At 65.3% G+C, this 56,322-nt stretch carries 52 protein-coding genes, 4 pseudogenes and 2 riboswitches (2 of these 58 cut by a window edge); of the genes and pseudogenes, 15 read left to right on the top strand and 41 right to left on the bottom strand.

The window, feature by feature from the left end:
* Positions 1-194: the start of an HlyD family secretion protein gene (locus Q0687_RS34900; protein ID WP_298887344.1), read on the bottom strand. Its footprint begins 814 nt before the window's first position; only the first 194 of its 1,008 coding nucleotides appear in the window; it begins with the start codon at positions 192-194; its stop codon lies off the left edge, out of view.
* A gap of 278 nt (positions 195-472) precedes the next feature.
* Here Q0687_RS34900 and Q0687_RS34895 point away from each other — a divergent pair, with 278 nt between their 5' ends.
* On the top strand, positions 473-1,126 hold the full coding sequence (locus Q0687_RS34895) for a TetR/AcrR family transcriptional regulator (protein ID WP_298887341.1): 654 nt from the start codon (positions 473-475) through the stop codon (positions 1,124-1,126).
* 158 nt (positions 1,127-1,284) lie between these two features.
* On the opposite strand, the gene Q0687_RS34890 is transcribed toward Q0687_RS34895, so the two are convergent.
* From Q0687_RS34890 to Q0687_RS34855, 8 genes are all read right to left on the bottom strand, one after another.
* Positions 1,285-1,578 carry a DUF1330 domain-containing protein gene (locus Q0687_RS34890; protein ID WP_298887338.1) on the bottom strand — a complete coding sequence of 98 codons (294 nt, stop codon included), beginning with the start codon at positions 1,576-1,578 and terminating at the stop codon, positions 1,285-1,287.
* 2 nt (positions 1,579-1,580) lie between these two features.
* Positions 1,581-2,096: a peptide-methionine (S)-S-oxide reductase MsrA gene (gene msrA / locus Q0687_RS34885; protein ID WP_298887336.1), complete on the bottom strand. Its 516-nt coding sequence runs from the start codon at positions 2,094-2,096 to the stop codon at positions 1,581-1,583.
* A gap of 36 nt (positions 2,097-2,132) precedes the next feature.
* Positions 2,133-2,567 carry a cupin domain-containing protein gene (locus Q0687_RS34880; RefSeq protein WP_298887333.1) on the bottom strand — a complete coding sequence of 145 codons (435 nt, stop codon included), beginning with the start codon at positions 2,565-2,567 and terminating at the stop codon, positions 2,133-2,135.
* 21 nt (positions 2,568-2,588) lie between these two features.
* Positions 2,589-3,011: an OsmC family protein gene (locus tag Q0687_RS34875; RefSeq protein ID WP_298887330.1), complete on the bottom strand. Its 423-nt coding sequence runs from the start codon at positions 3,009-3,011 to the stop codon at positions 2,589-2,591.
* Between the two features lie 113 nt (positions 3,012-3,124).
* A complete protein-coding gene (locus tag Q0687_RS34870; protein ID WP_298887327.1) occupies positions 3,125-3,973 on the bottom strand; it encodes an enoyl-CoA hydratase/isomerase family protein in 849 nt (282 codons plus the stop codon).
* Between the two features lie 67 nt (positions 3,974-4,040).
* On the bottom strand, positions 4,041-5,354 hold the full coding sequence (locus Q0687_RS34865) for an epoxide hydrolase family protein (RefSeq protein WP_298887324.1): 1,314 nt from the start codon (positions 5,352-5,354) through the stop codon (positions 4,041-4,043).
* 264 nt (positions 5,355-5,618) lie between these two features.
* Positions 5,619-6,308: a VOC family protein gene (locus tag Q0687_RS34860; RefSeq protein ID WP_298887321.1), complete on the bottom strand. Its 690-nt coding sequence runs from the start codon at positions 6,306-6,308 to the stop codon at positions 5,619-5,621.
* Between the two features lie 135 nt (positions 6,309-6,443).
* Complete coding sequence (locus Q0687_RS34855) at positions 6,444-7,115, bottom strand: sensor histidine kinase (RefSeq protein WP_298887318.1); 672 nt, start codon at positions 7,113-7,115, stop codon at positions 6,444-6,446.
* 335 nt (positions 7,116-7,450) lie between these two features.
* Between Q0687_RS34855 and Q0687_RS34850 the strand changes: the two genes are divergently transcribed.
* The 3 genes and pseudogenes from Q0687_RS34850 to Q0687_RS34840 form a co-directional block, all read left to right on the top strand.
* The gene (locus tag Q0687_RS34850) at positions 7,451-10,288 is read left to right on the top strand and encodes a winged helix-turn-helix domain-containing protein (RefSeq protein ID WP_298887315.1); all 2,838 of its coding nucleotides are present in this window, start codon (positions 7,451-7,453) and stop codon (positions 10,286-10,288) included.
* Between the two features lie 117 nt (positions 10,289-10,405).
* Entirely contained in the window at positions 10,406-11,113 is a 708-nt protein-coding gene (locus tag Q0687_RS34845; protein ID WP_298887313.1) for a hypothetical protein, read from the top strand.
* 285 nt (positions 11,114-11,398) lie between these two features.
* Positions 11,399-11,863, top strand: a pseudogene (locus Q0687_RS34840) (AraC family transcriptional regulator); the annotation flags it as partial.
* Positions 11,864-12,003: 140 nt separating this feature from the next.
* On the opposite strand, the gene Q0687_RS34835 reads toward Q0687_RS34840, so the two are convergent.
* The 7 genes and pseudogenes from Q0687_RS34835 to Q0687_RS34805 form a co-directional block, all read right to left on the bottom strand.
* Positions 12,004-12,984 carry a dipeptide ABC transporter ATP-binding protein gene (locus Q0687_RS34835; protein WP_298887310.1) on the bottom strand — a complete coding sequence of 327 codons (981 nt, stop codon included), beginning with the start codon at positions 12,982-12,984 and terminating at the stop codon, positions 12,004-12,006.
* Positions 12,981-13,970 (bottom strand): ABC transporter ATP-binding protein, encoded by a 990-nt coding sequence (locus Q0687_RS34830; RefSeq protein ID WP_298887307.1) that lies wholly within the window; start codon positions 13,968-13,970, stop codon positions 12,981-12,983. Before Q0687_RS34830 ends, Q0687_RS34835 begins: the two co-directional genes overlap by 4 nt.
* A 19-nt stretch (positions 13,971-13,989) precedes the next feature.
* The gene (locus Q0687_RS34825) at positions 13,990-14,913 is read right to left on the bottom strand and encodes an ABC transporter permease (RefSeq protein ID WP_298887304.1); all 924 of its coding nucleotides are present in this window, start codon (positions 14,911-14,913) and stop codon (positions 13,990-13,992) included.
* Positions 14,910-15,851 carry an ABC transporter permease gene (locus Q0687_RS34820; protein WP_298887301.1) on the bottom strand — a complete coding sequence of 314 codons (942 nt, stop codon included), beginning with the start codon at positions 15,849-15,851 and terminating at the stop codon, positions 14,910-14,912. Before Q0687_RS34820 ends, Q0687_RS34825 begins: the two co-directional genes overlap by 4 nt.
* Positions 15,852-15,868: 17 nt before the next feature.
* Positions 15,869-17,473, bottom strand: a complete 1,605-nt coding sequence (locus Q0687_RS34815; RefSeq protein WP_298887298.1) for an ABC transporter substrate-binding protein — start codon at positions 17,471-17,473, stop codon at positions 15,869-15,871.
* A gap of 159 nt (positions 17,474-17,632) precedes the next feature.
* Positions 17,633-19,103, bottom strand: a pseudogene (gene hydA, locus Q0687_RS34810) (dihydropyrimidinase).
* Positions 19,104-19,163: 60 nt separating this feature from the next.
* On the bottom strand, positions 19,164-20,096 hold the full coding sequence (locus tag Q0687_RS34805; protein WP_298887295.1) for an N-carbamoyl-D-amino-acid hydrolase: 933 nt from the start codon (positions 20,094-20,096) through the stop codon (positions 19,164-19,166).
* Positions 20,097-20,742: 646 nt separating this feature from the next.
* Here Q0687_RS34805 and Q0687_RS34800 point away from each other — a divergent pair.
* Positions 20,743-21,879: an MFS transporter gene (locus tag Q0687_RS34800; protein WP_298887292.1), complete on the top strand. Its 1,137-nt coding sequence runs from the start codon at positions 20,743-20,745 to the stop codon at positions 21,877-21,879.
* A 53-nt stretch (positions 21,880-21,932) separates the two neighbouring features.
* On the opposite strand, the gene Q0687_RS34795 is transcribed toward Q0687_RS34800, so the two are convergent.
* The 5 genes from Q0687_RS34795 to Q0687_RS34775 all read right to left on the bottom strand — a co-directional run bounded on the left by Q0687_RS34795 (position 21,933) and on the right by Q0687_RS34775 (position 29,626).
* Complete coding sequence (locus Q0687_RS34795) at positions 21,933-23,366, bottom strand: NAD-dependent succinate-semialdehyde dehydrogenase (protein ID WP_298887289.1); 1,434 nt, start codon at positions 23,364-23,366, stop codon at positions 21,933-21,935.
* 174 nt (positions 23,367-23,540) lie between these two features.
* Positions 23,541-24,950, bottom strand: a complete 1,410-nt coding sequence (hydA, locus tag Q0687_RS34790; RefSeq protein WP_298887287.1) for a dihydropyrimidinase — start codon at positions 24,948-24,950, stop codon at positions 23,541-23,543.
* Positions 24,951-24,961: 11 nt separating this feature from the next.
* Positions 24,962-25,702, bottom strand: coding sequence for an aspartate/glutamate racemase family protein (locus tag Q0687_RS34785; RefSeq protein ID WP_298887284.1), 741 nt, complete (start codon positions 25,700-25,702; stop codon positions 24,962-24,964).
* Between the two features lie 120 nt (positions 25,703-25,822).
* The gene (locus Q0687_RS34780) at positions 25,823-27,256 is read right to left on the bottom strand and encodes a PepSY domain-containing protein (protein WP_298887281.1); all 1,434 of its coding nucleotides are present in this window, start codon (positions 27,254-27,256) and stop codon (positions 25,823-25,825) included.
* Between the two features lie 12 nt (positions 27,257-27,268).
* The gene (locus tag Q0687_RS34775) at positions 27,269-29,626 is read right to left on the bottom strand and encodes a TonB-dependent receptor (RefSeq protein WP_298887278.1); all 2,358 of its coding nucleotides are present in this window, start codon (positions 29,624-29,626) and stop codon (positions 27,269-27,271) included.
* A gap of 116 nt (positions 29,627-29,742) precedes the next feature.
* A riboswitch (cobalamin riboswitch) is annotated at positions 29,743-29,945 on the bottom strand.
* Between the two features lie 74 nt (positions 29,946-30,019).
* Between Q0687_RS34775 and Q0687_RS34770 the strand changes: the two genes are divergently transcribed.
* Positions 30,020-30,592, top strand: coding sequence for a histidine phosphatase family protein (locus Q0687_RS34770; protein ID WP_298887275.1), 573 nt, complete (start codon positions 30,020-30,022; stop codon positions 30,590-30,592).
* Here the strand turns inward: Q0687_RS34770 and cobT are convergent.
* From cobT to cbiE, 7 genes are read right to left on the bottom strand one after another with little or no spacing between them, the layout of a single operon-like run.
* A complete protein-coding gene (cobT, locus tag Q0687_RS34765; RefSeq protein WP_298887272.1) occupies positions 30,585-31,637 on the bottom strand; it encodes a nicotinate-nucleotide--dimethylbenzimidazole phosphoribosyltransferase in 1,053 nt (350 codons plus the stop codon). The two genes, Q0687_RS34770 and cobT, sit on opposite strands and share 8 nt — an antisense overlap.
* A 10-nt stretch (positions 31,638-31,647) precedes the next feature.
* On the bottom strand, positions 31,648-32,397 hold the full coding sequence (gene cobF / locus Q0687_RS34760; protein WP_298887269.1) for a precorrin-6A synthase (deacetylating): 750 nt from the start codon (positions 32,395-32,397) through the stop codon (positions 31,648-31,650).
* Positions 32,394-33,125, bottom strand: coding sequence for a uroporphyrinogen-III C-methyltransferase (cobA, locus tag Q0687_RS34755; protein ID WP_298887266.1), 732 nt, complete (start codon positions 33,123-33,125; stop codon positions 32,394-32,396). Before cobA ends, cobF begins: the two co-directional genes overlap by 4 nt.
* The gene (locus Q0687_RS34750) at positions 33,122-34,432 is read right to left on the bottom strand and encodes a cobyrinate a,c-diamide synthase (protein ID WP_298887263.1); all 1,311 of its coding nucleotides are present in this window, start codon (positions 34,430-34,432) and stop codon (positions 33,122-33,124) included. Before Q0687_RS34750 ends, cobA begins: the two co-directional genes overlap by 4 nt.
* Positions 34,432-35,214 carry a precorrin-4 C(11)-methyltransferase gene (gene cobM, locus Q0687_RS34745; protein ID WP_298887260.1) on the bottom strand — a complete coding sequence of 261 codons (783 nt, stop codon included), beginning with the start codon at positions 35,212-35,214 and terminating at the stop codon, positions 34,432-34,434. The genes Q0687_RS34750 and cobM overlap by 1 nt, the downstream gene beginning before the upstream one ends.
* The gene (locus tag Q0687_RS34740; RefSeq protein WP_298887257.1) at positions 35,211-35,579 is read right to left on the bottom strand and encodes a cobalamin biosynthesis protein; all 369 of its coding nucleotides are present in this window, start codon (positions 35,577-35,579) and stop codon (positions 35,211-35,213) included. The genes cobM and Q0687_RS34740 overlap by 4 nt, the downstream gene beginning before the upstream one ends.
* A complete protein-coding gene (gene cbiE / locus Q0687_RS34735; RefSeq protein ID WP_298887457.1) occupies positions 35,576-36,757 on the bottom strand; it encodes a precorrin-6y C5,15-methyltransferase (decarboxylating) subunit CbiE in 1,182 nt (393 codons plus the stop codon). Before cbiE ends, Q0687_RS34740 begins: the two co-directional genes overlap by 4 nt.
* Before the next feature lie 10 nt (positions 36,758-36,767).
* Here cbiE and Q0687_RS34730 point away from each other — a divergent pair, with 10 nt between their 5' ends.
* A complete protein-coding gene (locus tag Q0687_RS34730) occupies positions 36,768-37,514 on the top strand; it encodes a cobalt-precorrin-6A reductase (protein WP_298887254.1) in 747 nt (248 codons plus the stop codon).
* Here Q0687_RS34730 and cobJ read toward each other — a convergent pair.
* The 7 genes from cobJ to Q0687_RS34695 are packed head-to-tail and all read right to left on the bottom strand — an operon-like array spanning position 37,490 to position 45,395.
* Entirely contained in the window at positions 37,490-38,224 is a 735-nt protein-coding gene (gene cobJ / locus Q0687_RS34725) for a precorrin-3B C(17)-methyltransferase (RefSeq protein WP_298887251.1), read from the bottom strand. The two genes, Q0687_RS34730 and cobJ, sit on opposite strands and share 25 nt — an antisense overlap.
* Complete coding sequence (locus tag Q0687_RS34720) at positions 38,221-38,952, bottom strand: precorrin-2 C(20)-methyltransferase (RefSeq protein ID WP_298887248.1); 732 nt, start codon at positions 38,950-38,952, stop codon at positions 38,221-38,223. Before Q0687_RS34720 ends, cobJ begins: the two co-directional genes overlap by 4 nt.
* 3 nt (positions 38,953-38,955) lie before the next feature.
* Positions 38,956-39,585 (bottom strand): precorrin-8X methylmutase, encoded by a 630-nt coding sequence (locus Q0687_RS34715; protein ID WP_298887245.1) that lies wholly within the window; start codon positions 39,583-39,585, stop codon positions 38,956-38,958.
* Entirely contained in the window at positions 39,585-40,745 is a 1,161-nt protein-coding gene (gene cobG, locus Q0687_RS34710) for a precorrin-3B synthase (protein WP_298887242.1), read from the bottom strand. Before cobG ends, Q0687_RS34715 begins: the two co-directional genes overlap by 1 nt.
* Entirely contained in the window at positions 40,742-43,990 is a 3,249-nt protein-coding gene (gene cobN, locus Q0687_RS34705; RefSeq protein ID WP_298887239.1) for a cobaltochelatase subunit CobN, read from the bottom strand. Before cobN ends, cobG begins: the two co-directional genes overlap by 4 nt.
* Positions 43,990-45,024, bottom strand: coding sequence for a cobalamin biosynthesis protein CobW (cobW, locus tag Q0687_RS34700; RefSeq protein WP_298887236.1), 1,035 nt, complete (start codon positions 45,022-45,024; stop codon positions 43,990-43,992). Before cobW ends, cobN begins: the two co-directional genes overlap by 1 nt.
* Positions 45,021-45,395, bottom strand: coding sequence for a DUF1636 domain-containing protein (locus tag Q0687_RS34695; RefSeq protein WP_298887234.1), 375 nt, complete (start codon positions 45,393-45,395; stop codon positions 45,021-45,023). The genes cobW and Q0687_RS34695 overlap by 4 nt, the downstream gene beginning before the upstream one ends.
* 95 nt (positions 45,396-45,490) lie before the next feature.
* A riboswitch (cobalamin riboswitch) is annotated at positions 45,491-45,708 on the bottom strand.
* 40 nt (positions 45,709-45,748) lie between these two features.
* Between Q0687_RS34695 and cobO the strand changes: the two genes are divergently transcribed.
* Positions 45,749-46,408, top strand: coding sequence for a cob(I)yrinic acid a,c-diamide adenosyltransferase (cobO, locus tag Q0687_RS34690; protein WP_298887232.1), 660 nt, complete (start codon positions 45,749-45,751; stop codon positions 46,406-46,408).
* A gap of 5 nt (positions 46,409-46,413) precedes the next feature.
* Entirely contained in the window at positions 46,414-47,862 is a 1,449-nt protein-coding gene (locus Q0687_RS34685; RefSeq protein ID WP_298887229.1) for a cobyric acid synthase, read from the top strand.
* Here the strand turns inward: Q0687_RS34685 and cobD are convergent.
* A complete protein-coding gene (gene cobD / locus Q0687_RS34680) occupies positions 47,851-48,816 on the bottom strand; it encodes a threonine-phosphate decarboxylase CobD (RefSeq protein ID WP_298887226.1) in 966 nt (321 codons plus the stop codon). The genes Q0687_RS34685 and cobD overlap by 12 nt on opposite strands.
* An 11-nt stretch (positions 48,817-48,827) precedes the next feature.
* Positions 48,828-49,769 carry an adenosylcobinamide-phosphate synthase CbiB gene (gene cbiB / locus Q0687_RS34675; protein WP_298887223.1) on the bottom strand — a complete coding sequence of 314 codons (942 nt, stop codon included), beginning with the start codon at positions 49,767-49,769 and terminating at the stop codon, positions 48,828-48,830.
* Positions 49,770-49,890: 121 nt separating this feature from the next.
* Between cbiB and cobU the strand changes: the two genes are divergently transcribed.
* From cobU to bluB, 3 genes are read left to right on the top strand one after another with little or no spacing between them, the layout of a single operon-like run.
* Complete coding sequence (gene cobU, locus Q0687_RS34670) at positions 49,891-50,394, top strand: bifunctional adenosylcobinamide kinase/adenosylcobinamide-phosphate guanylyltransferase (protein WP_298887220.1); 504 nt, start codon at positions 49,891-49,893, stop codon at positions 50,392-50,394.
* Positions 50,391-51,176 (top strand): adenosylcobinamide-GDP ribazoletransferase, encoded by a 786-nt coding sequence (cobS, locus tag Q0687_RS34665; protein WP_298887217.1) that lies wholly within the window; start codon positions 50,391-50,393, stop codon positions 51,174-51,176. Before cobU ends, cobS begins: the two co-directional genes overlap by 4 nt.
* Before the next feature lie 3 nt (positions 51,177-51,179).
* Positions 51,180-51,812, top strand: coding sequence for a 5,6-dimethylbenzimidazole synthase (bluB, locus tag Q0687_RS34660; protein ID WP_298887214.1), 633 nt, complete (start codon positions 51,180-51,182; stop codon positions 51,810-51,812).
* Positions 51,813-51,871: 59 nt separating this feature from the next.
* Here bluB and Q0687_RS34655 read toward each other — a convergent pair whose 3' ends face one another.
* Entirely contained in the window at positions 51,872-52,108 is a 237-nt protein-coding gene (locus Q0687_RS34655) for a hypothetical protein (protein WP_298887211.1), read from the bottom strand.
* 123 nt (positions 52,109-52,231) lie between these two features.
* Here Q0687_RS34655 and Q0687_RS34650 point away from each other — a divergent pair.
* Positions 52,232-52,999 (top strand): annotated as a pseudogene (locus tag Q0687_RS34650) (alpha/beta hydrolase); the annotation flags it as partial.
* Between the two features lie 49 nt (positions 53,000-53,048).
* Here Q0687_RS34650 and Q0687_RS34645 read toward each other — a convergent pair.
* Positions 53,049-53,717 (bottom strand): SDR family oxidoreductase, encoded by a 669-nt coding sequence (locus Q0687_RS34645; RefSeq protein WP_298887208.1) that lies wholly within the window; start codon positions 53,715-53,717, stop codon positions 53,049-53,051.
* A 44-nt stretch (positions 53,718-53,761) separates the two neighbouring features.
* A complete protein-coding gene (locus tag Q0687_RS34640) occupies positions 53,762-54,235 on the bottom strand; it encodes an SRPBCC family protein (protein ID WP_298887207.1) in 474 nt (157 codons plus the stop codon).
* Between the two features lie 159 nt (positions 54,236-54,394).
* On the opposite strand from Q0687_RS34640, the pseudogene Q0687_RS34635 reads away from it, so the two are divergent.
* Together Q0687_RS34635 and Q0687_RS34630 are read left to right on the top strand one after the other, a co-directional pair.
* Positions 54,395-54,639, top strand: a pseudogene (locus tag Q0687_RS34635) (TetR family transcriptional regulator); the annotation flags it as partial.
* A gap of 57 nt (positions 54,640-54,696) precedes the next feature.
* Entirely contained in the window at positions 54,697-55,587 is an 891-nt protein-coding gene (locus Q0687_RS34630; protein WP_298887205.1) for a LysR family transcriptional regulator, read from the top strand.
* Positions 55,588-55,609: 22 nt separating this feature from the next.
* On the opposite strand, the gene Q0687_RS34625 is transcribed toward Q0687_RS34630, so the two are convergent.
* Positions 55,610-56,322: the 3' portion of a LysR family transcriptional regulator gene (locus Q0687_RS34625; RefSeq protein WP_298887203.1), read on the bottom strand. 217 nt of this gene lie beyond the right edge of the window; only the last 713 of its 930 coding nucleotides appear in the window; the start codon falls outside the window, past its right edge — the gene reads right to left on this strand; the stop codon is at positions 55,610-55,612.

Genomic DNA, 56,322 nt, shown 5'->3' with positions numbered 1-56,322 from the left:
TGATAAGGCTCCGGATCTATCCGGAAAAGGACCTGGCCCTGTCGAACGCGCTCGTTGTCGCGCACGGCGATCTCGACCGCCTGGCCGGACACCCGTGCGTTGATGGTCACTTTTGCGGCCCGCACGAACGCGTCGTCGGTCGAAACATAGCCTTCCTGGGCCACATACATGAGGACGCCGAGCACGGCGGCCACGGCCGGCAGCGCCACCATGAGGGGCCGGCGCAGCCGCTTGACACGATCCGCCCCGAACAGCGGTGCGGCGGCTTCGCTCCCGCGGAAGCTCCTGCGATCGCCCAGCCAGCCGGCGATTGGCGCAAAGTTCAGACCCATCGTGTTCGTCCTTATATCTTTTAATAACGTACGTTACAAATATCTTGCCCTTATGCAGCGATCAAGGCACTGGCCTATTGATTTTTATAACGATCCATACAAATATACGTGTAGAACATCGCAATCGGGATCCTGGCGATATGGCACGGAAGAAGACTGGCACGGCGCGCCGCGGACGCCCCCCCGCCTATGACGCGGAGACGGCGCTCAAACGGGCCTTAGAAACATTCTGGAGAACCGGCTATTCCGGCACATCACTGGACAAGGTCGCGGCGGCGACCGGCATGAGTCCACCAAGCCTCTATGCGGTATTCGGCAACAAGCACGCGCTCTATCTCGAAGCGCTCGCGCGCTATTGGGAGACAAGTCTGGCCGCCACCCGCGAGGCCCTCGCAGGGGACCATCCCTTGGACGAAGCCTTGATGCTGGCCTATGAGGCAGCTCTATCGATCTATTTTTCCGGCAAAGGAACCACACGCGGCTGCTTCGTAGTCGGAACCGCGGTGACCGAAACTGCGGAAGACGCCGAGATCCGCAGCAGCGTTGCAGCCGGTCTGCGCGCGATCGACGCCGATTTCGAAGCCCGCTTCCGTCGCGCGCAGATCGAAGGCGAATTGAAACCGGACGCCGATCCAGTTGCGCTTGCCATCCTTGCGGCCGCGACGATGCAGACGATCGCCATTCGCGCGCGCGCCGGCGGCCGCCGCAATGAGTTGCGAGAACTTGCCCGGAAGGCCGTGGACGTGATCTGCGGATGTCGGCCGAAAGCGCGCGAGAGTGCGATGCCCGCCTGAGATCGGGGGTCTTACCTGCCCGGTCGATCGACACCAATCGCAGCCCGCGATGCGATGAGGATGGCCCGCACATTTGCGCCCGCTCTCTCGTTGGAGTTCAGCGATCGTCTTCAATCCAAGCTCCGGCGCGCTTCTGCTCAGGCTCGCGACGCCGGCCGTCAGTCGAGTCCTTCCACGATCCGAACGTCGCGCTCGCACGCATTGCCGAGCGCCTTCAGCGCCTCCGCATAGGCGGGGCTGTCGTGAGCGGCGACCGCAAGCGCGAGGCTATCGAATTCGGTCACCGTCGTGCGCTGGGCGATGCCCTGCTCGTAGGCCTTGGCGGCAGTGCCACGTGCGAGGAAGCGACCACCATGAGCGATGATCGCGGGCCCCGCCAGCTTGGCGTAGGCCGCCAGCGCCTCTGGATCGGAAATCGAGCGATAGAAGGTGATCCAGTATCCCCTCGCCATCGCTAGCCCCCCGCTACGGCTGCACGTCGCGGCAGCTTCCAGTTGGCCCGGATGAAATGGCAGGTGTAGCCGTCGGGATAGCGCTCGAGATAATCCTGATGCTCGGGCTCGGCCTCCCAGAATTCGCCAGCGGGCGCCACTTCCGTTACCACCTTGCCGGGCCACAGGCCCGACGCTTCGACATCGGCGATGGTGTCTTCGGCGACACGCTTCTGTTCGTCTGACGTGTAGAAGATCGCCGAGCGGTAGCTCGTCCCCAGATCATTGCCCTGGCGGTCGAGCGTGGTGGGATCGTGGATCTGGAAGAAGAACTCCAGCATGGTCCGAAAGCTGGTCTTGGCGGGATCGAAGACGATCTCGATCGCCTCGGCATGGCCTTCATGATTGCGATAGGTGGCGTGTTTGACCCGGCCGCCGGTGTAGCCGACGCGCGTAGTCACTACGCCGGGTTGCTTGCGAATGAGATCCTGCATGCCCCAGAAGCAGCCTCCGGCCAAAACTGCGCGCTCTGTCGTCATTTGATGCTCCATCTGGTCAGTGGGGATGATCCCGCGCTACTGCGAGGCCGCATGCAAACGCGGATCGTCGTGATCGTCGTGATACTCTAGGCCAAGTGGTCCGATCGCCGACACCTGCGTAATATATTCGCCTGATTTGGCCCAATGGAAGTGCCAGGTCTCTCCGGGCAGCACAATCACGCTACCCGGAGGATAGGCCTTCATCTGATCGTCATCGAAGGTCTCGCCGAGGCCAATGTAGAAGACGCCCGACATGACCGTGTAGATGCGATCCTCCGGATGCTTGTGCGGCATCAGTTTGGTGCCGCCGGGCACCCTCACCCGGACCACATAGGGACCGGGCTCGTTGGGATGGCCGACCATGACCGCAAGCCGCGCCGCAGGCGGAAAAGCCGGAAAAGACTTCCAGTCGATATCCTCGGGCAGGATCGCCCGGAACCTGTCTTCATCTGGCTGATGCTGGCGCGCCATGGGAGCATCTCCTCGGTTGGGCTAGACCAATTTGGCGTCGAGCGTGACCGTCGCGTTGAGGACTTTCGATACAGGGCAATTCTTCTCGGCCTCGCCGGCGATGCGCGCGAAGCCGGCGTCGTCGAGGTTCGGCACCTTGGCGCGCAAGGTCAGTGCCGATTTGCCGATCTTGAATCCCTTGCCTTCGGGATCGAGCGTCACGGCGGCCTCGGTCGAGAGCTCGGTCGGCGTAAAACCCGCGAGTTGAAGGCCGAAGGCCAGTGCCATCGTAAAGCAACCGGCATGCGCCGCTGCGATCAATTCCTCGGGATTGGTGCCCTTCTCGTTCTCGAAGCGGGTCTTGAACGAATAAGGCGTATTGGCGAGCACCCCTGACTCGCTCGACAGATGCCCGGTGCCATCGCGGCCAGTGCCCTGCCATACTGCTCTTGCCTTGCGGATCATCCTGTTTCTCCTTGCTTGTTTTGAGGACATCCAGCGGCGCTCCGCACCGGTGGAAGGTCATCGCGGCTAGCGCCGTGCCGCCTTCCAACCGGTCGAGCGCCGCAGCGGTTCCATCAACTGCCGATCTGCCCGACGTGGAAGCCCAGCCGATTCTCGACGTCACCTGCGCGATGGAAACCACGCGCGAACAGCGCCTTGAGCCTGGCCTGGCTGGCGGGACGACCGAGGGCGCCGATGAACGCGTCCCACTCCGGCTTGATTTCCTCGTCAGGCGGCAGGCTCGCGACATCGACGAGACGTTTGGTCTTCGCAATCGCATCCTTGTCGAAGGTCGCAATACGCATGGCGAGCGCGTCGACGAAGCCGTCGAGCTCAGCATCCGGCAACGACCGGTTCACATAACCGTAGCGCTCGGCGAGATCGCCATGGATGTCGTCGGCGCTCAGCAGGACCTCGAGCGCACGGCCGCGCCCCATCAGGCGCGGCAGCCGTGCCATTGGCCCGCCGCCGGGCACGAGGCCCGCGCCGACCTCCCATTGCGACAGGACCGCCTTCTCGCGGCTGGCAAAGCGCATGTCACTTGCAAGCGCGAGCTCACTGCCGACGCCGGTCGCGCGGCCCCGGATCGCGGCAATCGACACCACCGGCGCCCGGCTAAGGCGCACCAGCATATCTGGCAATGCCTGGAGACCGGTCGGTCCCGGCGGGACGCTCAGGGAATCCTCGAGCGGCGCAAGAAAATCATAGTGCGTGATGAAGAAACCCTCGACAGCGCTGTCAAACACAACGACCTTGACCTGCGGATCGGTCTCGATCGCGGTGATGATGTCGCCCAGCAGCGGAAGGTGCTTGGGGCCAAAGATGTTCACCGGCGGCATGTTGAAGGTGACGCGCCAATATGTCGGCAGGCGCCGCTCCAGCCGGATCTCTCCTGTCGTGAAGCTCCGTTCGGGACGATTCATGGTCTGCACTCCTGATGCGTTGCTGACGGACCGGGACGCACGCGGGTTTACGCGCGTCCCGCCCGCCTCAAATCGATTGCCGCAGCGAGCGGAACGCGGTGCGCACTTCCGCGCAGAACAGCACGGGCTGCTCCCAGGCCGCGAAGTGGCCGCCCCTGTCGAGCCGGTTGTAATGGATCAGCTTGGGATAGGCCTTCTCGGCCCAGCTGCGCGGTGCGGCATAGATCTCGTCCGGGAACACGCTGACAGCGACCGGGATCTTCACGTGCTTGGGCGCAAAGAACGCCAGCTTGTTCTCCCAATACAGGCGAGCCGAGGACACCGCCGTGTTGGTGAGCCAGTAGAGCGTGATGTTGTCGATGACATCATCCGGCGACAATCCTTCGGTCTTGCCGTCGAAGGCCCGCGCGATCATCGCGGTGCTCTGCTTGTCGTGGTCGAGCATCCAGGACGCCAAACCTGCCGGCGAATCGACGAGGCCATAGAGCGTCTGCGGCCGGTTCGACATTTCGATCGCATAGCCGAGGCCATGCTTGTAGAAATCGTCCAGCTGATCGTAGGCAATGTTCTCGTCGGCCGTGAGGCCCGATGGCTTTGTCCCGCCGGGCTGGAGTGCCTTGGCGATGTCGTCTGGAACGGTGGCGGGCATATTGGTGTGAATGCCGAGCAATCCCGGAGGCGCCAGCAGCGCCATTTGCTCCGTGATCGCGTTGCCCCAATCGCCGCCCTGGGCAACGTAACGGCTGTAGCCGAGCCGCTTCATGAGCACGACCCAGGCCCGTGCAACACGCTGCGGATCCCAGCCAAGCGCCGCAGGCTTGCCGGAGAAGCCGTATCCCGGGAGCGAAGGGATCACGAGGTGGAAGGCATCTGCGGCTGCTGCGCCGTGCGCGGCGGGATCGGTCAGCGGACCGACGATCTTCATCTGCTCGATGATCGAGCCGGGCCAGCCATGTGTGACGATCATCGGCAGCGCGTTGTCGTGCTTCGAACGCACGTGGATGAAATGAATGTCGACGCCGTCGATCTCGGTGACGAATTGCGGCAGCGCGTTCAGGCGCGCCTCCACCTTGCGCCAGTCGTGCTCAGCCTGCCAGTGACGAACGAGCTGCTGGATCGTCGAGAGCTGCACCCCCTGCGACTGATCGGCGACAATCTCGCGATCCGGCCACCGCGTCGCGGCGAGACGGCGGCGCAGATCAAGTAGATCTTCCTCAGGCACGCTGACGTGGAAGGGGCGGATCTCGCCGCTCGCGGCGGCCTTTGCCGGACCTGGCGGCAACAGGCTCGCCGTGCCTGCGGCAACAGCCATCATCGCGGCCTGGCCCAGCAATTGACGGCGATCGGGGTTCATGATGTCGGCTCGAGCCTGCGTTGTCATTTCGCAACTCCCTGGTTCTGGTCTGTGACGTTGACCGAAATTCGAGATCGACAGATCGGTTCGTCCTGACCGCACATTGGCCCAGGGACCGGCCATTGGCTCGTTATGGATTGTTAGGGCGCGTTAGCCGTTGCGAGTTGTCGTGACGCAGCATCGGAGGGTGACGAAGGATGAGAATCGCAAGATGCGCCGTGCAAAGACATCACGGCGCGCGATACGCAATCGCGCGCCGTGAATAGCGATCCAACAAGCGACGGCCGAGAGTCAGGTCGGCAGCGGCTGGCCGGCCTGTTCCCGGACGATGTAATCGGCGTACCAGTCCTGCCAATTCTCGTCGTGCGCGCCGGTCCGCTTCTCGTGCTCGCCATGTGCCGCTGCCGCGCGACGCAGCGCGCCTGCAAGCTCGCTTGACGAGGTGAAGGTGGTGTCCGTCGCCTCGATGCGACCCGGCAGCCGTGTCGTGATTTCCTGAAACAGCCAGCCGTTGCCGTCTGGATCTCTGAAGGAGGCAAACGAGCTGTAGCTGCCGCGTTTTGGATCGGCGCCGTTGAGCCTGATGCTGCCGAACAGATACGGCTCGTCCGCGCCGGCGTGAGCATCGCCGGCGCCATGAAAGGGTTCGCTGATCTTGACGCCACGCGCGAGCAGATCCTGCCGTGCGGCTTCGAGGTCGGAGACGATCAGGTACAGGCCTTGCGCCGAGCCGGGCGCTGCTGATGTGACGTTCTTGCCGAAGATCACCGAACAGGCCGAGCCCGACGGCGTGAACTGAATGACGCGCCAGCCATCGGCAGAAGCGAAATCGGCATCCAGTCTCCAGCCGAGAGCCGCATAAAATGCCTTGGCGCGATCCGGATCCGAGACGGGAATCACGACAACCTCGAGCTTGAGGTCGACGGCACGCGATTTGGCCGGCTTGGCAGAGGCAGGAGGATTGATCTCGGCGGTGGTCATGTCGAACTCCCGGGATTGAGATACGGGCTCGGCACCGAACCCGTTTGTGACACCACGACTTTCGCGCAGACGATGGGAATAATGCTCGTTACCGCTTGTTATGCTTCGTGGTGGATTGCGAGCGCCGCCATGTCTTCAGACTGCGGTGAGCGGCATCGCGATGGTGACACGCGTGCCGCCCTGCCCGGCCTCGCCATGCATCCGGGCCGAGATGCTGCGTGCCAGACCTTGCAGGATCCGGCTGCCGGCGCCTTGAAGCGGCCCGGTCGCACCGACGCCGTTGTCGGCCACCGCGCAGAGCCAGCTGCCCTCACGGTTCACGACTTCGACGCGGATCAGCGCGCCATTCTTGTTCGGGAAGGCATGCTTTGCGGCATTCGTAACCAGCTCCGTCAACATCAGCGCGAGCCGGTGGCACTGCCAGGCCGGCAGCACGCCGTTCTCGATCGAAGCCTCGCAGCGGATGCCGGCCGGTTCCAGCACCGCTTCGGAAAGGGCGCCGCAGAGATTTTCGAAGAAGCCCTCAACGGAGATCTCCGAGAGATCGTCATTGTCGGACAAGAGCTGATAAAGCCTGCCGAAAGCGACGATCCGCCGCTCCAGCCGGTCCACCGCAACCGACATGTCCCGGCCTCCGGCCCGCGCGAATTCGCGACGGACTGACGCACCCAGCAGCGTCAGCGTGTTTTTCATCCGATGGTGAGACTCGCGCATCACCAGTTCCCAGTCACGCGAGACATCATCCGGATTGCCGACGAAATGTGATCGAACGCGCCTGTCGTTGGTCCGAGCGCTGATATCGGGCATCATAGCCTCCCCCATTGGAAATAGGCCTAACTCGAACGCTATAGTGATCCAGACGAGCGGCTCACGCTCGTTAGACGTTGCAAGAATGTGTTATGATTGCTGGCGCGTGACACATCCGGTCATGGCAACAGCATCAGCCTGGAGCACTTTGCTGAATCTTCCCGCTTCCCGCATAAGCCGTTCGCGTTTAAACAAAATTCGCAGCGTTTGATCCCGATGCTTTCTACCCGATCCCCTGCCTGTTGCTCGATTTCTCCGCTTTCGGCCGGTTTACTCACGGTCTCGTTCAGGTAGATCAACAGACAGCAGCCCTTTCCTTATTGGAACCACGGCGCGTGCCAGATAATAACGACCAGGACTCAGCCATTTCCTTCGGGGCCTTCCGGCTGTTTCCCCGGTCTCGGCTGCTCGAGAAGGATGGCGTGCCGCTGCATCTCGGCGGCCGCGCCCTCGACATCCTGATCTTTCTCGCCGAGCGTGCCGGCGAGGTCGTCGACAAGCGGGAATTGGTCAAGCGGATCTGGGCCGACGTGAACGTCGATGAGGGCAGCCTGCGCTTTCACATCACCTCGCTGCGCAAGGCGCTGGGCGATGGCGGCGAAGGCGCCCGCTATGTCGTCAATGTGCCTGGCCGGGGCTATTGCTTCACGGCACCGCTGCTCCGCGCGGCACCTGCAGAGATCAGGACAGGCGCGGTTGCTTCTTCGCTTCGCTCCCTGCCCGCCCCCCTTGCGAACATGATCGGCCGCGACGACGCGGTCGAGAAGATCGCAACCGAACTTTCCCTGCATCGGTTCGTCACCGTCGTCGGTCCCGGCGGCATCGGCAAGACCTCCGTCGCGCTCGCCGTGGCGCATGGCCAGCATGCTGGTTTCGAGGGTCAGGTCTGCTTCGTCGATTTTGGTGCGCTGACGGACCCACGACTCGTTGCTGGCACGATCGCCGCGGCCCTCGGCCTGACCGTCAGTTCCGGCGACCCGATCCCGGGGCTGCTGCAGTCGCTGCGCAATCGCCGGATGCTGCTGGTCTTCGACAGCTGCGAACACATCATCGACGAACTTGCTCCCCTGGCCGAGCGCATCGTGCGGGAAGCCCCTGAGCTGCATATTCTCGCCACCAGCCGGGAATCCTTCCGCACCGAGGGCGAACGGGTCTACCGGCTGTTTCCACTGGATTGTCCGCCGCAACGCGACGGCCTGAGCATGGCTGAAATCCTTGCCTATCCGGCGAGCCAGCTTTTTGTCGAGCGGATCGCCGAGAGCCTGAGCGAATTCGAACTCAGTGAGGAGGATGCGCCTCTCGTCGCTGATATCTGCCGGCGGCTGGACGGCATTGCGCTCGCCATCGAGCTTGCCGCCGGACGGGTCAACGCCTACGGCATCGCCGGCACGGCCTCGCTGCTCGACAGCCGCTTCTCGCTGCTGTGGCGGGGACGCCGCACTGCTATCCCCCGGCACCAGACGCTGAGCGCGGCGCTGAGCTGGAGCTACGATCTTCTGCCCGCCGCCGAAAGCGCGACCTTGCGCGGATTGTCTGTCTTCGTCGGACCATTCACGCTGGAAGCTGCACTCGCTGTCGCTGCAAGTCAGGGCATCGACGAGGCCGAGGCGATCGAAGCCATCTCCAATCTGTTGTCCAAATCTCTGATCACGACGTCGCCTGCGGAACGCCGGCTGCGATACCGCCTTCTCGACACGACCCGCGCGTTCGTCGGCGACAAGCTCTCCGAGAGTGGCGAAGCGGCGCGCGTCTTGCGTGCCCACGCCGTCTATTTCCGCGATTTCCTGCACGACATTTCGGTGAAATCGACGGGCATGCAGAGCGCCGGCGGCTTCCTGCCCTATGCCGACCATCTGCCGAATGTGCGAGCCGCGCTGACATGGAGCTTCTCGGAAAGCGGCGACTGCACGATCGGCGTGGACCTGGCGGCGTCAGCCGCACAGTTCTTCCTCGAGCTGACATTGCTGACGGAATGCCATAGCTGGACCCAGCAGGCGCTGGCATCTGCAGATGCCAGCGACCCCCGCCAGGAAATGGCCTTGCAGGCAGCCCTCGGCGTGTCCGTGATGTTCACCCAGGGCAATACGGAAGGGGTTCGCTCCGCATTCACGCGCAGCCTGCAATTGGCGCAAGAGCTCGATGATCTGCACTGGCAGCTCTGGCTGTTGCGCGGATTACACATCTATCTCACCCGGGTCGGCGATTTTCACGGCGCGCTCGGCACCGGCGAACAGGGCCAGGCCGTCGCCAGGAAGCTGAACGACCCGACCAGCACGCTGAACGTCGAGTGGATGCTCGGGGTGGCCCATCATCTCATCGGCAACCAGGACAAGGCCGTCCAGTTCTGCGAGAGCGCGATGGTGGACAATCCGGGCTCGCAGCGGCTGAATATCGGCCATCTCGGCTATGACGACCGCATTGTCGCGCTGGTCGCTTTGGCGCGGGGGCTCTGGCTCAGCGGCCGGCCCGACCGTGCCATCGAGGCAGCGCGATACACCGTCAAGGAGGCCGAGCAGCTCGAGCAGCCGCTGACACTCGGCATTGCCTTGATCTGGACAATCTACGTGTTTCTGTGGGTCGGTGACTGGACCAGCGCCGAGAGCTTGATCGAGCGGCTGATCGACCACGCCGCGCGCCACTTTCTCGGCCCCTATCACGCGGTCGGCATCGGCCAGAAGGGAGAGCTTCTGCTCCGCCGCGGTGATATCGCTGGCGGCATCGAACATCTTCGCCGCAGTCAGGCGACCCTGTACGCCACGCGGCACAGGATCATGACGACCGTGTTCGCAACGGCGCTCGCAGAGGGGCTTGCGGCCCAGAACCAGGCGGATGAGGCGTTGCACACGATCGATGAGGCCATCGCCCAGATCGGCGATCACGGCGAATCCTTCGATATGCCGGAAATGCTCCGGGTCAAGGCGGACATTCTGGTGCAATCCGCCAGGGCGACGGAAGCCGAATCATGGCTCCAGCAGTCGCTGGCTTTGTCGCGCCGGCAATGTGCGCGCGGCTGGGAGTTGCGGGGGGCAATGAGTCTTGCTCGCCTCTGGCTGCAGGCTGGTCGAAAGGGCGATGCAAAGGCCCTGCTGGCGCCGCTCGTCGCGCACTATCAGGAAGGCCTGTCGGGCCGCGACCTTGTCGCCGCCAAGGGGTTGCTGAGCGCGCTGAATTAGAAGCGTCTTCAACGGGATACCGAAAAATCTCGCTCTTGCAACTCCTAACAACTTCTAACACGCCAAGCCGCCCGCGCCCCGCCATGGTGATCCCATTCATGGTGGATGCAGTGAGACATGGCCCTTCTTGACGATGCGATCGACGCCTGCGGGGGAATGGCCCGCTGGAACGGCCTGAGCCGATTCACCCTGCATCTGTCGGTCGGCGGTAGCCTGTTTTCCGACGCCGGCCATGCCCGCGAATTCAAGGATGTGACCGCGGAGGGATCGACGCGCACACAATCGGTCCGCTTCACCGGAATCACCGGGGGCGAGCAGTGCGGCGCCTTTCAGGCGGACGCGATCACGATCGAGAGCCTGGATGGCGAGGTGCTGCGGACCTGGCGAAGCCCGAGCCTTGCTTTCCCGACCAATGGCACACATGCGCTCGCGGACGAACTGCATCTGGTCTTCTTCTGCGGCGTCCAGATCTGGAATTATCTCACGACCCCGTTCCTCCTCGCCCGTCCCGACGTCGTGGTGGAGGAATTGCCGCCATGGCAGGAGAACAGCGAGACGTGGCGATGCCTTCGCGCGCAATTGCCGTCGAGCCTGATCAACCTTGCATCCGAACAGGTCTTCTATTTCGACGAGAACGCTTTGCAGCGACGAACCGACCACGATCTCCTGGGCGCCCATGTCGCGCACTATTCGTGGGCCCACGAGAATTTCGGCGGCATCGTGGTGCCGACCCTCCGGCGTACGTTGACGCGACAGCCGGATGCAGCGGTGATCGCCAAACCCGTTCTGATCGACGTCGAGATCTTCGATGCCGTCTTCGAGTAACCGACAAGCCCTTGATACATTGATTCAAGTTGAAGCCGCTGCGGCCTGTCGCGGCATCCGATCCACCCCACACAATCTAACAGATCCTAATCACCCCTAACGAGCGTCCGAGCCTGCCCAAGCTTATTCTTTCAGCATACCGAGGATGCGTGTCCACCGGTCCTGGTGAACGACCGCGAAGCTGAGAAGGAACAGGCGATGCTCATCGAATTGCACAGGGCTCATGCCCGGATCAATCTTCCGGCCGGTCCGGGAACTCACGAAGCGCCTCGTGCGGTTGAGGCGATCGACCGGGAACTCGTGATCCATCTGACCCGGCCCGAATTGCCGCGCGCCAAGGTCAATGCTCTGCCGAAATGGCGGCTGCGGCGCGTCGAACAACATATCGCCGCTCATTTCGAGCGCGGAATCAGCCTGTCCGAGCTCGCCGGCGTCGCAGGCCTTTCCAGGATGCATTTCGCCGCGCAGTTCCGTGCAGCGACCGGATATCGTCCGCGCGAATATCTGCTTCATCATCGCATCGAGCAGGCGAAGTCGCTGTTGACGACATCAGAGAGAGCCTTGGCCGATATCGCTCTTGCAGTCGGCTTCAGCACTCAGGCGCACTTTTCGACCGTCTTCAAGCGCATCAGCGGCGAGACGCCGGCGCGCTGGCGTGCGGCCAGCAAGAACCGCCGGCTTGACGTTGAAGCACTGCCACGACGACGTCCATCATGGGATCAGGACCACATCGCGAGCACTGCTGCATGACATCGACAAGCCTTTTCGCGTAGGTGCCCTGCCTGCGCCGGCTCGCGCCTCCTCCTCCCGGGCTGACGAGCGTCTTGGGGCCGCCCTTCCCCCACAGGGCGGCCCCTTTTTCATGCGCGTTTCAGCATCACGAAGCCGTTCTATGCTGCCGGCAGCGCATCCAGATGGCAGGCCACCCATTGCTCGCCTTCCGAACGAAGCTGCGGCTCTTCGGTCCGGCAACGGTCGAAGACGTAGGGGCAGCGGGTATGGAAGCGGCAGCCTTTCGGAGGATTGATCGGACTTGGCACGTCACCGCCGAGGATGATTGGATCGCGCTTGGCCCCGGGCTCCGGCAGCGGCACGGCGGAGAGCAACGCTTTGGTATAGGGGTGTCTCGGCGCGGCAAAGATCTGTCGACGCGGCGCCACTTCGACGATCTTGCCGAGATACATCACCGCGACGCGGTGGGTCATGTGCTCGACGATGGCGAGATCGTGGCTGATGAACAGCAGTGCCAGCCCGAACTCGCGCTGCAGATCCTGCAGCAGGTTGACGATCTGCGCCTTGACCGAAACGTCGAGCGCCGAGACCGCCTCGTCACAGACGATCAGCTCAGGCTCGGCCGCGAGCGCCCTGGCGATGCCGATACGCTGACGCTGGCCACCGGAGAATTCGTGCGGCCGGCGGTTGAGCGCTTCGCGCGGCAAACGCACAATGTCCATCAGGGCAGTCACGCGCGTCTCGAGATCGATGGCCGATTTGGCGAGGCCGAAATTGCGGATTGGCTCGGCCAGGATGTCGCGCACCCGCATGCGCGGATTGAGGCTCGAGAACGGGTCCTGGAACACCACCTGAATGCGCTGACGCAGCTGACGCATCGTGCTCGGATGCGCGTCGTCGATACGCTGGCCATCGAGCACGACCTGGCCTGAGGTCACGTCGAACAGCCGCAGGATCGCGCGGCCAACCGTCGACTTGCCGCAGCCGGATTCGCCGACCAGCGACAGCGTCTCGCCCTTCGCGATCTCGAACGACACGCCGTCGACGGCGTAGACCCATTCGGTTTGCCGCCCGAACAGCCCCTTGTTCACCGGGAAGTGCTTCTTGAGGTCGTTGACCTGGAGGAGCGGGACACTCATGCCGCGACGGCTCCCTTGGCAGCGTAGTGGCAGGCCGCGATATGGCGCGGCCCCTTCTCTTCGAGGCCGGGTGCGTACTGACGGCAGAGATCAGTCGCGAGTGCGCAACGGCCTGCGAAGACGCAGCCGGTGATCGACTTGCGCAAATCAGGCACCTGCCCTGGAATTTCGGCGAGCCGCGTCGCCGTGCCCGCGATCGAGGAGCCCAGCTTCGGCACCGCGCCCAGCAATCCCTGCGTATAGGGATGGCGCGGCGAACGAAACAACTCGGCGACCGGCCCCTCCTCGACCTTGCGGCCGGCATACATCACCATGACACGCTCGGCGATCTCGGCGACGACGCCCAGATCGTGGGTGATCAGGATGATTGCGGCACCGACACGTCGTTTCAGATCGAGCATCAGCTTGAGGATCTGCGCCTGGATGGTGACGTCGAGCGCCGTGGTCGGCTCGTCCGCGATCAGGAGCTTGGGATTGCAGGCGAGCGCAATCGCGATCATCACGCGCTGGCGCATGCCGCCGGAGAGCTGGTGCGGATATTCACGCACGCGCCGCTTCGGCTCGGGAATGCCGACCAGCGTCAGCATCTCGATGGCGTGCGCCTCGGCGGCCTGCTTGTCCAGCCCCTGATGAATCATCAGCGTCTCGCGGATCTGGCGGCCGACGGTCAGCACCGGATTGAGACTCGTCATCGGCTCCTGGAAGATCATCGCGATGTCGTTGCCGCGGATGGCGCGCATCTCGCGATCGGACATTTTCAGGAGATCTCGCCCTGCGAAGCGGATGGCGCCCGCGATCCTGCCCGGCGGCTCCGGGATCAGCCGCATCATAGACATCGAGGTGACCGACTTGCCGCAGCCGGACTCGCCGACGATGGCAAGCGTCTCGCCCTCATTGACATGGAAGGACACCCCGTCCACCGCACGGTTGATGCCACTGGGGGTGCGGAAGTGGGTCTGGAGATTTTCGACTTCGAGCAACGCCATCGCGATCAGCCCCGGTCCATCAAAGACGCTTGGCCATGCGCGGATCGAGCGCATCGCGAAGGCCATCGCCGAGCAGGTTCACGGCGAGCACGGTGATCGAAAGAAAGGCCGCCGGGAAGAACACGATGTAGGGCTTGACCTGCCACAGTGCGCGGCCCTCAGCCATGATGTTGCCCCAGGACGGAATGGTCGGCGGCGTGCCGGCACCAATGAAGGACAGGATCGCCTCTGTGATCATGGCGCTGGCGCAGATATAGGTTGCCTGGACCAGCATCGGCGCGACCGTGTTGGGCAGGATGTGGCGCAGGATGATCATCGGCGTGCGCGTGCCGCATGCGACCGCGGCGTCCACATAAGGCTGCTCCCGCAGCGACAGCACCACGCTGCGGACCAGGCGCGAGACGCGCGGAATCTCGGCGATGGTGATGGCCAGGATGACGTTGCCTACGCTGCCGCGCGTCAGTGCCATCAGCGCAATCGCGAGCAGGATCGGCGGGATCGACATCAAGCCATCCATGAAGCGCATCAGGATGCCGTCGGCCCAGCGGACGAAGCCCGAGACCATGCCGATGGCGAGGCCGGCCGCGGAGGCGAAGGTCGCGACCGACAGACCGACCGTCAGCGAGACCCGTGCGCCGAACAGAACGCGTGAATAGACATCGCGGCCCAGCGCGTCGGTGCCGAACCAGAAGGCCGCCGAGGGCGCCCTCGTGCGCTTGGCGGGCGCAAGCGCCGTCGGGTCGACAGTCCAGAGATAAGGCGCAAGAATCGCGATCAGGACCAGCATCAGCAGCAACACGCCGCCGATCGCGACGGTCGGATGGCTGCGCAAGAACCCGATGAAGCCACGGCGGATCGTGACCGGCCGAAGGATTTCAGGCAGAAGCGGTGCGACGACCAGGCCGGCCGGCAGGGCTTGAGGACTGACGGTCGTGTCGGTCAATAGCGGATCCTCGGGTCAACGAGCGTGTAGGTGACGTCGATCATCAGATTGACGAGGACGTAGACGAAGCTGAACAGCAGCACGATGCCCTGGATCACGGGATAGTCGCGGCGCAGGATCGCATCAATGGTGAGACGGCCGAGGCCGGGAATCGCGAACACGCTCTCGGTGACGACCGCGCCGCCGACCAAAAGCGCGATGCCGATGCCGATCACGGTGACGATCGGCACCGCCGCGTTCTTCAGCGCGTGAATGAACAGGATGCCGCCCTGCCCGAGGCCCTTTGCCTTGGCGGTGCGGATATAGTCCTGCTGCAGGACTTCGAGCATGGCGACACGGGTGATGCGCGCGACCAGTGCGATATAGACGCAGCCGAGCGCGATCGACGGCAGGATCAAATTCTGCAGCCACGGCCAGAAGCCCTGGTTGAGCGGCGTATAGCCCTGCACCGGAAGCCATTCGAGCTGCAGCGCGAAGACATAGGCGAGGACGTAGCCGACCACGAAGACAGGCAGCGAGAAGCCGAATACGGCAAAGCCCATGATAGCCCGATCGATGAAGCTGCCGGCCTTCCAGGCCGCGACGACGCCGAGCGGCACCGCGACGACGATCGTGAGCAGCAGCGCGATCGCCATCAGCGACAGCGTCGGCCCGAGACGCTGCCCGATCAGCGTCGACACCGGCAGATTGGTGAAGATCGAGGTGCCGAGATCCCCATGCATGAGACGCCAGACCCAGCTTCCGAACTGGATCAGGAACGGCCGATCGAGGCCGAGGCCTTGGCGGATCCGCTCCACATCCTCCGGGCTCGCCTGGTCGCCCGCGATCACCACGGCCGGATCACCCGGCGCGATGTAGAGCAGGCTGAACACGAACAATGCGACAATCGCCATCACCGGCAAGGTGGCGACGATGCGCCGGAGGATGTAGGAGAGCATCTGGCCTCAGCGCAGAATCATGCGGTCTTCGACACGCCCCAGAAGAACGGCAGCGGGCCCTTGGTGACACCGGAGACGTTCTTGCGCCACGCGGTGTAGCTCAGGAAGAAGCCGGTCGGCGCGTAGACGACGTCGTCCATCGCCGCCTTGTTGAGACGGCCGATCGCGGCCTTCTCTTCGTCGAGGTTCTTGGCGTCGAACCAGGAGGTGACCTCCTTTTCCGTGCCGGCGCTGGTCGGCCAGCCGAACCAGGCCTTGTCGCCGTTGGCACGAATGGCGGTGTAGGGCGCGGGGTTGATGCAGTCCGCGCCGGCATGCCAGGTGTGGAACATGTTCCAGCCGCCCTGGCCCGGCGGCGTCTTCAGTGCGCGGCGCGCGCCGACCGTGCCCCAATCCGTCGCCACGAAGTCGACATTCATGCCGAGCTTCTTCAAGAGATCGGCGGTCACGTCGCCCATTGCCTTGGTGATCGGCTGGTCCTGCGCGACGAGACACGTCACCGGCTGACCGGAATATCCGCTCTCCGCAAGCAGCTTCTTGGCGGCATCAAGATCACGCTTGCCCTTCAGGATCTCGCCACCCATCTCGGTGTAGAGCGGCGTATCAGGCGTGAAGAAGCTGGGCAGCGGCTTCCACAGCGAATCGTCGTCGCCAACGAGCGCGCGCATGTAGTCTTCCTGGCTCATCGCCATCAGCACTGCGCGCCGCGCGCGCACGTCATTGAAGGGCGGATACAGGAAGTTCATGCGGAAGGAGCCGATATTGCCGAGGGGATCGCCGATATCGACATTGATGTTCTTGTTCTTCTTCAGCACCGGAACGAGATCGGCGATCGGGTTCTCCCACCAGTCGATCTCGCCATTCTGCAACGCCGCCGCCGCGGTCGCCGGATCCGGCATGATCACCCACTCGATGCGATCGATCAGGATCTGCTTGCCGCCCGCCAGCCAGGACGCCTTCTCCTGCCGCGGCGCATAGTCGGCGAATTTTTCGAACACCGCCTTCGCGCCCGGCACCCACTCGCCCGTCACGAATTTCATCGGGCCGGAGCCGACATAATCCGAGATCTGCTTGAACGGATCGGTTTGCGCGATGCGCTCCGGCATGATGAAGGCGCAAGGCGAATTGTTCTTGGCGAGCGCATAGAGCATCTTCGGAAAGGGTTGCTTCAAGACCCATTTGAAGGTGCGGTCGTCGACGGCCGTGAGCTCCTGCTGGATCGCCTTGAGCATCAGGCCCATGGGATCGCGCGCCGCCCAGCGATTGAGGCTCGCGACGACGTCCTTGCTCAGCACGGGCTCGCCGTCATGGAATTTCAGGCCCGAACGCAGCTTGAACGTCCAGGTCATGCCGTCGTCGGTCACTTCCTCGGACTCGACCATCTGGCGTTGCGGCGTGAGTGATGAATCGACGCCGTAGAGCGTATCCCAGACCAGGGCCGCCGCATTGCGCACGACGTATTGGGTGCCCCAGATGGGGTCGAAATTGGCGAGATTGGCCTGCGGCACGAAACGCAGGGTGCGGGCTGCCGAGCCTTGCGCGATCGCCGGGGCCGAGAGGCCACCGGTCAACGCCAGACCGCTCGCGCCGGCCAGTCCCTTCAATACGGTCCTGCGATCCATAAAGTCCTCTCCAGTCATGCCGTGATGCCGGCCATTCATTGGCCAAAGGCAGGTGAAACAGAGCTCATTGGCTTGCAAATGGTATGCCAGCAACTGCCCCTTCGCCGGCGAGAGTTTATTGGCCACGGACGGGGATCTTCATCTCGCGCCCGGCCGCGATCACAGCAGTTTTGCGCCGAAATTCTGTTCTGGGTCCATATCCGCGACGAGCCGGCCGGTCGGCTTCGCGGCAGCGCCGCCGCTGCGCGCGAGAAACTTGCCGCTGCCCGCGGACGCAAGGCACTTGTCGCCGTCGATGATCAGCCGGCCGCGCGACAGCACCGACACCGGCCAGCCCTTCAGCTTACGTCCTGCAAACGGCGTGTAGCCGGCGAGATCGTGCATCATCTCGTCGGCTATGACCGTCTCGCGATCGGGATCCCAGATCGCGATATCGGCATCGGCACCGACAGCGATCGAGCCCTTGCGCGGATGCAGATTGTAGATCCTTGCCGGCGCCGTCGCGGTCAGCTCGACGAACTTTTCGAGACCGAGCCTCCCCTTCGAGACCATCGCGTCGAACAGAAGTGGCAACCGCAGCTCGAGTCCCGGAAGGCCGTTGGCGACCTGCTTGAAGTTCGGGCTCGGGCCGGCACGCAGCTTGCCGGTCTCATCAAAGCGATATGGCGCATGGTCCGAGGAAATGGTCTGGAGATCGCCGAGCGACAGCGACTGCCACAGCGCTTCCTGATCCGCATGCGTGCGCGGCGGCGGGCTGCACATCCACTTCGCGCCTTCCGCGCCGGGCTTGTCGAGATCGTTGGCGGTGAGGAACAGATATTGCGGGCACGTTTCCGCAAACACTTTCAGCCCCTGCCCGCGCGCGTCGCGGATCACCTTGGCCCCTTCGGCGGTCGAGACATGAAAGATCATGATCGGCTGGTCGATCAGCGCCGCCATGCCGATCAGCCGGGTGAAGGCTTCCGCCTCTGACACGCGGGCGTGGCTGACGGCATGGTATTTCGGCATCGTGTAGCCGCGCGCGAGCAGGCGCTTCACCATCCAGGCAATGATGCCGTGGTTCTCCGCGTGCGCACACAGCATCGCGCCGGACTGGCGCGCGGCCAGGAGAATGTCGAGCAGTGGCTCGTCATCGACCTTGAGCCGGTCATAGGTCATGAAGATCTTGATCGAGGCATGGCCCTGCTTCACCAGTGCCGGAATGTGCTCCTCGACCGTCTCTCTGGTCGCGTCCGCGATGATCATGTGAAAGGCGTAGTCGATCACGGCGCCCTTCCTGGCGAGCGCGTGATAGTCCTCCACCACTTGCGGCAGTTTCATCCCGACGTGCTGGGCCGCGAACGGGATGACCGTGGTGGTGCCGCCAAAAGCCGCCGACACGGTCGCGCTCTCGAACGTGTCGGCATTCATGATGCCGGCCGCGGACAGCTGCTCGATATGGGCGTGGCTGTCGACGCCGCCCGGGCAGCACCAGCTTGCCACGCGCGTCGATCTCGCGCTTGGCAGGCGGAAGTCCGCGGCCGATGGCGGCGATGGTCTCGCCGGAGATGGCAATGTCGGCCTCGAACACGTCTGTCGTGGTGGCGACGCGACCGCCGCGGATGATGAGGTCGTAGGTCGGTTCTGTCATGAGGCACTCCATGATATGCCTGAGTTGAGTGATCGCCAGCTTGCGGGAAGAGCGTCGGCGTCACTTCGCCGGCGGCGGCACCGCGCCGGTGCGGCTGGTGATCAGTCCGTAATGCTCGATGCGGCGGTGCTGCGCGAAATTGAAGATCGTGGTCTTGCCGAAGACGGTCGCATCGAGATCGCAGGCATGAACCAGAAGCTCGTCCTCTTCCGTTTTGGCTTCCGCGACGATCTCGCCATTGGGATCGACGATCAGGCTGCCGCCAAACAGCGCGTGCCCGTCCTCAATGCCGGCCTTGGCGACCGCGACCACCCAGGTCGCATTCTGGTAGGCGCCCGCCTGCACCGAGAGGCGGTTGTGGAATAGGCGCTTCTCGAGCCCCTCCTCGCTTCGCTCCGCATTCACCGAAGGCGTGTTGTAGCCGATCAGCACCATCTCGACGCCCTGCAGGCCCATGACGCGATAGGTCTCGGGCCAGCGGCGATCGTTGCAGATGGCCATGCCGATGACGCCGCCGAGTTCGCGCCAGACGTTGAAGCCGAGATCGCCCGGCTCGAAATAGCGCTTCTCCAGATGCTGGTGCGAGCGATGGGATTCGAATTCCACATGGCCGGGCAAATGGACCTTGCGATATTTGCCGACGATCCTGCCGGATTTGTCGGTAAGAACAGCCGTATTGAAGTGATGGCCGTCGGGCGTCAGCTCGGCATAGCCGAAATTCATCGCGATTCTGTGCTGCGCTGCGCGCTCGAACAGCGGCCTGGTCGCCGTACCAGGCATCTCGCGTTCGAACCAGTTGTCGAACTCGGCGCGGTCCTCGACGTACCAGCGCGGGAAGAACGTCGTGAGCGCCAGTTCCGGATAGACGATGAGATCAGCGCCCTTTGCTTTTGCCTCGTCCATCAAGGCGATCATGCGCCTGACCACGTCTTCGCGGCTGTCGGCCTTTTGAATCGGGCCCATCTGGGCGGCGGCGACGGTGACGATACGCATCAGCGATGTCCTGATTTCTTGACGACTTTTCTTGGCGAGGCTGGCGATCGCAGCTTCAACGGCGGGCCGGCGCGCAGCATAACGTGGCCGCGGCGTTTTTTCAGCCAAGCAGCTTTCATGCCGTTCTGTCACATCGTCCCTCCAGCCCGGCGGTCATATTGCCCGCGAAGTGGGCACGCGAATGCGGATCACACACGCCAAAAACGTGCGGCGCACCACGGCTTTGCCCGCGCAAATCGTGTGACATCCGCTGCACTGCAATCGGAGTCCTTGACATCTTCTGTCTAATTTGCAGGCGTCAAGCGGCCGTGCGAGGCGATCGGATGCCTACCAGCTATGCACAACGGTCAGCTCGGCTCTCCCGTTCTACGCCCCATCGCCAAAATGCTTCGCAGAGTTACGACCACTGATCTTTGGATGGATCGGGATGGGCGACATAAACGGCAAATCCGAATTTCGGTAAATTGGAATATTTTGAGCGCGCGATGCGGCCTGACGCTCGCAGCGACAGGGCGCGGAACGACATCAAAATGATACAATTCGTCAACTCGCTGCGACGGCGGAACTCTAGTACTCGCTCCCGGTTGATGATCTAAGCACCCCCCTCCCCCGCGACCGCGCGAGTCCCTCCCCGGAGTTTTCATCGATGACCTCAGCCGACCGGCCGGCGACGCGGCTCGCCACGCGCCTCTCGTTCCTGGTCGCCGGATTTGGGCTTGCGTGCTGGGCGCCGCTGGTTCCGTTCGCGAAGGAGCGGCTAGCGGTCGGCGACGCCGTCCTCGGCCTGCTGTTGCTCAGCCTCGGCATCGGTTCAGTGGTCGCGATGCTCGCAACCGGCATCTTGAGCGCTCGTTACGGCACCAAGCCGATCATCATCGCGGGCGGGGTCGGCCTTGCGCTGATCCTGCCGCTGCTGGTCGTCGCCGGCACGTCCGTGGCATTGGCGCTGACGCTGCTCGCATTCGGAGCTGCGCTCGGCTCGATCGATGTCGCCATGAACATCCACGCCGTCGAGGTCGAACGCGCGGCGGGACAACCGTTGATGTCGGGCTTTCATGCGCTCTTCAGCATTGGCGGGTTCGCTGGCGCCGCGGTGATGACGGCGCTGCTGTCGCTTCATCTGGGGCCGCTCGGAAGCGCCCTGATCTGCTCCGTGCTGATGCTGATCGCGATGGCGCTTGCCGCACCGCGCCTGCTGCGAAGGGCACAGGCGCAGGAGGGACCGCTGTTCGTGCTGCCGCACGGCATCGTGCTGCTGCTGGCGCTGCTGGCGGCCGTCACCTTCCTGATCGAAGGCGCGATGCTCGACTGGGGCGCGCTCCTCGTCATCGGCGCAGGCCTCGTCAGCGAGGCACGCGGCGGGATCGGCTACATCGTGTTCTCGATCGCGATGACCACGGGCCGGCTTGGCGGCGATGCCGTCGTTGCACGGATCGGCGATCGGGCAACACTGATCGGGGGCAGCCTGCTTGCGATCGGAGGGTTTGCTGTGCTGCTGCTCGCGCCCAGCGCGGCCATTGCCATCGCCGGCTTCCTGCTGATCGGCCTCGGCGCGTCCAACCTCGTGCCGGTGCTGTTCCGCGGCGCCGCGAAGCAGACTGCCATGCCCACCGGGCTTGCGGTGGCATCGATCACCACCGCCGGCTATGCCGGTGTTCTGGTTGGCCCCGCCGGCGTCGGGTTCGTCGCCCATGCCGTCGGATTGCCGGCGGCATTCTGGATGCTCGCCGCGCTGATGTGCGTCGTCACGCTGTCGGCGCGCGCCGTGACCAGAAAAATATAAAGGCGCGCCACGGCCAGCCGTGACGCGCCTTGCGGGGAACGTGATGCCGGGCGCTACGCGCTCGCCTGGGTCACGAACTTGGTGTTGAGATAGCCCTCGATCGCCTCGAGGCCGCCTTCGGAGCCGTAGCCGGAATCCTTGATGCCGCCGAACGGCACTTCCGGCAGGGCGAGACCGTGATGGTTGATCGAAACCATGCCGCTCTCGACGTCGGCGCCGATCGCCTGCATCGTCTTGGTCGAGGTGGTGTAGGCATAGGCCGCAAGGCCGTAAGGCAGACGATTGGCTTCGGCCACGACTTCATCATAGCTGCGGAAGGAGGTAATCGGAGCAAGAGGTCCGAACGGCTCCTCGTTCATGATGCGCGCATCGCGCGGCACGTCGGTGATGACGGTGGGCTCGAAGAAGAAGCCTTCGTTGCCGATACGCTTGCCGCCGGCCTGAATCTTGGCGCCGCGCTGCACCGCGTCGGAGACCAGACCTTCCATGGCGTCGACACGGCGCGGATTGGCGAGCGGGCCCATGCGGGTGTCCTTGTCCAGGCCATTGCCGACCTTGAGGCTCTTGGCGGCCGCGACGAACTTGTCGACGAACGGCTGATAGACGCTTTCATGCACCAGGAAACGCGTCGGCGAGACGCAGACCTGGCCGGCGTTGCGGAACTTGTTGGCCGAGAGAATCTTCGCGGCGTTGTCGAGATCGGCGTCCGCGAACACGATCGCCGGCGCATGGCCGCCGAGCTCCATGGTGACGCGCTTCATGTGCAGGCCGGCGAGCGCGGCCAGATGCTTGCCGACTGCCGTCGAGCCGGTGAAGCTGATCTTGCGGATGATCGGATGCGGGATGAGATATTCCGACACTTCCGACGGCACGCCGAACACCAGTTGAACCACGCCGGGCGGAATGCCGGCATCGGCATACGCGCGCACCAGTTCCATGCAGCTCGCCGGCGTCTCTTCCGGGCCCTTGACGATGATCGAGCAGCCGGCGGCGAGCGCGGCCGAGATCTTGCGCACCGCCTGGTTGATCGGGAAATTCCAGGGCGTGAATGCCGCGACCGGGCCGACCGGCTCCTTGGTCACGAGCTGGGAGACGTTGCCGAGCCGCGGCGGCACGATGCGGCCATAGGCGCGGCGGGCTTCTTCCGAGAACCAGTCGATGAGGTCGCCGGCCAGCATGGTCTCGCCCTGCGCTTCCACCACAGGCTTGCCCTGCTCCATGGTCATGACAGGCGCGATCTCGGCCGCGCGCGAGCGGATGATGTCGGCGGCCTTTCGCATCAGCTTGTAGCGGTCGAACGGCGAGGTCTTGCGCCAGACCTCGAAGCCGGCCTTGGCTGCCTCCAGCGCGCGGTCGAGGTCCGCCTTCGAGGCATGCGGGGTCTTGCCGATTGGCTGGCCGGTGGCGGGATTGAGGATGTCCTCCGACTTGCCGGAGCTGCCGTCGGTCCACTCGCCGGCGATGAACATCTGAACTTTCGGGTACATCCTTGTTGTCTCCTGCATGATTTTCGGCGTCGACGGGCGCGCGCCCGCGCCCAAGAAGTGGGCGCACAGCTACACTGAAAGGCAGCCCTCGGAAAGGGATCAATGCTGCCGCAGCCGCGCGCGGAAGGTATGCGCAGGCGACGACACGGCGTCGCCGCTTGCATCATCGTCCCGTCACACCAGGCTGGATTTGCCGCGGCTCAGCACCTCGCCGGCGCCCTTGTCGCCGACGATCCTGCCTTGCTCGTACACCACCCGTCCCCGCGCTATGGTCTTGACAGGCCAGCCGGTGACATCAAAACCTTCCCAGGGTGTATAGTCCGAGCCGTGATGCAGATCGGCCTGCCGGATCGGCTTTCTCAGCTTTGGGTCCCACAGCACGATATCCGCATCGAAGCTGATGCCGATCGAGCCCTTGCGCGGATAGAGGCCGTAGATCCGGGCATGATTGGTCGCGGTCAGTTCGACGAACTTCTGCAGGCTGATGCGCCCCTTCGAGACGCCCTCGGAGAACAGGATGGGCAGCCGCGTCTCCACGCCAGGAATGCCATTCGGCACCCAGCGGAACGAGGTCCGGGCGTTCGGTGTCAGCTTGCCCTTGGGATCGTCGTACCGAAACGGGCAATGATCGGACGAAAAGGTCTGGAACACGCCCGAGGTGATGCCTTCCCAGATCGCCTGCTGGCTTTCGACGTCGCGCGGCGGCGGCGAGCAGACATATTTGGCGCCCGTGATGTCCATGTTGAGGCCCTTCATGTCATCGGCTGTCAGCGTGATGTATTGCGGACACGTCTCAGCATGAACAGGCAGGCCACGTTGCTGCGCCCACCGGATCTGCTCCATCGCCTCGCGACCGGAGACGTGGACGATCATGATGGGAACGCCGATCACCTCGGCATGACTGATGGCGCGATGCGTCGCCTCACGCTCGACGGCCTGCGGCCGCGACGTGCCATGATAATAGGGCGCGATATGGCCTTCGCGTTCGAGCTTGCTGGTAAGGAAGCGGATGGCGTCATAGCCCTCGCAATGGACCATGACCAGCGCCTCCTCGCGGCGCGCGACCTCGAACACCTCGAGCAACTGCTTGTCATTGAGCACGAGGTCGTCATAGGTCATGAACACTTTGAACGAGGTGTAGCCGTCCTTGACCAGCGCCGGCAGCTCCTGCCCGAGCACGATTGCGGTCGGATCGGAGATGATGAGATGGAACGCCGTGTCGACGTAGCATTCACCCTCGGCAAGCTTGCGATAGTTCTCGACGCAGGTGCGGAGCGACGTTCCCTTCTCCTGAAGCGCGAAGGGCAGCACCATGGTGTTGCCGCCGGCGGCCGCCGCGCGCGTCGCCGAGGCAAAATCGTCGGCCATCACGACGTCGGGACCCTGAGCCTGTGAGATGTGAACGTGGCTGTCGATGCCGCCAGGCAGCGCCAGCAGCCCGGTCGCGTCGATCTCGCGCGCCGCGCCCGCGATGCTGTCAGCGATGCTGACGATGCGGCCATCGCGAATGCCAATATCGGCGCGAAACTCGTCGCTGGCCGTCACGATGGTGCCGCCGCGGATGGCGAGATCGAGCTGCGTCACGAACATCTCCGTCACTTGATCATTGGATTTGTCTGGAATATCCGTCCCCACGACGCAAGCGCCGTGATCTCGGCGCCCGCAAGAGCGAGCGTTCGCCACAGCGTCACCGCAACGGAGTCGAGCACGGCAATATCGAGCTCGCGTTCGAGCGACCCGGCAAGCGCCGCAGCCTCGAGATTGGTGCAGAGGATGACGACAGCGTCGGCTCCCTCCGCCGCGACCGCCCGGATCATGTCGGCGATCGTCGTTGGCGCGACCTCGCCAAAGGAGAAATTGTCGCGCAGGCCGAGGTGCCGTTCCGCCTGCGCAGGAATCCCCGCCTCGGCCCAGACATCGCCGATACGCCGCTGCACGTCGTCGGTATAGGGCGAGACAAGGCCGACGCGCCTGGCGCCAAGCGCGCGGGCGGCATCTATGCAGGCGAGCGTCGATGTCGTCGCCGGCACGCCGGTGCGCGACGTGATCACATCGCACAGGCTCTCGTCCCTGCTGATGCCGAGCCAACTCGCGGAGGTGCCGTTCCAGGCGATGGCGTCGACCTTCGCATCAGCCAGCAAATCCGCCGCCGGCAACATGACCGAAGCGTCGAACTGGCTCAGCGCTGAAGCCTCGAGCGCGATCTCGGTGACGCGAAAACGCGAGAAATGCGCGGTGACGTCGACCATGCCATGCAGCATGGCGCTCGTGACCGGCTCCAGCACCGAGTTGGAGGATGGCGTGATCATGCCGAGGCGCTTGCGCTGGATTGACATGGATCACGAACGCTCCACTGCGAGGACGCACAAAGGCGCCTTTCGAAGGATCATCTTCGCCTGCCCGCACCGGCGCAACCCGCAATCTGCAGATTGCTTGCAATTTGTTCGAGGGACGTTTCAGGCCGCGAAGGTCGCCCGCAAACACCGCCAGCCGATCACGATGCCGGTGACGGAGAACACGAGGCCCAGCGCGCAAATTCCGACGATCAGGCCATCGCGCAGGCGCGGATGCGCCATCAGGATCGGGAAATCGAGCGTGTGCAGCGCGCTATAGGCCCAGCGATATGCCCGCCGCGAGGCATCGAGCCGCTGCACGATGCTGCCGTCGGCGCCGTCGATGTCGAACCAGAGGTCGCTGCATCTGACACGATAGACGGGCGCGCCGGGAACGATGGACCGGGCGGGATAGGCGTCGTTGTCGGCAAGAACCGATGCCGCGCCGCAACCCGGGGCCAGGCGCCTCGTCAAGCCGATGACCTCCTGCCCGTCCAGGAACGACGTCACGCGATCGCGGGCCGGCTCGCCGGCCTTGATCAAGGTCTGGCGGCGAAGGTCAGTGCGGTCACGCCGAAAGACATGCGCATCGAAAGCGAACCATTCGACTTCACGGGCTGACGTCGATCGCCGCTGCCGATCGAGAGGCGGAGCCGCGTGCCAGTCCGGGACAGCATTCGTCACGCTTGCCTCAGCCGTAGTCAATTGCCCGCGGGAGAACAGCCGGCCATGATCCATCGAGAGCCAGCCGCTGAAGATCCAGGTCAGCACGAAAACCGTCGACACCAGACCGATGACGTGATGCAGGGCGTGCCAGCCGCGATAAGGCGACGACACCTTGCGTCCGCGAATCCTGAGCCTGACAATTCCGAGCACCGCTCCGAGTACCGCCACGATCAAGGCCACCAGCGACAAATTCGAGACGACCTGGTCCCAGAGCCACCAGTTGCTTCTGAGAACCGTCGGATAGATCCAGTGCAGCACGCTGCCGACCCAATTCCATCCGCGCTCCCAGCGGGTCGTATCCAGCACGACCTCGCCAGTGCGCGATGAAACATAGATCTCAGTCCCCGCCGCATCGTGAAGAGCGATGCGGTACAGCGGCCGATGGCGATCGAACCCGTTAGGGACGCTCCATTGATCGTAATCCGCGCACGCAATCAGCGTGGCGTGCGTGGGATCGAGTCCGCGTCGGCGGGCATGGTCTTGCGCAATGCCGAGCGCCGCATCGGAAACGTCCACCGATGCGTCGGCGCCGTCGGATGCATGGATGGCGCCCACACGCGACGGTCCCGACACGACATAGACAGGCCCGTCCCCACGCTGGATCAGACGCACGCGCGTGACATCAGTGATTCCGCTCGCCGCCACCGCCTTAGAAACCGGAATGATCGACGCTCCCCCCTCCACCGGCGCGAGCCCGGCAAAGCGTTCCGCCTCCGTCAGCGACGGAAACGGAACGAAGTGCATGACGATTCCGGTCGCGAACCACATCGCGAACAAGAGACAGAACGCGATCCCGAGCCAGCGGTGCGTGAGGACGATCGCGCCCATCATGTCGTCATCGCCCTACCATTTGAACGCGGCGGAAATCTCGTAGGTCCGCGGCGCGCCCAAGAGGATCTGATCGGGATAGAACGGGTCGCCCCAGATCGCGTAGCGCTTGTCGGTGAAGTTGCGCACCCGGAACGTCACGCGCGCCTGGTCGACCGCGTTGAACACCGTTTTGGGGATATCGACGAAGGTATAAACGTCGCCAACGGTGTAAGCATTCATCGTCACCGTGTTGGCATCGGTGTTGGTGCGGTCGCCGACATGGCGGCCGGTGATACCGACCTCCACCGGCCATGGCGTGAAGAAACGCCAGGACGCGCCGGCATTGGCGACAATGCGCGGCACGTTCGGCGGCGTATTGCCCGAGAACGAGCCGCCGGCGAAATCATAATCAGCGTAGCGCGCATCGACATAGGCGATGTTGCCCCAGAGCCGCAAAGGCTCGATCGGACGGATCGAGCCGGCGAGCTCGACGCCCTTGGACTCCTGTCGTCCCGCAATGTTGAGGGTCTGGCCGCCGGCAGCCGCATAGACGTTCTTGCGCAGGATGTCGTAGGCCGAGAACGACCACTCCGCCCGGTTGTCCCACAAGACGTGCTTGACGCCTGTCTCGTAGGTGCGTGCGGTCGTCAGGTCCAGGTTCTGTGTGGGGCCAAGCAGGAAGATGTTGTTGGCCGAGATGTCGGCGCCGGTGGCGTATTGGCTGAAGAAGGTCAAACCCGGAACGGCTTCCCAGGTGTAGCCGATGCGCCCCGTCACCGGCGCCCATGACTTCGCGAACGGGAATCCTGCGTTCTCAAGGCCGGCGACGTCGGTCGAGTTGCGGTCAAGCCCGATATGCTCGACGCGCAGGCCGCCGATCAGCGCAAACGTCCGCGTCAGCTTCAGCCGATCCTCGAACGACAGCGCCTCGTTGTCGATCCGCGCGGTCTGCTGCTTGGTCGTGAGCAGCCCGTAGAAGCCGCGGTCGGGGTTGACGAGATCGACGGAATCGCCCGGAAAATTGGCGGCGCCTGGCCTGACGAAATCGAGATAGCTCGACGAAAGTGTCGTGACCAGGCGATTGTCAAAGCCGGCGATGTTCGCATCCCAAGTCAGGTCGGTGATGTTGCCGACCAGGCGCTGGCTATGCGCCACATAGAAGCGGCTGCGGTCTATGGTGTTCGTCGCCATATTGAACGCCTCCACCTCGTTATTGAGCCACGATCGCTCTGCGCCGTAAGCATAGGCCTGGCTCTTCAGCGTCAAGTCCGGCGCCAGCTTCAACTCAAAACCGCCTCTTAGCCAGACTTCCTGCGCGACGTTCCTGTTATCGAGGACGTTGTAGTTGGTGTTGAAGGTGCGGTTATCGATCGTAACGGGCCCGAGGTTGGCTCCGTTGAAGTTCGACACATATGTGCCTGAAACGATCCCGGCCGTCGCATGCGAGCCGCTGAAAGCGACCGGCACGAGCGGCGCGCCCCAATAGGCCTTGCCGCGATCCTCGCGATATTCGATCGCCCCCCAGACCTTGAGGCTGTCGGAGACGCGATAATTGAGCTGACCGGACACGTCGAGCGTCCTGGTGTTGGTGTCGTCGGCAAAGCCGTTGAGCGCGGAACGACTGATGTCGAAGCGGTAGTCCAGCCCCTGCACGTTGGTGCTGCCGCCCGAGCCGTAATGGGCGCGGAACGAGTTCAGCGAGTCATACGAGAAGTCCGCTTCGTTCCGGATGGCACCTGTATGCGGCTGCTTGGTCACGAAGTTGATCGCGCCGCCGGCGGCGCCCTCACCCGAGATCAGCGAAGCCGGGCCTTTCAAAAATTCGACGGCTTCGAGATTGGCGGTATCCATGACCCGCGAGGTCATGTTCTGCGGCCCGATCTTGATGCCGTTGTAGAGCGTGTTGATCTGGCTGTTGGTGAAGCCGCGCATCGAGAAGGCCGAGGGCTCGGCGGGATTATCGCCGGCGGTGACGCCGACCGCGCCCTGCGCGACATCGGAGACGGTGCGGTAGCCCTGCTCGCGCATGGTCTCGGCCGAGATCACCTCGACAGTTGCGGGTGTCTGCCGCACCGTCAGGCCGAGGCGCGAGGCGCTCTCGGCGACGGCGTTGCTGTTAAGCGGCGTCGGCGCCGCAGTGGCCGGCACGACCGGCTTCGACACGGCCGCGGCTGCAGCTTGCCTGCGCGCAGCTGTGCGGCGCGCGCTTGCCGCGTCCCGCCCGGTCGGCTTGGCCTGCTTGCGGGATTGCGGCGGCGACACCTCCACGGCCGGCAGGGGCTCGCGGGCCTGCTGCGCCAGGGCAACAGGCATGTCGATCGCAGCAAGAGATGTCAAAGCGGCGGACGCCAGCAGAAAGCGGCGCAGTCGTACGATACGGATGGAAGACACGGTCTTTGGACCTCGGTGTGACGTCAGTGGCACGTCACCGCGAACCAAGGTCCCATCATCAGGCTACGAGCCCTCCGATGAAGCCGAATGTCTGTACTCCCCGACCGACATCTTCGCGTGTGACCACGGCTGACGGCAGGTCTCCTGGCTCGCGGGTCGTGACCGCTTCGTCGCCTTCCCGGGACCGAGGACCCAGTGGCTTGTGACGAAGGATTCACCGCTTACAGTTGCGGGGGCAGCTACGGCATTGGGGACAATGTCCCCGCACCGCATTCCCTTTTCATCCCCTTTCGGGGAAACCGTCACCGCCATCTAGGATTTCGGCGAAGACAGAGTCAATGTGCCAGATGCGGCGATATTGCCGCACTGGCCAACTTTCCCGGGAGATTCTGCATGGAAGGCGCGACCTTCCTCTGGATGATACGGCATGCCCCCGTCGCCGGCGTCGCGGGGACCATCCATGCCGATAGCGCGCCCGCCGATCTCGGCGATCGCGCGCGGCTGGAGGCGCTGCGCCAGCGCCTGCCGCACGATGCGGCGAGCTATGCCAGTCCGGCGCGACGCACGGTCGAGACGGCGCACGCGCTGGGGCTCGCGCCCGAACTGATGGCTGAATTCAGCGAGCAGGATTTTGGTGACTGGACCGGCCGGCGGCATGACGACCTCGCCAGCAGCGGTGGCGAGGCCTATGCGCAGTTCTGGCGCGATCCGGCGCGCGGACGGCCGCCTGGAGGCGAGAGCTTTGAGGATCAGATCGCGCGCGTCCGGCTGGGTCTCGCACGGATCGGCCCCGGCTCGGCAACCCTCGTCGTGCATTCCGGCACGATTCGAGCCGCACTCTGCATCGCCCTCGACCTGACGCCGGAAGGCGCCTTGCGCTTCGTCATCGATCCGCTGTCACTGACCCGGATCGATCGGCTGGCGACCGGCTGGCGTGTCGCATCGGTCAATCAGCGGATCAGTTAGGCCTGTCAGGCACGTTGGCCTGCGCGAATGTCGCCATGTCATTGTGGAGCGCGCAGGCGAAGCGCACCAGCGGCAGCGCGATCGCAGCTCCCGATCCTTCGCCGAGCCTGAGATCGAGGCTGATCAAGGGCTGCACGTTCAATGCGCGCAGCACCAGCCGATGCCCCTGCTCCGCCGATTGATGCGACGGCAGCAGGAACGGCTGGCACGATGGATTGAGACGCACCGCCGCGAGCGCCGCCACCGAGACGATGAAACCGTCGATCAGCACCGGAATGCGGGCCTGCGCGGCCGCGATGATTGCGCCCGATATCGCGGCGATCTCGAGACCGCCGACGGCACACAGGATGTCTTCGGGCGAGCCGCCCGCCATGCCATGGCGCGCGATCGCGGCCTCGATCACGCGCACCTTGTGGGCGCGGCCCGCCGCATCGACGCCGGTGCCATGGCCCGCGATCTCCTCGGCGCTGATGCCGAGCAGGCTCGCAGCGATCGCCGCCGAGGTCGTGGTGTTGCCGATGCCCATTTCGCCGAAGATCAGCAGGTCAGGCTGATTGGCGTTCGCCCGCGCGACGGCGCGCTGGCCGGCCTCGAACGCAAACGCCAACTCCGCCGGTGTGAGCGCCGGCACAATCCTGAAATCGCGCGTGCCGTGGCGCGGCTTGTCCGTGACGATGCCTGGCATCGCCACTTCCGCCAGTGTGCCGGCGTCGACAACCTCGAGGGTCGAACCGAGCTCACGCGCCAGCACCGAAATCGCGGCACCTCCAGAGGCAAAATTCGCCATCATCGCGATGGTGACGGCTTGCGGATAGGCCGACACGCCCTGCGCGACGACGCCGTGATCGCCGGCGAAAATAATGATCGGCACGTGCGCCGCGCGGGGGCGTTCGGTTGCCTGCAGGCCGGCAAGCTCGATCGCGAGCTGCTCGAGCCGGCCGAGCGCGCCGGTCGGCTTTGTCAGTTGCGCCTGCCGCGCGATTGCTGCCGCGCGATGAACGGCGGAGATCTCGGGGCATTTCTGGGTGACCCATCCGGGGAGCATGCTGCCTCGCTTATCGCCTGCGCTTGAGAATGTAACTGTCCATGATCCAGCCGTGCCGCTCGCGCGCTTCCTGTCGCGCTGCGACGATGCGCGGGCCCACCTCGGCCAGCGCGCCTGACAAAATGATCTGATCGGCCATGCCGAGATAGGCGCCCCACCAGATGTGGAGACGATCAGGATCGAGCGACTGGAACGCCGTGCCGCCGTCGAGCATCACGACGACGGTATCGACGACTTCAGGCCAGCCGCCTTCGCGCAGGCGGCGCCCGGTCGTCACCAGAAATGGCTCGCCGATGTCGTTGAGCGGCAGCGCATGCGCCGCGCACAGCGTCTGGATCGAGGTGATGCCGGGCACGACCTCGATCTCAGGCAACGGATTGAGCCGGCGCGCGATCCGTAGCGAGGAATCATAGAGCGAGGGATCGCCCCAGATCAGCAGCGCGACCTTGCCATCGGCGCCAAGATGATCAGCGATCGTCTGCGACCATATCGCGGCGACTGCATCGTGCCAATCGTCCACGCCCTTGCGGTAATCGGCCTCGGCCGCATTGCGGACGGGAAGGTCAAACTCGGCGATTTGCGTCGTGGAGTTGGTGAGAACTTCAGCGCAGATCGTTCGCCTGAGATCGGCGAGATCGGATTTGGCGGTGCCCTTGCGCGGGATCAGGATCAGGTCTGCGGCGTTGATCGCGCCTACAGCCGCGCGCGTGAGCTGCGCGGGATCGCCGCAACCGATGCCGACCAAGGCGAGCGTCATCATGACGATCCGCCCTCCGCCAGCGCGCCGAACATGATGACAGCGGCCGTGGAGGCTGCGCCGGCCCGCGCCAGCTGATCGGCCAGCTCGACAACAGTGGTGCGGACCAGATGCTCGTCGGCGCGACCGAGCGATTCCGCGAACAGTGCCGGGGTGGCTGGCGAAAGACCGTGCTCGATCAATTTCGCCACCAGCGCCGGAAAGGTTCGACGGCCCATATAGACCACCGTCGTCGCATCGGGATCGACCAGCGCCGCCCAGTTCAGGTTTGGCGGCAGCTCGCCAGTGATATCGGCGCCGGTCACGAACTGCACCCGGCGCGAGGTATGGCGGCGCGTCAGGGGAATGCCGGCTTGGGCTGCAGCCACGCAGGCCGAGGTGACGCCGGGAATGATCTCGTAGCCGATGCCGGCCTCGCGCAGCGTCTCGAGCTCCTCCTCGAGCCGGCCGAAGATGCCGGCATCGCCCGATTTCAGCCGCACGACGCGCACGCCCGTGGCCGCATAGTCGACCAGCAAGCGATTGACGTGGTGCTGCTTGGTCGAAGGACGCCCTGCCCGCTTTCCCACCGCGACGAGGTTGGCGCCGGGCCGCGCCAGATCGAGGATCGCACCGGAGGCGAGATCGTCATAAAGCACGACATCAGCCTCGCGCAGCCGTGCCGCGCCCTTGATCGTGAGCAGCTCGGGGTCTCCGGGTCCAGCGGAGATGAAGGAGACAAAGCCGCTCACCGGTCCTCCGCGATCAGATGGAAGAACGTGCCGGTGGCCTGGCCCCGCCGCGAGCCGGTCTCGGCGATAACAGCACCGGTCGCATCGTGCACGACCGCCAGCGGCGTATCGGGCTGGGCCAGGATCGTCGAATAGTGGAATTCGTGGCCGCGCAGGCGCGCGCCGACCTGGTGGCCCGGCATAGGGGCTGCAAGCGCGGCGAGACGATAGCCGAGATGCATGCGGCGCTTGGCAAAGCTGGTCTCCAGTCCAAGCAGGCCCGTCATCTCATGCCTGATACCGTCAGCGTCGGTCAAAGCGGTACCCAGCACCATATACCCCCCGCATTCGCCGTGCACGGGCCGCGTCTCGGCGAAGGCACGCAGGCCGGTGTGGAAGCGCGTGTTCGCTGCGATCTTGCCGGCGTGAAGCTCGGGGTAGCCGCCCGGCAGCCAGCAGACATCGGCGCTCTTGTCGGGGCTTTCATCGGCGAGCGGCGAGAATGTCGAGATCTCCGCGCCGGCAGCGCGCCAAGCCTCCAGCATGTGCGGATAAACGAAGGAGAACGCGGCATCGCGCGCCAGCGCGATGCGTTGGCCAGGCGGCGTCACGTTCAGTCCGTCAGCTACAGCTTGCGGCGACCAGGACGCCGCCGACCGCAGCACCCCATCGAGATCGACGTGGTCGCTGACGAAGCGCGCGGCCTCATCGATCAGCTTGCCGATCTCGGCCTGCTCTTCAGCCTGCACAAGGCCAAGATGCCGCTTCGGCAGGCTGATCTCGGCATGGCGCGGCAGCGCGCCGAACACGGCGATGCCGCAATCATTCATTGCGCGCCGCACGAGGTCTTCATGGCGCGGGCTCGCGACGCGGTTGAGCACCACTCCGGCAAGGCGCACGCCGGCGCGATAGTCGCGCAGACCAGCCGCGATCGCCGCGGCGGTCTGAGCTTGTCCGGAGGGGTCGATCACCAGCACCACCGGCCAGCCCAGCATCTCCGCGATGTCGGCCGTGGCGCCGGTGCCGGCGACACCGCGTGCGGCGACGCCATCGAACAGACCCATCGAGCCCTCGGCGAGCACGATGTCGGCATCGCCGCCGCGGCTGACCAGATGTTCGATCGTGGCGCGGTCCATCGCCCAGCTATCGACATTGACGGAAGCGCGGCCCGTGGCGGCGGCATGGAAGGCGGGATCGATATAGTCGGGGCCGCTCTTGAAGCACTGCACGTTCAAGCCGCGATGGCGCCAGGCGCGCGCGAGCGCGAGCGTCAGCGTGGTCTTGCCGACACCGGAGGCTGGCGCGGAAATGACAAGACCGGCCGGCATCACGACGCCTCCGGAAAGCGAGGCTCGGCGCCGACAGGCCGATAGCGGCGGTCGTAATCCACAGCATAAAGTCGGCTCTCGTCAAAATCCGCCGCGCCCAGCGTCCTGCCGACCAGGATCAGCGCGGTGCGCTCCATCTCGGCACCCACCGCCGCATCGAGCGTTGCCAGCGTCGCGCGCACGATGCGCTGATCCGGCCAGCTCGCGCGCCAGACGATGGCAACAGGGCAATCCACGCCATAATGCGGGATGAGTTCGGCAAGCACCTTGTCGAGCAGATGGATCGACAGATGAATGGCGAGCACGGCGCCTGTCGTAGCGAAGGCCGCGAGATTTTCGCCCTCGGGCATCGCGCTGGCGCGGCCGGGCGTGCGAGTCAGCACGACTGATTGGACAAGACCGGGCAGCGTCAGCTCCGCTTCCAGTGCGGCTGCAGCGGCGGCGAAGGACGGCACGCCCGGCGTGACTGTGACGGGAATGCCGAGCGCACGCAGCCGGCGCAGCTGCTCACCCATCGCCGACCAGATCGAGAGATCGCCGGAATGCAGCCGCGCGACGTCCTTGCCCTCCGCATGCGCGGCGGCGATTTCGCCGATGATCTCGTCGAGCGACAGCGGCGCGGTGTTGACGATACGCGCGCCCGGAGGGCAATGCGCCAGCACGCCCTCGGGCACCAGCGAGCCCGCATAAAGGCAGACCGGACAGGACGCGATCAGATCGCGTCCGCGCAGCGTCAAAAGATCGGCAGCGCCCGGACCGGCGCCGATGAAGTGCACCGTCATGGGCCGTCTCCTTCCGCGATCGCCGCCGTCGCGGTGCGGTCCTGCGAGACTGCGCGCATTGCGATGAGCCGCGCACCCGGACCGGCCGCTGCGAGCGCCGCGGCTTCGGCGATGGACCCGGTGCCAAACTTTTCCGACACACGCCGCGACTGCGTTGGCGTCGGGATGCCAGCCAGCACGTTGGCCGGCACACCCTTGATCGGAACGCCGCACTCGCGCGCGAGCTGCTTCAGCGCCTCTGCGTCAGCCTTGTCGCTGATCGTCGCCACAGCCGCGAGGCCTTCAGCTCCGCCCGCGGCCGCAAGCGCGTCGCGCAACGAGTCCAGCGTCGCATCCTGCTTGAATCCGAGCCCGGCGACTTTCATCGGACCGCACTCCACTGCACCACCGGCCGCGCCGCCTCCCACGACCTGTAACGGCCGAGGGGAGCCGCATGCGCGATCTCGACCCGCATCAATTCACCGCCATACTGCTGATGCAACTCGGCCAGCAGCGCCTGCGTCTCCAGCGTGACCGAATGCGCGACGAGCCGTGTGCGCGGAGCGAGCCGCGACCACACGGCGTCGAACATCGCGCGGTCGAGACCGCCACCGATGAACACGGCATCGGGCGCCCCCAATGCAGCGAGAGCTTCCGGCGCCTGTCCCGTGACCACGGTGATCCGATGCGCCAGTCCGAACGCCGCCGCGTTGGCACGAATATTCGCGACACGATCCTCGCGCGCCTCGACAGCAGTGGCTGTTCCCCCGTACAGCGCCCACTCCACCGCGATCGAGCCTGAGCCTGCGCCGATGTCCCACAGGCGTTCACCGACGCGGGGCGCGAGCGCCGAAAGCGCAAGCGCACGGATTGGCCGCTTGGTGATCTGGCCGTCATGGGTAAAGAGATCGTCCGCAAGGCCAGAGCTGCGCGGAATACCCTGCCCACCCCTCGTCTCGATGGCGACCGCAATTAGGTTTCCAGTGACATCACCTGCAAAGCTGTTTGCGCGATACTCCGCGATGGCTTCGCGCGGCCCACCCAGTGCCGCGAGCGTCCAGAATGTCGAGGCGCCCCACCCACGCTCGCACAGCCATTTCGCGAGGTCACCGGCAGCCTTGCCGTCGCGTACGAGACAGACGATCCGTGCGCCATCCGCGAGATGAGGCACAAGGCGTTCGAACGGCGCGGCATGAAGGCCGAGGCAGGCGACGGATTCGAGCCGCCAGCCGAGCCGCGCGGCGGCGAGCGAGAAGGTCGACGGCGCGGGATGCGCGATCCACTCGCGCGCCTCGAGTTTCTGGGCAAGGCTTGCACCGGCGCCGTACCAGAAGGGATCGCCGGAGGCCAGCACCGCCGTCGGCCGGCCACGACAGGTGAGCACGATGTCAGCGTCGAACGGCACCGGCCAGGCGCGGCCGCGGCTTCCCACATTGGCGAGCGCAAGATGGCGCTCGCCGCCGAACACGGTTTCCGCCGCGGACAACGCCTTTCGACTTGCTTCGGATAGGCCGGCAAGGCCATCTTCGCCGATACCGATGATAGTCAGCCAGGGATCAGCCAAGGAATCAGCCATGATGCGCGCCCTCATTCTGGGCGGAACTGCCGATGCGAGCCTGCTCGCCGCGGAGATCGCGCGCGCAGGCATCGACGCCGTGTATTCCTATGGCGGCCGCACGCGGGCCCCGGCCGATCAACCACTGCCGACCCGCATCGGCGGCTTTAGCGGCGTGAGCGGTCTCGCCGATTACATCAGACGCGAAGGCATCACGCATGTGGTCGACGCGACGCATCCCTTTGCCGCCGAGATGAGCCGTCATGCCATCGCCGCGTGTGCGGAGACCGGCACGGCGCTGATCGCACTGGAGCGCGCGCCCTGGCGCAAGGCGCCCGGCGACATCTGGATCGAGGTCGGCGATGTCAACGCAGCGGCCGCCGCGCTGCCGGAGGCGCCGGCCAACGTGTTCCTTGCCATCGGCCGCCAGCACATCGCGGCATTCGCTGGCAAACCGCAGCATGCCTACACGCTGCGGTTCGTCGATCCGCCGCAAGAGCCGCTGCCCTTCGCCGCCGACGTGATCGTGTCGCGCGGACCATTCACGCTCGACGGCGAGCTGGGGATGATGCGCACACGCGGGATCGCCTGGATCGTCGCCCGCAATTCCGGCGGCGACGGCGCGCGCGCCAAGATCGACGCGGCCCGCACGCTCGGCCTGCCCGTGATCATGATCTCGCGGCCGGCGCTGCCGGAGCGGCCGCGGGTCGAGAGCGTTGCCGAGGTGATGCAGTGGCTCGGTCATCGGGCCTGCCTCGGCGCGTAGACCCAGCGGCCGACACGGCGCGTCTGCGAATTGCCGACGATGACGAGCGTGCGCATGTCGGCCATCTCAGGCGTCGCCTCGCTCAGCGCGACGATCTCGATCTTCTCATCCGCAGCGCTGACCGCGCGCGCGAAGATCACGAGACGCTCGCCGCAGCCCGCCTCTCTCAACACCGCGAGCGCGCGGCCAAAGCCCTCCGGCCGGCTCGCCGAGCGTGGATTGTACATTGCGATGGCAAAATCCGCTTCGGCCGCGAGCTGTAGCCGCTTCTCGATCACCGCCCAGGGCTTGAGATTGTCGGAGAGATTGATCGCACAGAAATCATGGCCGAGCGGCGCGCCGGCGCGCGCGGCGGCTGCCAGCATCGCGGTGATGCCAGGCAGCACGCGGATCGGCAGATCCTGATAGTCCGGCACCCGTTCCAGCGCCTCGAACACGGCCGAGGCCATGGCGAACACGCCGGGGTCGCCGGAGGAGACGACGACGACCTGCCCTCCTGCCGCGGCGAGACGCAACGCCTCGGCTGCCCGCTGGAGTTCCTCGCGATTGTCCGACGGACGTAGCGTAAGACCAGCACGCGGCGCCACGCGCGCGACATAGGGTGCATAGCCCAAAATGTCGGTCGCAGTGGCGAGCGCGGCAGAGACCTCCGGCGTCACCAGTGCCTCGCTGCCCGGGCCGAGGCCCGCGATGGTCAGCGTGCCCGTCATTCGGCGGCGTCCGGAAGCCGGCCCTTGCCGTGCACCAGCACGATCGCGAAGTAGGGACAGTCGGCCGCATCGATGTCCGCAAGCCGCGCCACGCGCTCGCCAGGCATGGTGCCACGCTCGACCAGCCAGGCATCGTCGAGCCGGCCGGCAGACGCGAGCGCGCGCCGCACCTTTGCAAGATTGCGGCCGGTCTTCATGATCACAAGCGCATCGGAATCCCGCATGCGGCGTTCGAGCTCGGCTTCAGGGAGCGTGCCCATCAGCACCGTCGTCACGTCATCGCCGAGCGCGATCGGCTGACCGACGCCATTCCAGCAACCGACCATGCCCGGGATGCCGGCGATCACCTCGATCTCGACGCGGCCTTGCAGCCGCGTGTGCAGATGCATGAAGGAGCCGTAGAAGTAGGGATCACCCTCGCAGAGCACGACGACGTCGACGGCACGCGCCAGCCGCGCCAGGCGCTCCGCCCATTCGTCGTAAAAGCTGGCCAAAAGCTGCACGTACTCCGCACTGTCGAAGGCGATCTCGGTGGTGACAGGATATTCCATCGGATATTCGGCGACGTCGGCGGCCAGCATGCCGTCGACGATCCGCCGCGCCTGACCCGGCCTTCCCTTCTTGCGGAAATAGGCGACGTGCCTGGCGCCGCGCACCGTGCGATCGGCGCGCACGCTCATCATGTCAGGGTTGCCGGGGCCGAGACCGCAGCAGATGATGCGTCCCATGATTTATTCGCTCCGGCTCGCCAGCGCGTTCACGGCAGCGACCGTGATCGCGGAGCCGCCGAGGCGGCCTTCGACCGTCAGCGCCGGCACCGGCGGATCAGCCATCAGCGCGGCCTTGGATTCGGCCGCACCGACGAAGCCGACGGGACAGCCGATGATCGCCGTAGGCCGCGGGCAGTCGCGATCCTCCAGCATGTTGAGCAGATGAAACAGCGCCGTCGGCGCATTGCCGATCGCGACGATCGCGCCATCGAGATGCGGCCGCCACAGTTCCAGCGCCGCGGCCGAGCGCGTGTTGTTCATGGACTTGGCGAGCGCCGGAACGGTCTCATCGCCAAGCGTGCAGATCACGGCATTGGCCGCAGGCAATCGCGCACGGGTAATGCCCTCCGACACCATGCGCGCATCGCACAGGATCGGCGCGCCCTTCTGCAGGGCGGCGCGCGCGGCCGTCGCCATGCCTGATGTGAAGCGGACATGCGCCTCGAGGCCCACCATGCCGGCGGCATGGATCATCCGCACCACGACCTGTTCTTCGTCCGGCGTGAAGCGCGAAAGATCAGCTTCGGCCCGGATGGTCGCGAAGGATTGCCGATAGATCGCCGCACCATCAGTCTCGTAAATGTGCGGCATCAGTGCCCTCCCATCAGGATGGAGGGGTCACGAACGATGTCGTCACGATCGAGCCCACGCAGGATCGGCGCGTCGCGGGTCGAGCCGCCACGCACGAGATCGAATCCTTTAGCTGTTGCGATCAGCGTGATCGCGGCCGCGCCGGAATGGGCGCAGCCCTTGGCGCAGCCGGAGACGTGGAGCTGCGCGGCCCCGCCGATGCTCTGCGCAAGCGCCGCCGCCAGCCCCCGCGTATCGGCATGGGCCTCACGGCAGCGCGGCGCGCCGCTGCAGGCGACGACACGCAGGGCCGGATCGAAGGCCTCGGTGATCAGGCCGGACGCAGACGGCATCGTCCGTTTGCCTTCGCTCAAGACCATGCGCCACGGCGTCATCCGCAGCGCATGCCCGCAACCAGCGAGCTGGTTGAGCGTCGTGTGCGCCATCTGCCCGAAGGCGATGCCGACCATGGCCCCTTGCGGATAGAGACCCGGCCTCGCCGCCGCCATGATCGGCGCCGGCTCCGCCTCGCCGCACAGCGCCTCCGGCAATTGTGCGCCGGCCGCAAGATGCGTTGCCATGCGCCCTCGCCCATCCCTGATGCCTGATGCGACGAACCAGCGTGCGACAGCAAGTACGCCAGCCACGGCTTCGCCACGCGCAACGCTGCGGCCGAACCTCGCGCCATCCGCGCGCACGAGGAGACCGCCGGCTGCGTCACGCTCGATCCGCACGTCGGCGGAATTGCCCGCGAGCACGCGCGAGTTGCCATCATCGATGGCAAAGCCGAATTTCGTCGGCAGCTCGAGCGCGGAGTCCGCGAGCGCCTCTTCGAGCTCGGCGGCAAGCGCCTGGGTCTCGTCGCCATCGCGCCAGAACGGTGTGACCAGGATGTTCCGCCGGGACTCGGTGTCGGCATCGGGGTCGAGCAGCGCCAATTGCGCAAGCCCGTCGAGCAGCGGCCGATGGCTGGCCTCGCTGACACCCCTGATCTGGAGATTGGCGCGGCTGGTCACGTCGATCAGACCGTTGCCGTGGCGCTCGGCGAGATGCGCGAGCCCCGACATCTGCGCGGCATCGAGCCGGCCGCCGAACGGACGCACGCGGACCACGAGCCCGTCACCCGATTGCATCGGCCGCAGCGCGCCCGGACACCAGCCCTTGATCGCGGCCGCACTCATGACGCCTCCTTCAGCGCAGCCGCAATCGAATTGCGGCGCGTCCGCCAGAGCGAGGCTTCGTGAAGGCGCGTGAAACAAATCTCCATCGCGGCGAGCGCTGCCGGATTCTCGCGCGCCATGAAGGCGCGGACATCGGCATCGCCGATGGTCGCATCATAATAGAGGTCGAACAGATGCGGCGGCACGGCACCGGCGAGATGCGCAAACGCGGCCATGTGCTCGAGCGTCGCGGATATCTCGGCCGCCCCACGAAAGCCGTGGCGCATCATGCCGGCGATCCAGGCCGGATTGGCCGCGCGAGCCCGGACGACGCGGGAAATCTCTTCCGTCAGCGTACGCGCGTGCGGCTCATCCGGGCGCGTCGTGTCGAGATGATAGAGCGATGGCTCCGACGCACCGAGATGCGCTGCCGCCGCGGCGATGCCGGCTTCATGCGCCGCATAATCGGCGGCAAGCAAAAGATCGGTCTCGGGCAGATCCTGGGCGTGGACGAAAGCGTCGGCAGAGGCGAGCCGCTGCTCGATGCCGGCACGAGCGGGCTTGATCTCGCCATCGGCGGAGAACGCCCAGGACGAAGCGGAGAGCCAGGCCTCGCCGGCGGCCTCGCGTGTCTCCGGCGTGAAGGCATCTGGGATGGCCGAGAGGCCGACGCCGTATTGTCCGGGACGCGGCGCAAACACGCGCGAGGCGCGAAAGCGGTAGGGATTTTCGTCGCCCTCGTCTTCGCGCGAGGCAAGTGCCTCGGAAGCCGCTTCGAACAATTGCGCAAGGCCTGCGAAGACGTCGCGAAATAGGCCCGAGACCCGTAGCGTCACGTCGATGCGGGGACGGCCGAGCTCGGCCGGCACGATGATGTCATAGCCGGTGACGCGGCCGGAGGCGTGATCCCAGCGCGGCGCGAGGCCGGCCAGATGCAGCGCCATCGCAAACTCCTCGCCTGCGGTGCGCATCGTCGCCGAGCCCCAGAGATCGACAACGAGACCCTTTGGCCAGTCGCCATGATCCTGCAAATGGCGGCGCAGCAGCTCCTCAGCGAGCTTGATGCCCTGCGCATGCGCCGATGGCGTCGGCACCGCGCGCGGATCGACGGCGAAGAGATTGCGTCCCGTCGGCAGCACGTCCTGCCGCCCGCGATAGGGCGAGCCTGATGGCCCCGGCGCAACACGTTGTCCCGCGAGCGCAACACGCAACGCGTCCCGCTCGGCATCGCCGCAGGCACCGCGGCCGAACACGTGCAGGCCGTCGCCGAACTGGCTTTCCTTGAGATCGCAGACAAAGCGATCGATCCGCGGGATCGCCTCGGCCGGCGCCGCGGAGGCATCGAGGCCGAGATCGTCTTCGAGGCCCGCCGCGCGCGCCTCGTCGCGGATCGCCGTAATGAGGCGCTGGCGGCGGGCGGGGTCGAGACCATCGGCGGTCGAGTATTCGTCGAGCAGGCGTTCGAGCCGGCGCAGGCCTTCCGGTATCGCGGATTGTTCGAGCTGCGGGGGCAGATGGCCGATGGTGACGGCGCCGATGCGCCGCTTGGCCTGCGCGGCCTCGCCGGGATCGTTGACGATGAAGGGATAGATCACCGGGAGATCGCCGGTCAGCGCTTCGGGCCAGCACGCAGACGACAGGGCCACGGATTTCCCCGGTAGCCATTCCAGCGTGCCATGCGCACCGATGTGCACGACGGCATCAATTCCCTGCCTGCAGAGCCAGAGATAGAAAGCGACATAGGCATGGCGCGGCGTACGGGCGAGGTCGTGATAGTCGGAATCGCGTGTCGTCGCATCGCCGCGCTCGGGCTGGACCGCGATGATCGATCGGCCTGACGGGATCGCAGCGAAGTGGAATGCGCCGTCGCGGCAGCTCGGATCGCTCTCCGGCGCGCCCCAGGCTTGCGCAAGATCGTCTTGCAAGCCTTGCGGAAGCTGTAAGAGCGCGGCGCGGTAATCGCCGACGCTCCACGTCAAGGTCTGATCGAGCAACGTCTCGCCGAGCGCATGGACCGGCGTAACGTCAAAGCCGGCCTCGGAAAGATCGGATACCAACGCCTCGACCGAAGCCAGTGCATCGAGCCCGACCGCATGCGCGATCTGGTGCGGCCTGCCCGGGTAGTTGGAGAGCACGATGGCTAGCCGCTTCTCGGCGACCGGCTTCTCGGCAAGACGATGCCAAGCCGCGACGCGGGCGGCGATGGCCTTGACGCGTTCTTCATCCGGCCGATGGGCCAGATGCGAGAACTGAAGGTCGGGATCGCGCATCCCGGCCGATTTGAAACTAACCACGCCGGCGAACAGGCGGCCGTCGACCTCGGGCAGCACCACATGCATCGCGAGATCGCCCGGCGACAGGCCGCGCAACGATTCCGCCCAATCCTCTCGTCGCGCCGAGGAGAGTGCAACCTGGAAGACGGGGCACAGCGCAGCATCGAACGGCGTCGTGCCGTCGTCGCCGACGGCCGAGAACGCCGTGGCATTGACGATCGCGGCGGGCGGATGTTGCGCAAGATGCGCGCGCAACCAAGCTCCGACGCCCGCCGCCTTCAGCGATGCGACGAAGGCCCCATACGCATCAAACCCCTTCTCGCGCAACGCTGCGATCAGCGCATCAACGGGACCAGTGTCGGCGGCCGTGAGATAGGAACGATAGAACGTCACGAGCGCGAAGGGCTTCCCCTCGCCCGGCACCGGCGCAGCAATGACACCGCGGGCGGGGTGGTAAAAGCCCATGTCGGGCACGGTCATCTCGCCGACAACAGGCCCGGCATAGAGACCCGAGGCCAACGCGAGCTGCGCGATGGCGGCTTGCGCCGCGACGGGGCCGCCGGTGTCGCAGAGCACCTTGAGGCGGCGCAGTGTCGAAGCCGGCAAGGTGGAATACGCGTCCAGCCTGATGTCGTCGCGGCCATCGGCCGGCAGCACTGCGAGCACGATGCCCCGATCTTTGGCCAGTTGCTGGAGCGCTGCGAGCCCGTACGGCCAGTAGGACTCTCCGCCGATCAGGCGCACCAGAATGCCGCGCGCCTGCGACAGCGTGCGCTCGATGTAAGTGTCGACCGAGAGCGGATGACGTAATTCCGCGAGATTGGCGAGCCGCAGCGACGGCAGGCCGTCGCGACCGCGGCGCCAGCCCGCCGCGAACGCAGCAAGGTCGGAATCCGAGTACGAGAGCACCACGAGATCGGCCGGGTCCTGGCCGATGTCCCTTGGCGTCGCGGTCTCCTCCAGACCGCGGCTCTCGCGGAAGACGACGTGCATCAGACTCCCAATCCCGCCCTTATTGCGGTTTCATCGATATCGCCGTGCTCGCCGATCACGACGAGCTTCGATCGCCTGGCGCTTGCGCCCCAGGGCTTGTCGAACTGGTGGCGCACGCGCTCGCCGACCGCTTGCAAGAGCAGCCGCATCGGCTTGCCCGCGACCGCGATATAGCCCTTGGCACGCAGCACGTTCTGCTCACGCGCCAGCTTCTGCACTGACGCAACCAGCGCATCGACGTCGGTCACTTCGGGGAGGTCGATCACGACAGAATTGAAATCATCATGCTCGTGTTCTTCCTCGCCGTCGTGATGCGAGGGACGCGCGGCAAGATCGTCCTCGGCGGCAGCGTTGAGGCCGAGGATGACGCGCGCATCGATCGCGCCGTCGGTGATCGGCAGCATCGGCACGCGGCGCGGCATCTCGGCGGTGATCACAGCCTTGGCGGCCTCGATGCCGGCGGCTCCAGCGAGATCGGCCTTGGTCAGCAGCACGATATCGGCGCAGGCGATCTGATCCTCGAACACTTCGGACAGCGGCGTCTCGTGATCGAGATTTTCGTCCGCAGCGCGTTGCGCTTCGATCGCATCCGGATCCGGCGCGAAACGGCCGGCGGCGACAGCCTCGGCATCGGCGAGCGCAATCACGCCATCAACCGTGATGCGCGAGCGGATCTCCGGCCAGTCGAACGCCTTCAGCAGCGGCTTTGGCAGCGCGAGGCCCGAGGTCTCGATCAGGATATGATCGGGCCGCACCGGCCGCGCCAAAAGCTGCTCCATGGTCGGAATGAAATCGTCGGCAACGGTGCAGCAGATGCAGCCATTGGCGAGCTCGACGATATTCTCTTCCGGGCAGTTGGCGTCGGCGCAGGATTTCAGGATCTCGCCGTCGACGCCCTCGCTGCCGAACTCGTTGACGAGCACCGCGAGCTTCTTGCCATTGGGATTGCTCAGCAGATGCTGGATCAGCGTCGTCTTGCCGGAGCCGAGAAAGCCGGTGACGACAGTCACAGGGACCTTTGCGAGCGAGTTCATTCGGCAGCCTCCGGCAACGCAGCGATGGGGGGAATGCGCGCAAGCGACTGCTTGCGGAAGATTTCGGGACGGCTGCGCCAGGGGACGAGGCCATCGGGTGCGGCGGCATAGGCGGCAGCGCCCGCGACCACGTCCTGCGCGTTGGCATCCGAGAGGCGGCCATAGACATAGGACCAGCGGCCTGGCGCACTGAGCGCAACCGAGCAGCCCTGGCTGCATGCCGACAGGCATTCGACGGGAATCACGGTTACGCCCTCGGGCACGCCGGCTTCGAGGATTGCGCCATGCAGGCGCTTGCCGGGCGTGACCTCGCCCTCGCCGAGCGTCTGCCCGGCTTTGCAGGTGATGCAGACATGCAGTGTGACAGTCATCGCCTCTTCCAGAAGTAACAGCGGGAGGCGAAGAGGCTCACGAACCTCCCTTGCGAAGGCCCGTTTCCCCGTCGCGGAACACCCCGTCCGCCGGTCCAAAAATCGTCCGCGCTGGCAGGTCTCCCGGCTTGCGGAGCAGGGTTTCCCCTTCGATCCCCGCCTTCCCGATCCCTGGGGATCAGTGGCTTTGGGCATCTCTCCGGTCACGGTCGCGGGGGCGGCTGCATTTTGGACCCAAATCTTGCCGATTCGGACCCTATCGCATTCCCTCTTCGCCTGTCATAGGACAGGAACCAACGCCGGGCCACCATTTGCCCCCGGCCGCCTCTTGTCAAGCCGAAGGACCGGAACCAATGACGCCTGAACCGGAGACCCAAACGGCCGACGAAACCGACGCCAAGACTGACGCGAAGACTGACGCGAAGCACGCTGCCAAAATGGCGAAGATCAAGGTCGCTCGCGACAAGATCATGGCGACCAAGAGCGGCGAAAAAGGCCTCATCATCGTCCACACCGGCGCCGGCAAGGGCAAGTCGTCATCGGCCTTCGGCATGATCGTGCGCTGCGTCGCCCATGGCTTCCCATGTGCGGTGGTGCAGTTCATCAAGGGCGCCTGGGATACCGGCGAGCGACGCCTCCTCACCGGCCATTTCGGCGAGCTCTGCCAGTTCCACGCCATGGGCGAAGGCTTTACCTGGGAAACGCAAGACCGCGCCCGCGACATCGCGGCGGCGCGCGCCGGCTGGGAGAAGGCGAAGGAGCTGATCTCGGATGAACGGCTGCGCATGGTCGTGCTCGACGAGATCAACATCGCGCTGCGTTACGACTATCTCGACATCGCCGAGGTGGTCGATTTCCTGAAGACCTCGAAGCCGCCAATGACGCATGTCGTGCTCACCGGTCGCAACGCCAAGGACGAGCTGATCGAGATCGCCGATCTCGTCACCGAGATGACGCTAGTGAAGCATCCGTTCCGCTCCGGCATCAAGGCGCAGGCCGGCGTCGAGTTCTGACATCCATGGCACGCGCGCTGATGATCCAGGGGGCCGGCTCGGACGTGGGCAAGTCGCTCATCGTCGCCGGCTTCGCGCGCGCGTTCACGCGCCGCGGCTTGCGCGTGCTTCCGTTCAAGCCGCAGAACATGTCGAACAATGCCGCAGTCACCGTCGATGGCGGCGAGATCGGCCGCGCGCAGGCGCTGCAGGCGCTCGCCGCCCGCGTCGAGCCGCACACCGACATGAATCCGGTCCTGCTCAAGCCCGAGACCGATGTCGGCGCGCAGATCATCGTGCAGGGCAAGCGCATCGCGACCGCGCGAGCGCGTGAATACGCGGCGATGAAGCCCTCGCTGATGGGCGCGGTGCTGGAAAGCTTTGAGCGGCTGAAGGCACGCGCGGATCTGGTGCTGGTCGAAGGCGCCGGCAGCCCGGCCGAAGTGAATCTGCGCAAGGCCGACATCGCCAATATGGGCTTTGCTCGTAAGGCCGATGTGCCTGTCGTGCTGGTCGGCGACATCGACCGCGGCGGCGTCATCGCACAACTCGTCGGCATCAAGACCGTGATCGATCCTGACGATGCCGCGATGATCAAGGGTTTCGTCATCAACAAATTCCGCGGCGATCCCACGCTGTTCGACGACGGCTACAGGCTGATCGAAGCGAAGACGGAATGGCGCGGCCTCGGCGTGCTGCCATGGTTTTCGCGCGCCGGCGAACTGCCGGCCGAGGATGCACTGGGTCTGCGCGATGCACGCAAGCCGGGTCAGACCAAGATCGCCTGCCTCGCGCTGTCCCGAATCGCCAATTTCGACGATCTCGATCCGCTCAAGCTCGAGCCTTCAGTCGATCTCGTGATGGTGCGTCCGGGCGAAGCGATCCCCGGCGATGTCAGGCTTGTCATCATTCCCGGCTCGAAATCCACCCGCGGCGACCTCGCCTTTTTGCGCGCGCAGGGTTGGGACATCGACCTGCTCGCGCATCACCGCCGGGGCGGCCATGTGCTCGGCCTCTGTGGTGGATATCAGATGCTCGGACGCAGCGTGACCGATCCTGACGGTATCGAGGGACCCGCCGGTGATACGCCGGGCCTCGGATTACTGGACGTTGAAACGGTGATGAGTCCGCAGAAGACGCTGACGCGTGTTGCAGCCGTTCACGCGGCGACCAATCAGCCGATTCAGGCCTACGAAATCCATATCGGCCGCACCGATGGGCCAGACCGCGCGCGGCCGTTCGCGACACTGAACGGCGAGCCCGAAGGCGCGATCTCGCACGATGGACGCGTGCAGGGCAGCTATCTGCACGGCCTGTTCACGTCGGACGAATTTCGCAGGGCGTATCTGGCGAGGCTCGACATTCCCGCAGGCGAAGAGCCCTATCACGCCAGGGTCGAAAGCGCGCTTGATGCGCTGGCCGACCACATCGAGAAGCATCTCGACGTCGAAGGCCTGCTCGCGCTAGCGCGCTAGCACCTCGGCAAGGCGTTCCCATTCAGCCTCAGCGCCGGGAAGCCCGAGCCGCAGCCATGTCGGATTTTGCGCGAAGACGCGCGACCAGATTTGGCCACGCGCGAGTTTTTCCTGCGTGGCAAGCCCATCAGGCGTCTCGTAAAGACGAAACAGCGGCCCGCCGCCGATCAGCTGCCAGCCTTGCGCCTGCACCATCGCGTCAAGACGAACGCAGTCGCGTGCGAGCCGCGCTAACGTCGCCTTGGCCCAAGCCTCATCCCGCAAGGCGCGGCAACCGATCGCGATCGCGGCGCCCGATACCGGCCACGGGCCTGACGCTACCGCAAGCTGACCGATGTTATCAGCATGGCCGAGTGCGAAGCCGAGCCGCAGACCGGCAAGGCCATAGAACTTCCCGAACGAGCGCAGGATCAGCAGCCCCGGCCGCCCGGCTTCCGAGGCGAGCGAGAGTTCGGGAGTAGCATCTGCAAAGCTCTCGTCGATGACGAGGTAGCCGACGCGCGGCAATAGCGCGAGCAGATCCTTCGGCGCATGACGGCGGCCGTCGGGATTGTTGGGATTGACGACGATGGCGAGGTTTGCTCCCGCCAGCGCGTCAAGCTCCCTCACCTCCTCGATCTCCCATCCGGAGACTGCCAGAACGGGGGCATATTCGTTGTAGGTCGGCGCGAGAATGCGGGCCCGGCCGCGCGGGGCAAGCTGCGGCAGCAGCTGAATGGCGGCTTGTGCGCCGCCGATCGCGACAATAGGTGCGGTTGTCCTGTAAGCCTGTCGCGCGGCCTGATGCAGGGTATCGATCTCGGATCGCGACGGCAGCGCCTGCCAATGATGCGCGGCGATCTCGCCGACGGGATAAGGCAGCCGGTTGATCCCGGTCGACAAATCGATCCAGTCTTCCGCGCGCCCACCAAAACGCTGCTGGGCCAGATCGAGATTTCCACCGTGCTCGCGCATGCCCTGTTCTTTCACGCGAAGGCCAGGATCGCAAGCAGACCCGCGAGCAGCAACATGGCGCGACGGTAAACCGCCAATCCCTCGCTGATATCGGCCGCAAGCGGATCGCGCGCGCCCTCGTTGAGCCAGGGCTCTTTTGTGACGGCGCCATGATAGATACGGGGACCAGAAAGCCGCACACCGAGCGCGCCGGCCATCGCCGCTTCCGGCCAACCGGCATTGGGCGAACGGTGGCGGTGCGCATCGCGCGTCATGCACGACAGTGCCTCCGATCGCCGCGGCGCCAGCAGCACGAACAGAAAGCCGGTCAGGCGCGCCGGAATGAAATTGGCGACATCGTCGATGCGCGCCGCAGCCCAGCCGAACGCTTCGTGGCGTTCACTGCGATGGCCGATCATGGAGTCCAGCGTGTTGATCGCCTTGTAGCCGAAAATGCCGGGCAAGCCGAACAGTGCGCCCCAGAATATTGGCGCGACGATGCCGTCGGAGGTGTTCTCCGCGAGGCTCTCGATCGCGGCACGCGCGATGCCGGCTTCATCGAGCGCTGCAGGATCGCGGCCGACGATACGCGAGACCGCCTCGCGTGCGCCGGCGATATCGCCGCCCAGTAGAGGCTTGCCGACGGCAGCGACATGATCATGCAGCGAACGCAGCGCGACCAGCGGCCAGGCGAGGACACCGACCAGCACGAGCTGGATCCAGCCTGAAGGTAACAAGGACTGGAGCACCCAACCAAGACCAATAGAGATCGCAATGACCAGAAGCGCGCCAGCAATGCCCGCGGCGCGCCGGAGCGCGGGCAAGTCGGAATCCCGATTCCAGCTGGCGTCGATGACCGCAATCAGCCGGCCGAGCCACGTCACGAGGTGACCGATCCGCGCGAACAGCCACGACGGCCAGCCCATGAGGGCATCCACCGCCATCGCCACCACCATCGCGCCCGCAAAGCCCACGCCTGCCTCCTGTCCCGCCCCTGTTGCGCAAAGCGGGGGGCGAGCGCAAGCCCCTGTCGGGCTGATTTCGGCTTTGTCTTTGGCCGCGTTTGGTGATTAGTCAGGCCCACAGGAGATTTTTGTGGCCGTCATCTTGATCACGGGTGGAGCGCGATCGGGCAAGAGCAAGCGTGCGGAAATGCGTACGCGCGCTTTTCCCGGGCAGCCCGTCTATGTCGCGACGGCCGAGGCGCTCGATGCGGAGATGGACGCGCGCATCGCAAAGCATCGCGCGCGGCGTGGAACCGGCTGGATCGAGCGCGAGGTCCCGCTCGATCTCGTGGGTGCGCTGGTCGCAACCGACGGCGGCGGCGCACGGCTTGTCGACTGCCTGACGCTGTGGCTCTCCAATCTGATGCATGCGGAGCGCGACTGGGAGCACGAGGTGAGCGAACTTGCCGCCGCCCTGCCCCGCCTCGAGAGCCCCGCCGTCTTCGTTACCAACGAGGTTGGCCTTGGCATCGTGCCCGACAACGCGCTGGCCCGCAGCTTTCGCGACGCCGCGGGGATCATGAATCAGACGATCGCTGGTGTTGCCGACGAGGTCGAGTTCATCGTCGCCGGCCTGCCGATGAAACTGAAATGATCGCGCGCGTCGACATTCTGAAGGACCTCATCGCCGATCTCAGGATCGCGGCGTCCTTCGTCACGATCGTTCCAATGGCCTCGTCGAAGCCGGCGGGCGAAGGCGTCCTCGCGCGCGCGACCTGGGCGCTGCCGGTCGCGGGATTGCTGGTGGGGCTCGCGGGCGCTTTCGTCTACAAGGTCGCCATTCGCGTCGGACTGGCGCCGGACCTCGCCGCCCTGCTGTCACTCGCGACGACCACCCTCATCACCGGCGCGCTGCACGAGGATGGGCTTGCCGATACCGCCGACGGGCTCGGCGGCGGCCGGACGCGCGAACGCAAGCTCGAGATCATGCGCGACAGCCGGATCGGCAGCTATGGTGTCTGCGCGCTCATCCTCTCATTCGGCCTGCGCTGGAGCGCGCTGGCCGCGATCGCAAGTCCCTGGGCCGTGATGCTGGCTCTCTGCGCAGCTCATGCCGCGGCCCGCGCGGGCGTGCCGGCTTTCATGTCGCTGGTGCCCCCGGCGCGCCGCGACGGACTTGCGGCGGGTGCGGGAGCGCCGCCGGGCCGCAGTGTGGCCATCGCTTTCGCAATTGGGACGCTCATGCTTGCGCTGGCGCTCGGGCCGGCCAAGGCGCTGGTCGGCCTGGTGCTGCTGTCGCTCGCCGGATTGATCCTGGCGCGATCAGCCATCCGTCAGATCGGCGGACAGACCGGCGACATCCTGGGCGCGTTCGAGCAAACAGGCGAAATCCTGATCCTGCTGGTCGCGGCAGCTTTCCTCCACGGGGGAGGATGAGCGATGGTCGCGTTCGACAATGCTTTCCGCCGGCAATTGCGCGAGCTGTTCGTGTGGCGCCGCGACGTGCGCCGCTTTCGTAACGATGCGCTGCCTGACGGCGCCGTGGAGCGGCTGATCGAGACTGCCTGCCTGTCGCCATCAGTCGGCCTGAGCCAGCCGTGGCGCTTCGTCATCGTCGACGATCCCGCGCGGCGACGCGCCGTGATCGACGACTTCAAGGCGTGCAACGCCGATGCACTCAACTGCTATTCCGGCGAGCGCGCCGCGCGCTATGCCACGCTGAAACTGTCAGGCCTCGAACAGGCGCCGAGCCACCTCGCCGTGTTCGCCGACAAGGCCAGCGACACCGGCCACGGCCTCGGCCGCGCCACCATGCCGGAGACGACGGAATATTCCGTGGTCGCCGCCATCACCGCGATGTGGCTCGCCGCGCGCGCGGAGGGCATCGGGCTCGGCTGGGTCTCCATCCTCAATCCGGATCGCATCCACGGCGTGCTCGACGTGCCCGCCTCCTGGAAGTTCATCGCCTATCTCTGCATCGGCTACCCCGAGGCGGAGTGCGACCAGCCCGAGCTGGAGCGGGCGAAGTGGGAACACCGGCGCAGCCCCGAAGAATTCACGCTGCGGCGATAGTTGGATCGCACGCACCATCTTCCGTCATTGCGAGAGAGCGACGCCCACGAAGAGATCAGCTACGACTTGCTCTTGTCGGCAACGGCCGCCACCGGTGTCGCCGTCTGCTGCTTCTCGAACATCAGCAGCGGGCGGAAGATGACACGGCCATAGGCTTCGTAATGGCGCTGGGTCGAGACCGCCAGCTTCATTGGCGTTGCGTAATTGGCCTCGAACGTCATGAACGGCGCGTAGGTCCAGGAGAAGCCGACGCCGACGGAGGTCATTTCGGTGATGCCGGGGGCCGTCGAATACACCGCGCCCCAGTCGGTGAAGATGTAGTGTCAAATCCCTTCAGCCATTGCGACCAGTTGTAATGCAGCTCGGCGTTGAAATAATAGCCGCTGTCGCCCGAGGCCCCGTTGGTCGGATAACCGCACCCCGCGGTGATCCTGATCCACGGCTTTGGCGACACCGGCGACATGTGGGCCAAGCTTGGAGCGGACCTTGCACGCGATCACACCGTGGTCCTTCCCGATTTGCGCGGCATGGGCCTGTCCGGCAAGCCCGACGGCGGTTTCGACAAATGGAATCAGGCCGCCGACATGCGCGGCGTTCTGCAGGCGCTCAATATCGACAAGGCTGTCGTCGTCGGACACGACATCGGCACCATGGTGGCCTATGCCTACGCGGCGCGCTATCGCGATCTGACCGAGAAGCTGGTGGTCATGGACGCTCCCGTGCCCGGCGTGCCGCCGTGGGACGAGATCGTCCGCAGCCCGCAGCTCTGGCACTTCGATTTCGAAGGCCCCGACATGGAACGGCTGGTCAAGGGCCGTGAGCGCATCTACCTCGATCGCTTCTGGAACGAATTTGCCGGCACGCCGTCAAAGGTCACGGAAGCGACGCGCCGTCACTACGCCGAGCTCTATGCGCGGCCGGGCGCGATGCACGCGGCATTCGCCCAGTTCAGGGCGATCCGCACCGACGCCGAGGACAACAAGAAGGCCATCGCGACCAAGCTGGCCATGCCCGTGCTTGCGGTGGGCGGCGAAAAATCCTTCGGCAAGATGGAAGCGGTCGTGATGCGCAACGCCGCGACCGACGTCACCGAAATCGTGATTCCCGGCGCCGGGCACTGGCTGATGGAGGAGGATCCGACCGCAACCATCAAGGCCGTGCGCGGGTTCTTCGACGGGAAGAAATAGGATGGCGAGCCGAGCTGAATTGCTTCAGCTCGGCTTCGCTTCGCTGACTTCACCAGGTGATCAACGGCGAGCGATGCAACCAGGCATCACCGCGCACTTGGTCGAGAACGAAGGTGGCGACGTCCTGTCGCGAGATGCTTCCGCCGTGAAAGGCGGAGAGATCCGTCAGCGCCTGCACCTGTCCGCGGCCGGGCTTGTCGTTCAGAACGGCGGGACGCACCAGCACCCAGTCGAGCCCGCTGTCCCTCACGATGGCTTCCTGCCTGTTCTTGTCGGCATACACCTTCTTCAGGAGCAGCGGGAAGATCAGGCGATCGAAGACGAAGCCGCCATGCCCGCGGCTGTCGCCGGCGCCCATCCCCGTGACAGCGACCAGGCGCGACACCAGCTCGGCTTTCATCGCCTTGACGAGTGCACGCGTCGCGGTCGAAAGCAGCGTCACCTCGCGAAAAGGGCTGGCCGGCGTGCCGAGCGCGCTCACGACGGCGTCCTGTCCCCTCAGGGCTTCGCGCAGCGTCGTCTCGTCACGCACGTCGCCGACGACGAGCCGGGCGCCGTTCAGATCGCCCGCCTTTTCCGGTGACCGCACCAATGCGGTGACTTGATGGCCGCGGGCCAGCGCCTGCCTGACGATCTGCCGTCCGGTGCCGCCAGTTGCGCCAAGAACCAGGATCTTCGCTGCGGACGTTGGTGCGCCGATCTCCGTGACAGCAGTCATTGTTGCCTCCATCATGTGATGCGTTGCTGTGTTCGGGGGATTGATCAGAGCGTGCCGTTGGCGAGCAGCTCGCGGGTGCGCTTGAGCGTCGACAGCAGTGCGGCCTTGTAGCCGCTGTCGCTGTCGAGCTGCGCCTGCTCGGCCTGCTCCTCGGGACCATCAGGCTGCTTTCCGCGCAGGCCGAGGTAGCCGTAGAATCTGAGCATCAGCTCGCCCGCGTCGTTCTCGACGATCTCGTTGATGATGGCGCCTTCACGCGGACCGGTGGCCTGGAAGAACGTCACCTTGCTCTGCGGCTCGAGCGCGATGATCTCGCGCAGATCCGAACCGGCGATGGTGACTTCGCGCACGAAATGCGTGGCGCTCTCCTCGACGATTTCGCAGCGCGTGCACAGGCCGGGCGGCAGAAAAAGCCGGGCATCGCGCGCCTTGAGCTCGAGCCCTTTCCAGACCTGCTCGCGGCTCAGCCTGGTTTCGCCTACCGGGTTCACCGGGACGGTGGCTGTCGAATAGATCATGACGATGGTCCTTGTCTCGTGGTTGGCGTTCGGCCGCGACAGCTGCGTCGACCGAGTTCGTAGCCAGGAAATTAGTGATCCAAATCAATCACGATAGCCGCTAATTTTGGACAGTTCGTCTCGCTGGTGGAACACTCGTCGAGAGCGTCCCCAGCGGGCTTCGCGGAAGCCGACACCAGGCTGGAGTTGAAGGACGGTTTCGCGGCGCTCGCGTCCGTGGTTGCGCCTGCGAGGAGCGACGTCGAGGTCGCGACCGAGACATTCTGGGCGGCGCTGCACGGATTGGCCGAGCTCGAACGCTCCGGCCGGATCAGAAAGTTGCGCGTGACCAGCGGATAGCGCTGGTGGTCCGCGGACTTCTTGGCTCCAGAGCGGGACGCCGACAAGCCGCGGCAAGTTACTGATCCGCCATCTGGCCAAAATACCCTATATTCGGCCAGACCGTCTCAAGGGTGGAACGTATGGATTTGCTTGCGCTTGCCGATTTCAATCTCGTCGCCCGGCATGGCGGCTTCGGGCGCGCGGCCCGTGCCTCGGGCCGCCCGAAGGCGACGCTCTCTCGCCGCGTCTCCGAACTCGAAAGCGGCCTCGACCTGCGACTGTTCGAACGCGGATCGCGCACATTGAAGCTCACCCAGGAAGGGCGCGCTCTGCACGAGCGGACAGGCGCGCTGCTCGCCGAGATCGAACAGAGCGCGGCGGCGATCGCCTCGGGCAGCGACAAGCCGCGCGGACGATTGCGGGTCAGCGCACCCCTGCTGTTTTCGCAGACCGCGATGGGAAAGCTCGCTGCCGGCTTCGCGCTGAAATATCCTGATATCAGGCTCGAGATCACCACTGAGGACCGCTCCGTCGACATGATCGAGGAAGGCTATGACCTCGTCATCAGGGTCAATCCGGATCCGGATGAAACGCTGGTCGGACGCATTCTGATGCGCGACCGGCTGGTGGTGGTGGCAAGCCCCGCGCTGAGGCGTCCGAAAGGCGATCGCGCCGTTCCGACCGTGGTCAGGGGCGCGGGCGATCTGAGCCCTGCCTGGGACATGACGGCGCGGGGCCGGAAAATCCGGATCAACACCGATCCAGTGCTTCGTCTGTCGTCGCTCGTCATGGTCCGCGACGCCGTCCGCGCCGGCGTCGGTGCCGCGCGCCTTCCGCTATCGCTCGTCAGTCACGACCTCGGCGCCGGCAGGCTGATCCATTGGGGCGATGTCGACGGGCTGCCCATCGCGCTCTGGGCGCTCTACCCGTCGCGCAGATTGCTGAGCGCCCGGGTGTCGGCATTCCTCGACTTCCTCAAGGCGGCCTTTCCCTCCGGTACGCCCGAGGAGCTCGCGGCCTTCATCGATTAGGGTTCGGCCTCGGCGAGGCGCTTCAGCGACCCTGTGACGTATGGCGCATCCCCGCGCCCGCCTCCTCCTCCCGCCCAAATCGCTCCACCAGAAAATCAATGAACAGTCTCACCTTCACCGACAAATGCCGTGTCGGCGGATAGACCGCATAAAGCGCCAGCGGCGGCGCCGAATAATCTGTTAGCACCGTCCGCAGATCGCCCTTCCGCAAAGCCTCCGCCGCAATGAACTCCGGCAGCAGCGCGAGCCCCCTGCCCTTGATCGCGGCGTCGCGAAGCACTTCGGCATTGTTGACGCAGAGCGACCAGGCCGGCTGGATCCAGTGGTCGCCGTCGGCGCCTGAAAGCTTCCATTGATTGCCCGTCAGCAGGAAGCCGTAGGTGAGCGATGCGTGCTCACGCAGATCCTGCGGATGCTTTGGCGTGCCGTGATGCGCGAGATAGCTAGGCGAGGCGCAGATCATGCGCGGCACCGGCATGATCTTTCGCGCGATCAAGCTCGAGGATTCCAGATCCGCGATGCGCAACGTCACGTCAAAGCCATCCTGCACGGGATCGAGCAAATCGTCGCTGAGCACGATCTGAAGCTGGAGCTCCGGATACGCCTCCATGAAGTCCGCGAGCACAGGCCCGAGCCGCATCGTGCCGAACGACATCGGTGCGTTGACCCGCAGCAAGCCGCGCGGCGCCGACTGGGCCTGCGTCACCGCCTGATCGGCCGCCTCGATCTCCGAGA

This window comes from uncultured Bradyrhizobium sp. (genome assembly GCF_936928535.1).
Classification (GTDB): Bacteria; Pseudomonadota; Alphaproteobacteria; order Rhizobiales; family Xanthobacteraceae; genus Bradyrhizobium.
The sequence above is the reverse complement of the archived record's forward strand: the minus strand, read 5'-3'. Positions and strand labels throughout refer to the sequence as shown.

Excerpts from the sequence above, each read along its gene's own strand:
- bluB (WP_298887214.1), top strand. The coding sequence starts at position 51,180 with ATGGTCGCGTTCGACAATGCTTTCCGCCGGCAATTGCGCGAGCTGTTC.
- Q0687_RS34815 (WP_298887298.1), bottom strand. The coding sequence starts at position 17,473 with ATGGATCGCAGGACCGTATTGAAGGGACTGGCCGGCGCGAGCGGTCTG.
- Q0687_RS34830 (WP_298887307.1), bottom strand. The coding sequence starts at position 13,970 with ATGGCGTTGCTCGAAGTCGAAAATCTCCAGACCCACTTCCGCACCCCC.
- cobD (WP_298887226.1), bottom strand. The coding sequence starts at position 48,816 with ATGCGCGAGCACGGTGGAAATCTCGATCTGGCCCAGCAGCGTTTTGGT.
- Q0687_RS34780 (WP_298887281.1), bottom strand. The coding sequence starts at position 27,256 with ATGATGGGCGCGATCGTCCTCACGCACCGCTGGCTCGGGATCGCGTTC.
- cobM (WP_298887260.1), bottom strand. The coding sequence starts at position 35,214 with ATGACGGTGCACTTCATCGGCGCCGGTCCGGGCGCTGCCGATCTTTTG.
- Q0687_RS34630 (WP_298887205.1), top strand. The coding sequence starts at position 54,697 with ATGGATTTGCTTGCGCTTGCCGATTTCAATCTCGTCGCCCGGCATGGC.
- cobJ (WP_298887251.1), bottom strand. The coding sequence starts at position 38,224 with ATGACGGGCACGCTGACCATCGCGGGCCTCGGCCCGGGCAGCGAGGCA.
- cobG (WP_298887242.1), bottom strand. The coding sequence starts at position 40,745 with ATGAGTGCGGCCGCGATCAAGGGCTGGTGTCCGGGCGCGCTGCGGCCG.
- Q0687_RS34805 (WP_298887295.1), bottom strand. The coding sequence starts at position 20,096 with ATGCGTATCGTCACCGTCGCCGCCGCCCAGATGGGCCCGATTCAAAAG.
- Q0687_RS34800 (WP_298887292.1), top strand. The coding sequence starts at position 20,743 with ATGACCTCAGCCGACCGGCCGGCGACGCGGCTCGCCACGCGCCTCTCG.
- cobS (WP_298887217.1), top strand. The coding sequence starts at position 50,391 with ATGATCGCGCGCGTCGACATTCTGAAGGACCTCATCGCCGATCTCAGG.
- Q0687_RS34880 (WP_298887333.1), bottom strand. The coding sequence starts at position 2,567 with ATGGCGCGCCAGCATCAGCCAGATGAAGACAGGTTCCGGGCGATCCTG.
- Q0687_RS34770 (WP_298887275.1), top strand. The coding sequence starts at position 30,020 with ATGGAAGGCGCGACCTTCCTCTGGATGATACGGCATGCCCCCGTCGCC.
- Q0687_RS34715 (WP_298887245.1), bottom strand. The coding sequence starts at position 39,585 with ATGCCGCACATTTACGAGACTGATGGTGCGGCGATCTATCGGCAATCC.
- Q0687_RS34795 (WP_298887289.1), bottom strand. The coding sequence starts at position 23,366 with ATGTACCCGAAAGTTCAGATGTTCATCGCCGGCGAGTGGACCGACGGC.
- Q0687_RS34695 (WP_298887234.1), bottom strand. The coding sequence starts at position 45,395 with ATGACTGTCACACTGCATGTCTGCATCACCTGCAAAGCCGGGCAGACG.
- cobT (WP_298887272.1), bottom strand. The coding sequence starts at position 31,637 with ATGCTCCCCGGATGGGTCACCCAGAAATGCCCCGAGATCTCCGCCGTT.
- Q0687_RS34785 (WP_298887284.1), bottom strand. The coding sequence starts at position 25,702 with ATGTCAATCCAGCGCAAGCGCCTCGGCATGATCACGCCATCCTCCAAC.
- Q0687_RS34740 (WP_298887257.1), bottom strand. The coding sequence starts at position 35,579 with ATGAAAGTCGCCGGGCTCGGATTCAAGCAGGATGCGACGCTGGACTCG.
- cobW (WP_298887236.1), bottom strand. The coding sequence starts at position 45,024 with ATGAACTCGCTCGCAAAGGTCCCTGTGACTGTCGTCACCGGCTTTCTC.
- Q0687_RS34640 (WP_298887207.1), bottom strand. The coding sequence starts at position 54,235 with ATGATCTATTCGACAGCCACCGTCCCGGTGAACCCGGTAGGCGAAACC.
- cobO (WP_298887232.1), top strand. The coding sequence starts at position 45,749 with ATGACGCCTGAACCGGAGACCCAAACGGCCGACGAAACCGACGCCAAG.
- msrA (WP_298887336.1), bottom strand. The coding sequence starts at position 2,096 with ATGACGACAGAGCGCGCAGTTTTGGCCGGAGGCTGCTTCTGGGGCATG.
- Q0687_RS34645 (WP_298887208.1), bottom strand. The coding sequence starts at position 53,717 with ATGACTGCTGTCACGGAGATCGGCGCACCAACGTCCGCAGCGAAGATC.
- Q0687_RS34895 (WP_298887341.1), top strand. The coding sequence starts at position 473 with ATGGCACGGAAGAAGACTGGCACGGCGCGCCGCGGACGCCCCCCCGCC.
- Q0687_RS34875 (WP_298887330.1), bottom strand. The coding sequence starts at position 3,011 with ATGATCCGCAAGGCAAGAGCAGTATGGCAGGGCACTGGCCGCGATGGC.
- Q0687_RS34855 (WP_298887318.1), bottom strand. The coding sequence starts at position 7,115 with ATGCCCGATATCAGCGCTCGGACCAACGACAGGCGCGTTCGATCACAT.
- Q0687_RS34730 (WP_298887254.1), top strand. The coding sequence starts at position 36,768 with ATGATGCGCGCCCTCATTCTGGGCGGAACTGCCGATGCGAGCCTGCTC.
- Q0687_RS34870 (WP_298887327.1), bottom strand. The coding sequence starts at position 3,973 with ATGAATCGTCCCGAACGGAGCTTCACGACAGGAGAGATCCGGCTGGAG.
- Q0687_RS34820 (WP_298887301.1), bottom strand. The coding sequence starts at position 15,851 with ATGCTCTCCTACATCCTCCGGCGCATCGTCGCCACCTTGCCGGTGATG.
- Q0687_RS34835 (WP_298887310.1), bottom strand. The coding sequence starts at position 12,984 with ATGAGTGTCCCGCTCCTCCAGGTCAACGACCTCAAGAAGCACTTCCCG.
- Q0687_RS34865 (WP_298887324.1), bottom strand. The coding sequence starts at position 5,354 with ATGACAACGCAGGCTCGAGCCGACATCATGAACCCCGATCGCCGTCAA.
- Q0687_RS34750 (WP_298887263.1), bottom strand. The coding sequence starts at position 34,432 with ATGCCGGCCGGTCTTGTCATTTCCGCGCCAGCCTCCGGTGTCGGCAAG.
- Q0687_RS34890 (WP_298887338.1), bottom strand. The coding sequence starts at position 1,578 with ATGGCGAGGGGATACTGGATCACCTTCTATCGCTCGATTTCCGATCCA.
- Q0687_RS34860 (WP_298887321.1), bottom strand. The coding sequence starts at position 6,308 with ATGACCACCGCCGAGATCAATCCTCCTGCCTCTGCCAAGCCGGCCAAA.
- cobN (WP_298887239.1), bottom strand. The coding sequence starts at position 43,990 with ATGCACGTCGTCTTCCGCGAGAGCCGCGGTCTGGAGGAGACCGCGACG.
- Q0687_RS34685 (WP_298887229.1), top strand. The coding sequence starts at position 46,414 with ATGGCACGCGCGCTGATGATCCAGGGGGCCGGCTCGGACGTGGGCAAG.
- cobF (WP_298887269.1), bottom strand. The coding sequence starts at position 32,397 with ATGATGACGCTCGCCTTGGTCGGCATCGGTTGCGGCGATCCCGCGCAG.
- Q0687_RS34845 (WP_298887313.1), top strand. The coding sequence starts at position 10,406 with ATGGCCCTTCTTGACGATGCGATCGACGCCTGCGGGGGAATGGCCCGC.
- Q0687_RS34720 (WP_298887248.1), bottom strand. The coding sequence starts at position 38,952 with ATGGGACGCATCATCTGCTGCGGTCTCGGCCCCGGCAACCCTGACATG.